We start from the raw sequence: 56428 nt of genomic DNA on the forward strand, positions 1-56428 counted from the left end.
GGTGAACCCGCACGTCGTCCACTGGTTCACGGTCAGGGACGGCAAGATCGTAGCCTTCCAGCAGCACCTCGATACGTTCGCGATGGCCAGGGCGCTGGGGCAATTGGCATGACGAGCGTCGCTGCCGCCACCTCGATCAGCCTCGACGCATATGGCAGCGTGCGGAGCCTGATCGACGGCTGGACCTTCCTCGTCGGCCAGTATCCCAGGCACCGTTTTGCCAGCGAAGGGCCAGTGCGAGGCTTCATCGCCAATGTCGACAACGCTTTCCTCAACATGGTGGTGATCGGACAACCGACCGGCGGCCCGCAAGCCTTCGGCGAGGCGTTGGGGCAGGCGGCGCAGACCATGCGCAGTTGCCCCTACCCGGCGATGCTGGCCAGCGTGCCGCAATGGTATCCTGATGGAGCCGAGGCGATGTTCGAAGAGGCGGGACTTGCCGCAGCGCAAGAGCTGTGGGGGATGGCTGCGCCGGACCTTGCTCCGCAAAGACGACCCGCGCCCGATATCGATTTTCGCCTTATTCGCGACTCCCGAAGCGCCATCGACATCGGCCTCATCAACGCCGCAGCATACGCGATGCCGCCAGAGAATTTCGCGATCACAGCCAATGTTCACCAGTGGACCGGCGAGCATTTCGGTGTGGTCGGCTATGATCATGGCGAGCCTGTGACTGCCGCGCTGGCCTACATTCAGGACCATCAGATTTATGTCGGCTGGGTAGCTACCCTGCCGGATCGCTACGGAAAGGGTCTGGGCGAGGCGGCGATGCGGCGGGCCATCGCGGCGGCTCGGGCGGCTGCGCCCGGTCCCTTGCCGCTGTGGCTGCACGCGACCGAGGCCGGCCGCCCGCTCTATCGCAGCATGGGCTTTGAAGAGGCAGCGCATATGCGGCTGCATGTCCTCGGCGGAGACGCGCATTGACCCGCTGTGGTCCTGCTGCTCTTCCGTGCCGGTACGAGCGGCTTCCGGCGCGCACTGCACAAATCGATGTCATGACATGACCAGACACCGCCAGCTCCAAAGAAAACTCGGCCTGCCCTTTGCGATCGCGGTCTGCGTCGGCACCGTGGTCGGCACGGGGATCATGCGTGCGCCTGGCGAGATCGCCAATCTGGTGCCCGATCCGACAATCGTGATGATGCTGTGGCTGGCGGGCGGGTTGTATGTCCTCCTGATGTGCAACGTTGCAGCGGAGATTTCATCCATGATTCCGCGCTCTGGCGGACATTATATTCCGGTTCGGGAAGGCCTGGGCGACAGCATGGGCCTTCTGGTCGGCTGGACATTCTGGATAGCCTTCGTGGCAGTCAATGCCGCCATTTCTATCGCCGCGGCAGAGTTCCTCGGCACGGTCGTGCCGTGGATCGGAGCGAATGTCGAATTGAGCGCGCTGGCGATCTTGCTGGCGATCACCGCTCTCAACTGGGCCGGGGTCGAGGAAGGGCGCTGGGCCCAGACAGCCAGCACTGTACTCAAAATCGGGCTGTTGCTTGCGGTCGTCTGCATAGCCTTTGCCATGCCGGCTGGTGAGGCAGCATCTGGCGTAAGTGAGGCGGTTCGCGCCCCTGTGGCAGCAGAACCAATCACCCTGCTGACCCTTCTGGTCGGGCTGCAATTCATCGTCGCGGTCTATGACGGCTGGTACACGACGATCTACTTCGCAGGCGAGGACAAGGATCCGGGCCGCAATATCCCGCGGTCGCTGTTCCAGGCCGCCATTATCGTCACGCTTATTTACCTCGCGGTAAACTGGGCGCTGATACGGGCCCTGGAGTTCAATGTGCTGAGCTCATCGACGCTACCGATGGCGAGCGTCATCGAGGCGGCTTCGGGGCGCTGGGGCAGCGTCTTCGTGGCCTTTCTTGCGACCCTCATGGCGTTGGGCACGCTCAATGGATGCATAATGGCAACGCCGCGCATCCTCTACGGCCTTGCGGAAGACGGCCTGTTCCCGAAAGCGGCGCTCAAAGTCAATCGCGGCGGTACGCCATGGGTTGCGCTGGCGGCAGGAACCTTTCTGTCTATCCCGCTAATTTTCACGGGAAGCTATGTCTTTGTCTTCCGGCTCATGGGCGCGCTGACTCTGTTCGGGACCTGTCTCTACGTTTTGTCCTATTTTGCACTGCGCTATCGCCGCCCGGAAATGCCGCGCACCTACCGCGCAAGGGGGCAGCCGGTGCTGCCAGCATTCATCCTGCTGGTAAATATATCGCTTGTGGCCGGCTATGTCGTCTCCGACTGGGTGAGCGGGCTCGTGATGGTCAGCCTTGTCGGTATTTGCTTACCAATCGGCATTTACCTCGGCCGTGAGAAGCGGCGCGTGATTGGAGGATTGGAAGCCTGAGAGCCTCTGGGTGCACCCCTTGCAGCCCATCCTCTACTTGCCGAGCGGAAGCGCCTGTAGCGGCTCCCCATTCACGACAAAAAAAGGGGGCCATCGTGGAACTATGCGCTTTCAAAGGCCCGGCCTACCTCTGTGTAAGTCATCGAATCGTGCACGTAGCTGATACCTTCTTATTCCGGCGCGAACGGCAGCTTTTGGGTCAAGACGCGAGCAGCGCGAATGACCGAAATGAGGGCGCATTGCCGCCGTTGGCCTGCCTGACTGATCGGCAGATTTCTGGGCGAAAGCTCTGTCGTCTGAAGGACCGGCAATGGTTCTTTGAAGTGACGACTGCTCACGCTTTATGCGCGGCAAACCCTACCCGTGATGTGCAATGGCATATAATGCATAGTGCATATATGCCATTGCATATCGCTATTGCCTTTCTCAACGATCATGGTATATGCTAAAACATATAATCGTCGATCAACATATGCAGAAACATATTTATGAGCACGGCAATCGAGGACATCGCCGCAAGCATCAAAGCGGCACGGATAGCAAAAGACTTTACCCAGAAACAGCTGGGTGAACGGGTAGGCTTGCCCCAAAGCCACATCTCCAAAATCGAAGGCGGGAATGTAGACCTACAGATTTCCAGCCTTGTCGAAATAGCGCGCGCGCTCGACCTCGAGCTGAAGCTTGTGCCTCGAAAGACCGTACCGGCGATCGAAGGCGTTTTGCGATCACAGCGCGAAAGAAGCGAGACAAGCCGAACGCTCGCAACGATTGCCGAAACCATCCGGTTCGCTGAGCGAGTACAGGAGAGCTATCCGAGCGTCACCGAAGTGACCGAGCTTCAAAGCGCACTTAAGGATATCCAGGCCGTTAATTTCACTCCCGAACCGCTCAAAGCCATCCAGCAGGCATTGCAGCCCGTCGCCCATCTGAAAAAGCATCTTCAGGACCTCGGCTGGGCGCTTGAGCAGCAAGAGGGAACCAAGAAACTCGCCCAGCAGATCGCGGCATCCACACGTGCCCTCCAACACGTCAGAAACCTGCAGGTTCACGCAATCGATCGAGATAGGGCCCCTAGACTGCCTGCTTACCGGCTTGAGGACGACGCCACATGATCGACGCAGCGGCTCTCGATATCTTTCTGGGTGAGACGCGCGTTGGAACGATTGCGCGCCTTGATGCAGATGCGAGCATCTTCACATTCGACGAACTCTACCTTGCCGACCAGGATCGGCCGACGCTGTCGCTCGCCTACAAGGACGCGAATGGCGAAATCATTGCGGACACACGCAGCTATCGAACGAAAATCGAGCCGTTCTTCTCCAACCTCCTTCCCGAAGGTACGCTTCGCGATTACCTGGCCCGCCGCGCGGGCGTGAAAGCCGCGCGCGAGTACCACCTTCTCGCACAGCTCGGGCACGATCTTCCCGGCGCAGTGTGCGCCGTCGCCGTCGATGCAGAGGAGACGGAGGCCGACGAGCCCGATGAAGAAGCCGTGGAGAAGCAGGCAGAGCGCGCGCTGCGCTTCTCGCTTGCCGGCGTGCAACTCAAATTCTCGGCTATCAAAGCCCAGGGCAAGAATGGCGGACTGACGATCCCAGTCACAGGCAGCGGCGGCGACTGGATCGTCAAGCTGCCCTCTGCGAGACATCCGGACGTGCCCGAGGCTGAATTCGCAGCGATGAAACTGGCAGCAAAGATCGGGATCGACGTACCTGAAATCGACCTTGTGCCTCTCGATCAGATCGATGGCATACCCGAAGGTATCACCCGCTACGGAAAATCCGCTTTTGCCATCCGGCGCTTCGACCGGGGGGAAGAGGGACCCGTGCACACCGAAGACTTCGCCCAGGTGTTCGGTGTCTTTGCAGACGATAAATACGAGAATGCGAGCTACCGCCAGATTCTCAGTGTCCTGGCGATCGAGACCGACGAACAAAGCGTGGTCGAATTCGTCCGCCGGCTTACCTACTCGGTGCTGATCGGGAATGGCGACATGCATCTCAAGAACTGGTCATTGATTTATCCGGACCGGCGCAACGCGCTGCTGGCACCTGCCTATGACCTGCTTTCGACGCTCGCCTATATCCCAGGCGACGATGCTGCGCTCAAATTTGATCGCTCGCGCGAGTGGGCGTCCTACACCTATGATGTACTCGAGACGATCGCCGACAAGGCAAGGCTGCCTGCCAAGCTGATCACCGCGACAGCGAAGGATGTCGTTGCACGGTTCGACGACGCCTGGAGCAGCGAAAGCGGACACCTGCCCTTCCCCGATGACGTGCGAAGCGCGATCGAGAGGCATCGCAAAACTCTAGCGATCTGAGAGCGGTTCCGAAATCCGGCCGTTCGCGCGTAAGCACCACCTGGACCAACTGCCTGGCCCAATTCGTCAGAAAATCTGGTACATAGCGGCCCTTCAGATCCCGAAGTCCAGTGTCTTGCTCTTGCTTCGGGCGAGTTCCTTTTCGGCCTTGTTGGCCTCTTCCGGTTTTGGCCGATCAAGTTCGCCGTTATTCTTTTCTGTCGGGGTCACCTGTGCGGTGACCTCGAGGGCCGAGGCCTTCTCGCCTTTGTTGCGTGCCACGGCTGCTCCGAGCCTGTCCGAACTGTCGACGACCAGTGTCAGGTGATCGCGAAGCCTCGTGATCGTCACCAGGAACGTCTTCTGGTTCGACAGGTTGCGCTCGCGGCTGTCCATGACGGCTATGCCGCGATCGGATGTCAGACCCTGCGCCATGTGGGCGTTGAGCGCATAGGCAAGATCGATCCGCTTCAGCATCGGATCGTCCTTTTTGAGCTCGACTTGGTCTCCCTTGGAAGTTTCGAATGTGATCTTCCCACCGGCAACGGCAACCACCCTGGCTTGGTCGGCATTGAACAGGCCGCGGCGATGATCGTTGCGGGTCCATCGGATCCGGTCGCCTTCATGGATCTCGAGCCTCCTCGGCTCATGCAAGGTCAGATTCTGGTCGCCCTTTCCTGCCCTGATCCGCGCGGGATCGAACCGGAACCGCTTGCCGCGCTTGTCCGCGACTTCGACGTGCCTGCCCTTCCGGTCCTGTCCCAGGACACGATACTCGCCCGCTGACAGTCCCAGCGCCTGTTGCTTTCTCGAGACCTCGAGCACCCGACCAGGCTGGTAGGGCGACAGATGTCGCAACTCCTCGCGGGTCGTGTTGACGCGGTCCAGCACTCCGAGCTCGGTCTTGCCCGGACCGATCTCGCCATTGGCGAGAAGTCCCTGCTGGACGGCAGCATTGACCGCAGAGCGGATTGCGCGGCCCGAGGCGTAGATCGATGTCCGCGCGCGGTCGTCCTTGTCGAGCGCCAACCAGGTATCAGCAGCGACCAGCGCGCCATCACCCTTGGCATCGAGTGTGTGCGGCTGCAGGTGCCGCAGCGCCTTGCGCACATCGCCCGCCTGCGCTGCCGCCTGCGCCTCGCGGATGACTGGATCGCGGGCACGCAGGTTGGTCGCCATTTCAGCGCGCGCCATACCCGTCCGCTGCAGCAGCGCGAAAGGTTTGCCCGCATCGACTGCGCCGAGCTGCTTGCGGTCCCCCATCAGGACCAGGCGGTGAACGCCCGCCAGATTTGCGAGACGGACGAGCTTTTCCTTGTCCTCGTTTGAGACCATCGATGCTTCGTCGAGCACCAGCACATGGTCTTTCAGTGCCGCCTTTGCCTCCGTGCGAAGCGCCGCGTTGCCGGGATCGTCGAGCAGCTTCTTCCAGCTACCAAGAAAGCGGGCCAGGGTCTGCGAGCCGATACCGGTGTCGCGTTCGAGCATCTGGACGAGCGTGTTCTGGATTGCGAGGCCAATGACCGAGTGGCCCTCGTCGCGCAGCACCTCGGCGACTGGCTTCAGAACACTGCTCTTGCCGGCACCGGCAATTCCCTGGACCGCGATCGTTCGATCCTCGGACGTCAGGACCAGCTTCGCCGCTCCGAGCTGACCCTCGTTGAGGCGGAACCCCTGCCCTGCCATTGCAGCGGCCTGGACACGATCAGTCGCGCTTTCCGGCTCGACTGCAGGCGAGCTCGCACCCTTGCCAGCGGCAACCTCGGACACGATCCGCTGCTCGGTCAGCACCGCGTCACGCGAGGCGAGCCAGCCCTTGTGCTCTCCCTTCCCTGCTATGAGATCGCCGGAGCGCACCAAGGCGCGGGTCCGTTTTTCAATATCGGCAATCGTCGCTGGCAACCCGAAATCGAGCGCGGCCTTGTAGAGCGCTGTTCGCTCGAAAGCTGCTTCGCGCTGCGAAAGATGACGCACCGCCGAAGCGACAGCCTGTGCCGCTGCGATCGTCTCTCTGTCCTGCCTTAGGACCGACTTGGGTACGAGCGGATCGGCCGGATCGCCCCTGACGTGCGCGGCAAAGCGTCCCAGCCATGCGCGCCCGCGCTCCACAAGCGAGCCGAACCTGCCAGTTTCGATCGACTGTTTCAGTGAGCGGGTCTGCGCCCGCTCGACCAAGGGCGCGAGGTCCAGCCCGATCGATTTCGCGGTGTCGCTCCATTGCATACCGAGGGCCTCGCGGTCCTCGATCCCGTCCTTGCTCGCGCGCGTATCGAGCGCGGCAATGCGGCCCGCTTCAAGACCAGAACCGCGCCGCGCATCGAGCACTTCCTGGCGGCGGCTCGAGAACGCCATGACCTGTTCGCGGGTGATACCGCGCGCCTCGAAATTGCCGTGCTTGAGGGTCGGTCCCGGCTCATAACCAAGTTTCTCGACAGCGATGCGAAAGCGCGCCATCGCAATCGAGTTAAGCGTGGTGTTGAGCTGCCAGAGCCGGTCGTTCTTGAGCGTGCGCCACTTCCCGTCCTTGCCTTGCGTGACATTGGCGATGACCGCATGGAAATGGAGGTTCGGCTCCTGGTTGCGGTTGGTGTCGTGCTGGAACAGGCCGATCGCAAGGTTCCCGGTGGCCTGCGTTACGATCTTGCCTTTCTCCACCATCCGGGTCTGGGCCGCATTCTTCTCAGCCCAGTGCAGCGCTTCGAGGACGGCTTCGCGGTAGGCGGCAATGATCCGCTTATCCTTCCCGACGAGCGCCAGCAACGACCAGCTCTTGGGAACGGAGAAGGTTAGGTCTGTACCCGGGCGGTGTGCCTGTCCGGGATTGCCGACGCTGCTGCCGTCGGGCAGCTCGCCTCGCAGCAACGCGTCGAACGCTTGGGCCTCGACCTTGCCATCAAGACCAAGGCGCTTCGCACCCTCGCCGACCCACTGGCCCGAGCGGTCGGCATCGGCGCTCGCGTAGTAATTGTCCGAAGCGAAGTAGCTTGCCGCCGCCGATGGCGAGCGGACATTGGCGACGGAAAGCATGGGCTGGGATCACTTTCTCTTGGCCCTCGTCCCCTCCCCGGTCGAGCATCACATATCCGGGTCGAAGTCCCCGTAATCGTGACCATGGTCCTGCCCCTGATCGGCATCGCGACCCTGCTTCGCTGCACCGCCAAGAAGCGACTTCTGCTGCTCTTCCTGGAGCCTCTGGTCGGCCTTGCCGCGCGCGACTTGTGCCCGCTGATGCGCTGCGGGATCGGGAATATCGGACCTGGCGGAAGGCACAGCCCGTTGCTCCATGCCGCGGTGCTCCTCAGCTTTCGAAGACAGAGGAAGCTCGGATTGAGCCGGCCGCTGAGGGTCTGATGTCCCCCTTTCCTCTTGCGCATTCGGATCGCGACGCTTCCTTGTCTGGTCCGGTCGAGCCTGATCGCGCTTGTTGCTGCGACGAGTCCGGCGCAGTTCCTTTTTGTCTTCCTTGTCGGCTTTCTTTTCAGCGCTGTCGGAGCGATCGTGCGCGACCCTCAACCGTCTAGGATCACCATCATTGTCGCCTGTTTCAGAGGCTGCTCCGGCACCGCCACCTGCTCCTTCTTTGTCATCACCGTGGCGGGCCTGTGGTGGTAGCTTAGGCATATCCCGGGGAATGAAGCCTTCGGCCACCCGAGGCCAGTTGCGCGGTTCGAGGACCACGGGTGCCGCCGGAAATCCTTCGGGAAACTTGATGAAACCATGAAGGTTCTTGAGCTTCATCAGCTCGTCAGGAAGCAGCAACGGAACGACCTGGCGCCGGGGCGTCAGGCTCACCGCGTCACGCGCATTGTTGTAGCCGTAGCTGTAACCTTCCTCCATCTCGCGAACCTCGCGGTGGCCGATGATATCGGAACACCAGGTGGCGGTCTCGCGATCTGCTGTGCCAAGGATCAGCTTGGTGCGGGCAAGCGAGGAGAGGGTCAACGCCATGTTTTCACCGTAGACATCCTTGAGCTTGGCAAAGGCATGAATCCCGGTGACGATCGCGCCCCCGAAATTGCGCGCGGTCTGGAGGCCCTTTTCGAGTGAAGGGAGACGATGCAGGGCGCCCAGTTCGTCGATCAGGAACCAGAGCCTGATGTCCCGCGAGCGCTGGCCCGCCATCAGCGTATTGATCGCGGTATCGAGCCACAGCGTGAGCAACTGCGAGAGCACGCTCATGTCGATGTAGCGCGCGGACAGAAACAGTATAGAGCCCGGTTTACCTGCCCCGTTGATCCACTCGCGGACCGAAAAGGGCTTCCCGTCTTCGGGCAGCATCTGGAGCGCCTTGGCATTGACATTGAACACTGCACGCACCGATTCCGCCATGCGCGCCGCGCTCGGCGTGCTGATGGGACCGGCCATGGTATCTTCGACGAGACGGTGCAGATCGGAGAGATCGGCGTTCATGAGTTCGTGGGCGAGCGCGGCGTTGGTGCCCCGCCCCGCTTCGGCGAGCTTGAGACAGGTCTCGACGAACAGCGTGCGCGCGGCGAGCACCCAGAACTGTTCGGCGCCGCCCCCATCATGCGGGACGAGCGACTCCGCTGCGGCATGGAATTCGGCACGCGTGGAGCAATCGTTGAACACGCTCCATGCGGGGCAACGCGCGTCGAGCGGGTTGAGAATGATGTCGCGTTTGGGATCGTAGAAGGTTTCGACAAAGGCCCCGGTAAGATCGAAAATGACCGCACGTTCGCCCCGTTCACGGATCTCCCTGGTAAGCTCGGCTAGGACGACGGTCTTGCCTGTCCCGGTTGTGCCAACAAGCATCGCGTGGCTCTGCTCGAGGCGCCAGGGCCAGCTGACCCCTGCCAGATGCGCTGGAGAATAGAAGCCCGCATCCCGCAGCGAAGCCGACCCGGCCAGACGCCAGCGCCAGCCCAACGCATCGCCATACTCGCGGGCACGGGCATTGCGGTTGTGCGCGGCGATCTCCCGGTCAAGTTCACGCAAGGTAGCAAGCTCCGCCCCGCGCACATGCTTCTTCTGTTTGGACTTCTCGCCGAAGCGTTCGGCAACCCACCAGAAAAGCGCGAAAAGCGGCGCAAGAATGAACCCCGCAAGCCACAAGGCGCTGATCACCGCACTCCGGAAAAGCGCGACCGCTTCGCGCATCGGCGGGTAATCGGTCACGACGGAAATGGGAAATGCGACGAGGCTCCCATCGGCCAGCTTGAGGTTCACAAGCTTGTCTGGATCGAACTCCATGAAGGCATAGCCAGAGGCATAGGCATGCATCCACAGGAGGTAGACCTGATAGTCATCTAGCGCGCTGCTTACGTCCCAATAGACCAGCCCGAGAACGACCAAGAGTGTCACGATCAGGGGCCCCTTGAGGCCCGCCGCAAACATGAAGCCGAAATGCCCGAGGAGCTGGCTGCCGCGGGTGAAGTTGACGAGATTATGCTTCATCGTCGCCTCCCATGGGTCGGGGTGCAACGATACCGAGGCGCTCCAGCCGGCGCTGGTAGGCAGCGACGGTTTTATCACGCAAGGTAGTGTCGGGATGATGCGTAAGCAGCGCATCCAATGCGACCGTGATGAAGATGTTCTGGCGGACCGGATCGGTCGCCGGAGTCCTCAGGTCAGCTTCGGTCGCGCGCTGCCAGGCATCGAAGATGCAATCGCAAACAACGATACTCGCGCTGACCCTGCGCTCGTCTGCTTGTTTCCTGATCCATTCGGCGATCAGGGGCGTGACATAGGTCACGAACCGGTGGTGTCTTTGCATTTTTCCAAGTTCCTTGTGTTCAAAGAACCTGGCTCACCCTTCGAAAGGCAAGTGCCACTCTAGGCCGCAGCATGGAGTGTAGGAAAACGGAAAATTCACATCGCTTTTCAGCAGATTAAACGGATCTGTGCCGACTCGGCACGGACGAGAAAGCAAGTGGACCGCATCCGGCACAGAAGATGGTATCGGCGAAATTTCGTGAATTCGCGAAACAATTCCGCGCCTTCCATTGCAGCACCCGCTGCGTACGGTGTGCCTGTCAAGTTCCCAATTGCGCGGACGTTGCCAGCAGCCCCCGAGTCTCGCTCAATAGATTGATTTTACGTTCTTATTTTCGGAGCGAGAGCAAACGGGCGTTGCTGGGACAACACGAGATTTCAGTCCAAAATTGCTCTGGGCTACAAACTGGCCTTATATCGGCGGAAATCGTGGTCGGCTGGATGCGTTAGGTCAATCTCTACAAACCTCTCGAAACCAATCACAATTCACCCCGGATTGGTGTCGTCGCACCGGTTGTTAGGCGCCAACCTCCAAACCCATCAGGGTACGTTCGATCACGTCTTCGGTTTTATGGTGGGGACCAGATAGCATTCGCGAGACGCGGCGATGTCGGATGCGATGTGCGCTTTTGCACGTCCCTTTTCACAGAGGTTAGGGTTGGCAGATTGGTCAACCAATGCATCCCTGCGAACATGAAAAAAGGAGCAGGAACCGTTGCCGGTCCCTGCCCTGCTGGTGCGGTCAGAACTCGTCTAACATCGCTCCGTGGATGGTATGCACCACGCGCGCTGCAAGGTGCGCCGGAAGTGCATTGTAATCGCCCTCGTCAAGAGCAAGATATCCAAGCTCTTCGTCCTCGACGATGTGTTGATCGAAAAAGCTGTGCAGCGCCCGACGCTCTGCCACAGCCAGTGCAGCAAAGTAGCGATCCGAAGTCGAAGTGCGTTGAAGTTGCGTAGCCATAATAACCTCCTGATGTCTGCCGTTGACGGCAGGAGCAGGACGGATGGGCGTGCGGCTGGCGGGTCAGGGATCGCCCCAAAGGGCGACCGCGAAGCGGCGGTAGGGGTAACGATTTTGTCGGACCGGAGCGCAGCGAAGGGGAGGCAAAATGGGGGGACCCTGCCGTCCTTGACGCGCCGGTCGCACGGTCATCAGAATGGGACAACCGTGAGCCAGGCCCCTCCCCCGTCAGAGAGTTTGAACAACGCAGAAAAGGGCGCCGTCCGGCATGGACAGCGCCCCTCTGATGGAGATCGATGATGATGGATATCAGTCGATATCGGGAGCGTCGGTGTTGTCGTTGTCGTCACCCGAGCCGTTACCGCGGGAGAGAAAGTCGACCTTGTCGGCGAGGATCTCGGTGCCGTAGCGCGTAACCCCGTCCTTATCCTCCCATTGGGTGTAGTGGATGCGGCCCTGCACGCTGACCAGCTGGCCCTTGGAGCAGTACTGGCCGACGGTCTTGGCGAGGCCGTTGAAGCAGGTCACCCGGTGGAACTCGCTTTCCTTGGCGGTGTAGCCGTTCTCGTCCTTGTAGGTCTTGCCGTCCTTGTCGCGTGCCGGGCGATCGGTGACGACGGTAATCCCGGTGACATTGGTGCCGCCCTTGGTCTCGCGGGTGTCGGGTTCGCGGGCGATGCGGCCGGTGAGGATTGCGATATTGGTCATGGTTGTATTCCTTCAGTTCCTCAAACCGGAGACCATCTCCGGCTTGCGAACATCCAGAAGAAACAGGGCATGGGAGGACTGCACCGCAGGAGCGAAGCTCCAAGGGAAACCTGTTCATGACGGGTGGTGCGGGCAGGCGCGCGAAGCGCGACAACACGGCCGGCAAAGGAACGGGTTGCCGTCCTCAGCTGACCTGGTTCAGGACTGCTCGCGAACAAAGCCGGATGGGTATCGGGTGCGGGTCTGAAGGAAAAAATTCACTCAATTAGAAAGCGTAGTGCCACGATCCTACTGGCAGCTTAGGATCAGAAAGGGGCTAAATATTAAAACATATCATTTTCAACGGACTATTTCGGCCTCCGCCAAATGCAGCTAGCAGTCGAACCATGAGACGGAAAAATTGGGTTTCGCAGACAATCGACATGCTTCCCAATTCCGTATTGGAGAGGGCTTAAACAAGGTGAAAGTTCAAAACCAATCGCCGACGATCTTGGGCGATCGTTACACGCTTACCGAGGAGGTTAGGAAAGGAGCCCAAGCGACTGTCACTCAGGCGTTCGACGTTAAGAGAGCGTGTTTAGTAGCGATCAAACGAGTGAAATTCGGTCCCGACGACAAGCGAGCGCAAGCGGGCTTCCAGCGTGAAGTCGAATTGCTCCAAGAACTGGATCATCCGCACATAGTAGCCTTGCTGGATGTCGATCGTGACCCTGATGGCAACTGGTATCTCGTCCTAGATTGGATTCCGGACAATCTGGAGGATGTCATCAATGATGAAGGAGAAATGAGTTGGCCTGAATACTGGGAACGATTTGGCGAACCTCTGCTTGAGGCAATCGCCTATGCGCACAAAAGATCAATTGCTCATCGTGACATCAAACCGAAAAACATATTGGTCCGGGCCGATGGACAACCATTGCTCGCCGACTATGGGATTGCAAAACTGCTCGACAATGGTGGTTCGTGGGCGCCGGTCTCGGGCATAACGTTTAGGTTTGATCGCACACCCGGCTATACTCCTGCAAAGCCCGAAGAGGATCACGCGCTTACGCGCGACTGCTATGCATTCGCTGCTGTGTCCTTATCTTGCGTAACCGGACGGCCGTTTGAAAACGATGAGGATCTGCTATTAGCACTGGAAGAAGCCCCGCTCCCCGATACTGTTCGTGGCGTGTTGGAGCGATGCCTAAGCGAAATTCCAACAGAGCGCCCTCCTCTGGCTTCTGTTTTGCTCGAACAGCTCCGTCGTCATCAAGCCACAACGGATCACGAGCGGGAAAGTAGAAGCCAGCTTCATTTGCGGCTCAATCCAAAGACACAGGCGAACTTGAGAGGGCGCTTAGAGACAGACGACAACGCTCTGGTTGAAGCATTTGTCGCAGACGAACTGGGCGAGGTTTGCGGCATCATAGCAGTACCTACGCCTGAGAACGAACCCGATCAGTTGCAAATTGTGGGTGCGTCTTGGAGATTTGACGCCATGGTCGCTGGTAAGCGTGGTGAGCTGATCCACATTAAGCAGGCCAGTGAAATCGGCGCATCGTTAGCCGCGAGCATTCGCGAGTCCGCAGTTGTAAGAAATGTGAGCGTCCGATTTTCCCGACCAGATGACGAGAAAAAGGCAGCACAGGCAATCGGCTTGCTTCTTGCAGAGTCGGAAAATCTCTCAACGAAATTGGAAGAGGAACGCGCCGCACGTGCTTCCGAACGCATTTTCCGCGTCTGGCGCAGCTATCTCAAAGACAGGGCAGACCTCGAATCCAAACGCAGCAACGCGCTACGCTACGTGAGCCGCACCATAAGCAATGAGACAGTGGTCTTCACCACGGAAATTGCGCCGCCAGATGATATCGTCGGTCAGGATCGCATCGTTTACTGTTCGAATGGAAACGTCACTGGGCGAGTCATAGGGGCCACGTTCAATCTAGTAACCTTCGAAGTTTCGTATGGGGACAAGAAGTCGCTTCCCAGAAGAGGCGAACTAGCGATCAATACCATAGCCGCCCAGAAAGCGCTGAATCATCAGACTAAGGCTCTCAATGATGTCGTTTACGACCGCGCGGTTGAGAACTCACTCAAATCGATCATCCTGGATCCAGCTAGCGCAGAAATATGCGAATTGGTGGAGGACGTCGTTCCTACTGATCCCGAGTTCGACGATGAAAAGCTGAATATCTTGAAGAGGTCGCTGGGAATAAGGCACATTCAAGCGATCGAAGGACCGCCAGGCACGGGCAAAACCAAGCTTATTTCCGAGATCCTAGTTCAGTGGCTGCGGAGAAATCCAAAGGATCGGATACTACTTTCATCCCAAACTCATATCGCGCTCGACAACGTTTTGGAGCGCGTAACCGAACTCGAAGCTGACTTGGACGTGATACGCATAGGCCGGCCTGACGAGCCTAGAATTTCTGAAGCGAGCAAGGAATTACTTCTCGAGAAACGAGTTGAAGCTTGGATAGCCGAGGTCAAGCAATTGGCTGAGGCCGAAATGAGCCGGTGGGCAAAGGAACAGGGAGTAGATCGACAGGCGGTCTTGACCGGAATGAAGGTTGAGAGGCTTCTGAGCATTCGACGCGGACGCGACGAGGCGTTGCGATCAATCAACTCTCTGAGGGCGGAAAAGGATGCCATTCAAGGTGAGACTGCAGAGCACGATTCAATTGATGGTGACGAAGAAACATTAGAGGAGAGTACTCAGCTAGACAGCGAAATTGCCGAGCTTCGTCGCTTAAATTCTGACCTTAAGAGGCAAGAAACCAACCTTCTGGATGAGATGACCGCAATGGGCGGTTACGCCGCAGAGCTTGCAAACTCAAAAGATGAGCATGAGCTATCGGATTGGTCAAAGCACTTTTTGCACGGAGATGAAATCGTCGACGCGTGCCGACAACGCTTAGCATTGCTCGAAGAATGGCAGCTCCGTGTGGGAAGGTCGTCCGATTTTAACGCCGCAATGCTGTCCTCGGCCCAAATAATCGCGGGGACATGCGTAGGTATAGCTGGCGTAAGAGGGATGGAAGATGTTGCGTATGATCTCTGCATTGTAGACGAGGCGTCAAAAGCAACGGCAACTGAAATACTGATTCCTATGAGTAGGAGCCGTCGTTGGATCGTCGTTGGCGATCCCAAACAGCTTCCGCCTTTCTTCGATGAACTCGGCGAAGACCTCCTCGAGTCTTTCGAAGAACGGGAGGTTCGGGAAACGTTGTTGGATCGAATGCTGGATATCGAAAACGGTATCCCCGAAGGATGCCGAGCGAAGCTAAAAAATCAGTATCGCATGATCGAACCCATTGGCGAACTCGTGAGCGAATGCTTTTACGACAAGACGCTAAATAGTCCGGTAAAATCGCATGGTCTAAAGTTGGAACTCGCGTTACCTAAGCCTGTCACGTGGTTCTCAACCCATGAGCTACCGAACGCGCGAGAAACAAAGCAAGGGAACACATTCCTGAATCGAGCGGAAGTTTCAGTGGTCCGCGATCTGTTAGTAAACCTACAATTCGTGGCGAAGGCGCAAAAGCGCAGAATATCGGTTGCGATTATAGCAGGGTATACCGCTCAAGTTCAGCTCCTGAATGAGCAAATATCACAAGGTATCGCGGAATGGCCAGACTTAGACGTCATCTGCAACAGTGTGGATGCCTTTCAAGGGCGTCAGGCAGATATTTGCATCTATACGGTCGTCCGTTCGAACCCGCAGAACGAGTTGGGATTTCTTCGAGAACCCCCTCGGCTAAATGTTGCACTGTCGAGAGGCAAAAGCGCTCTTGTAATCGTGGGAGATCAGCTGTTCTGCCGATCGGCCAGGGGCACTAATCCATTTCAGAAGGTAATCGATCATATCGATACTCATGTTGAGACCTGCACGACGGTGACTGTACAATGAGGGCCGAAGATGTCGCTCGTGAAAACCAGTTTCGAGAGGGATTCCATCTCGTCGATTATGCTGAAGTCGGGTTGCCGATTTTTCGACTTACAATTGAGGCAATTACGACATCGATCCGCTCCATTCCAACCATTCACGAGTTTGCAATGCGTTGCATCCATCTCGGTGAGTCTCAAGAGCATCAGATTGGGAAGATGCTGGGTCTTAGCGAAGACATAGTCACAGGTGCGGTAGACTCTCTGGTTCTTGATGGCCTCGTGACGCGAACCGCGATCATCGATGGCCATAGCAACTTCGGCTTGACGCCGCTCGGTGAAGAAAGACTCGCCGAGGAATCGCAAGAAATAATTCAAGAGGAGATGATCGTCGTCGATTACGACGCAATGCGTCGGAAGCCAATCCGCTTGGCTGGGGAAAATGTATTGCGCGCCGCAGAATTGAGAGATTTTGGCGCAATCGAAATCCGTCCTTACCCAATCGAGCCCCCGCCCATTGACGAACTCGCAATACCTGAAGTCAGCAGAGTGATCCGCCGCCGCGACGGCCAAGATTTCCATCGTAACATCCTTGCCCTCAAGCAAGTGGTGCGTCGAAGTAACGTTTTTCGCGAAGCTGTTTGCTTGGTTTATGCTTCCGACAAGGGCAATGAAATCCAAGTCTCATTCGCCATTGATGGGCGTATCTTAGAAAGTCATGAGCGAGCGTTTGCCCAGAATGGTGGCCCAAAAAAGATGGGGTTTGTTAAAGCAGTTGGGAACCGGAGCTCTCAAGCCTGGCTGCGAAGGCTGATCGGGGGCGAAGTCATACAAGCGTTGCCGAGTCCTCAAACTTGGCAGGATTTGCGTTTGGAGGAGGCTGAAGCCCGCCGGCAAAAAAGGGTCGCCGAAGATGCATTGGAGAGCGCGCAGACTAACTCATCCCGAACCAGGGTAATGGCAGCTTTAGATGAGGCGAAAGAGCGATACGCTTTATCCCGGCATTCATTGGATGTCCTCCCGGCACGCCAGTTGTCATGCTTTGAACAAGATGAAATTCTGAGGGAGGCTATGAACGAGGCGAAGGCATCTTTAGTTGTAACAACCGCTGGCCTTCAGCCCACAATGCTTACGCAGCATGACCTACGCCAAATTGACAATCTGATGGCCATTAACACCTCTGTCCATATTGGTTCTTTCTTATCGCCTCAAACGGAACCTCGTGGCGGATCATACTTCGATCCTCTTTCTGAGCTGACTAAGCGACAAAAAACAGGCCTGCTAAAGCTGTACAAGACCCGCCAAAGCGCTTTCTTTTACCTAATCAAAGACGATGATCTTGCTGTAATCTCAAACAGACCATTTTTCGGCGAGGTTTCCCGTCGATCGAGCTTCCAGCGCGTGGTGGGCATTGTAATTCGAGATCGTCGTCGAGTTGCTGAGGTCAAAAAGCTCGCAGCCAAGGTATGTGGATTGTCAGCGAATGGTTAAAGTATTGAGGGTCTGGGCCGAGACGCATCCGGGGGCAGTGCGGCCGAATAACCAAGATTGTTTTGGCTTGCCGGGTTTCCAATCCCAATCTGCGAAAGACTCGTGCCAGCTTGAGATTAATTTGGAACGTGGTTGGGCGCTAGTTTCCGATGGGATGGGCGGACACCGTGCCGGCGCATACGCGAGCAAGGTTGCCGTTGAATTCATTTCGGAACGCCTTCCTGCTCTGCAAAATTCAGCCGATTTGCTTGGACTGCTAACTCTAGCGAATCATCACATTCACGAAGCAATGCTTTCCGGAGAAGGAGAACCCGGAATGGGGGCCACGGTCGTTGGTCTTTGGTTCGATATTGACTCCGTCAGTATATTCAACGTGGGAGATAGTCGTGCGTATATTTTACGTCGCGGCGAAATCTCGCAGATTAGCCTAGATCACACTCCAGAAAGTGGTTCGCAAACCGAACGCCGCAGTCACAGATTGACACAGTCTCTGGGAGGGACCTTTCATCGCCTCGATCCAATTCCCCACATAGCGTCTGTTCCGATAGGAGAAGTTGATTCGATATTGCTTTGCACAGACGGCTTGACCGACCTTGTAAACGACCAGCAAATTCTTTCTATCCTGGAAAGAGAGGGTGGTAACCCCGCCCAAAATTTAGTGGATTCAGCACTATCAGCTGGAGGAAGAGATAATATCACCGCCGTTTTTCTGCGACTCTCACAGTAGGAATATTATCTTCAGACTGGATTTAATTTACGTTTATTGCTTCTTCTACTGCCTCCTTCTCAGTCTCGATGTGATGCGACTTCAACCTTCCATTGGTCCATTTCCACACCGTAAATCCGCTATTTGAGCGCCTTTTTACCGTCCCGTTATCAATGACAACATGGCCTTCGGAAACTAGGCGTAGGACGACCCCCCGCCCTTTCCCCGCTCCATCAATCTCAAATAGCTTTGACGAAGTGGCCTCCACCAAGAGGTGATCGCCCTTCGTATCTAGCGCAACAACGGCTTTGTCGACCCAGACCAAAAAGTCCGGCCAATAGGCCCTTCCTTCGCTAAGCAAAGGCAATGAGTAGCCCGATCCAACGGGATTTCGCGCCCATAACCTTTGCGTTTTGTCCAACGCTCGTGCGAACCTGATCTCAAGAGAATTCATACCCGAATATCGAGGGTGTAGGGATCGCCTGAACTCTTCGAAGCTACCTACGTCAATTGCGATAGGTCCGACTTGGTAGGGGCTATCGATTTCATTCTGAAGAACGACCGAGTGTTCGACATAAGCTGAGACCACCTCTCGAGCCTTTTCGCGGAAATGTTGAGCCGCTGGCGAACCTATTTCAATGAGCACATCAAATTTCGGATGTTCAATATCGACCAGGTTAATTGGTCCACCAGCGCGCCTGAGCCCTCCAGGATAACATTGTTGGATTTCCTTTCGGAAGACAGAGCGCGCAGACACACGATTGCTATGTGCAACCTCCACCCATTCAAATTGAGTCTCAGTATCCTGCCCAACACGTTGCAGGACCTGCATCCTGCTCCCCTGCCCCACGATGCTGTGATTGTTTCCGCGAAAATCTATGATGCTCGCCACGACGCTGGAGATAGGATTTAAGGCCCGGCTGCTCTCGATGCCGACAGTAGGAACCGTTCGCGACGGATTAGCTTCGATCCGATCACGGATCGCTCGAGCCTTATCGTCCTTGATGACGAGCGCAATCGAGGGGTGTTCTGACGACAGGTCTCGTCGTATCTCATTCAAAATATCATCGAACACACCTTTTTCGTCCGTGCGGATGTGAAAATGAGCGGTGTTTAGGATAGGATCAGGATAATGTTCCGCACCTGGCTGTCGCAGCACCCGGCCAACCACCTGTGTTATCTGTCTGGCCGATGCCATCTCCTTGTCGATGTACGCAAAAGCGCACGCTGGATCATCCCAGCCTTCTTGCAATCCCAAATTAAAAATAACGTGACGAAAGTTCCCTTCAATGAAACGAGAATAATCTCTTTCCCCTCCATCAAAGAGATTCATCTCAGCGGGGCGAGGGCATTCTTTCGAAAATTTCAGCTGACAATAAACTGCAATTTCAGATGGTGGGATCTTGGCCACTTCGACTAAATGACGCCAGATCAGGATCGGTCTTGCTTGGCGCTCGTCAAACGGACGCTTCATATCCTCAGTGATAGACATTCCATCAACTGTATTGGTCGAGCAGACATAAATCGCTTTGGGCGAGAACGTTAAATTCAGAGCCTTCGCTGCATCCTTCGCCAATTCAAAATCGTGCAGCAGGTTGTCGATCGCCGGCTCCATGGGAGTGATATAACCATCGATCGAGATACGCTCCTTCACGAGACCGGACAAAACGACCTCGCGGCTTGATACCGCGGTAGAAAAATCGGCCTCATCCCAGCCCTTGTCGTTTCTCAGGCGACTCATGACGTTGCTAATTCTCGGCGGAAGCATCATCGTAGCGCTAGCAACGATGAGAGCGTCAGGAGCCAACTCAAGTATCCTCTCTGATTGAAGATCAGAAAGGTTATGCCCTTCGTCATAGACGACGATTAAAGGGCGCCTTTGGCCCTGGGGAGTTCGGCGTTTCTTAATTTGCTCCCACAAAGACTCATGGGCGAGATCTAACTGGGCTCGATAAACTTTCCTGTCATCGGCTGCAGCATCTTCGACTGCAAATTTTCCGACAGTGGCAACTAGCAGGAGTGGGACGTCCGCATTCTGTATCTGGTCTGAGCTTGCTTCTAGTAATGGTAGCACCTGAAAATTCGATAAGTTGTCAGCATACTTGCCGACCGAGAGATTCTCATAGGTTTGTGAAACAACGACCTTTCCCTTGGATATCCAAAGAACGACAGGCGCCAGGGGCATTCCATCTCGCATACGCGCGACAGTATCCGCGAGCATCAGAGTCTTTCCGCTCCCGGTGATCGCCACCAAAGTTTGCAAAAAGGGAACCGGAGTTGTGCGGTCCACCATAAGAGGATTTTCTACGTATGAAAAAAATCGATCTGCAATCTGACCAGCCGCACGTTGCTGAAAGCCGAGCAAGTCCATTAGGCTGGTTCATCCTCATTGTTATATTGATCGTGCTCATTAAGGCCGAGGTCAGCGAGAATCTTATCAGGTATTTTCCAGAATCGAACGTTGGGTGACTGATACATTTCATACCGCGCATAAGCGTGAAACGGCGGCTTCACATTTGCCTTCTTGGCTTCTTGGGCAACTCGCTTGTAGGTATCAAGAGTCAAGGATCCTACTGGACCACCATTATCCCAAATCAAGAAGTAGCCCTCCCCATTTTCGTCTTTGCCAATGAGGTATTGATCGGCCTCACCTTCTAACAGTTGGAGGCTTGGCGCAGCCCGCTTGTGAGTTTCCCAATGAGACGTGAGCACCACGTCGATCAGCTCATCTTTCTGCATCGACAAAACAGTTCGCGCGTCGATTGTCTTCGTCAGAAGTCGATACTCAAATCCTCCGCCGAGCGGTGTCGCGTCTTTGTTTCCTGGCCTTTCTCCTGTGATGACGTTGTGAAGGCGTTGCCAAGTCAGTGTCCTCGCATATTTATCGCCGTTCTCCGGCGCGCCTTGCTCCACAAGGATGAAGCGCCTTGTTGATCCTGTTTCATGGTTCAGTTTGAGAACCGCGTGCCCTGTCGTTCCGGAACCGGCGTAAGGATCGAGCACCAAACCGTTTGGCGGACACCAAATCTGGATGATCTTTGTAATCAATTTAAGGGGCTTCACCGTCTGAAACCCATGCCCCTTTCCTACAATGGCATCTAATTCGTTGATGCCTGACTGAGAATGACCAGATTGCCCATGCTGCCATGAGACCGAGCCAATTTCGATAGGTGCCTCGTAGCTTTCGTCAGCCCAAAATGTCCACGGCACCTTGCCTTGAGAAATGCTATCCAGGTGGCGTTTGATTGCAGGCCTCCCTGCACCAGGATTTTTCTGCCTATCATCAGAGAATACAATCCTTGGCAAAACCCGACGCTTGTCGTTACCAGCCTCAAGTATTTCTAGCGCTCGTGTTTTCGCCTGCTGCACAGCCACGTCATCTGCAGGGCTGTAGTCTGAAAGAGCTACATCACTACCGCGAAGGATGAGCGCTTTACCGCGCCCATCCCCAATATCTTTTTCACAATATGGACTGCCCCATTCTTCCAAAATTGATCGGAATTCCTTCTTGGTCAAACCTGACCAGTGGCGGGTAGGAACGCTTACATCACCCCCGAATTCGAACTCAGCCTCTGGATAATGCAGCTTGCCCGTGAAGGGTGATTGTATCGCATAAATGGTACGGTCGCGTTTATCCTTGGCGGCAAGATCTCCAGGTCTCCAGGGTCCAGCGGGATCTCCATCTCGATCTGTGAATCTGGCGTTCATCTGATCGTCACGTTCGAGGTGTTCGGTTTTAGCTAGCGCCTGATCTTTGGCATAAACGAGTACGTATTCGGTAGCGCTGGCGACATGATTGGCTTTCTTCGGCGAATAGGTTTTCTGCCAGTTCAAGATCGCCAGGCGGTTCTTTTCGCCAAACACCTCATCAAGCATCATTCCCAGATGGAAGAGCTCATTATCGTCAATACAAATCGCTAGGACACCTGAAGGCTTCAGCATGGCTTTCATGATTTGAAGCCGCGGCATCATCGTCTTAATCCATTTTGTATGACGCGAACCATCCTCACTTGAAACGATTGTCCCTAGCTCTGGATCGTTTGGGTCTTTGTCCCAACGGTCATTATAACGAAAGTATTGCCCGGTGTTGTAAGGCGGATCGGTAACTATTAGGTCGACCTGTCCACGGTATTTGTAGAGCGTAACCATCGCTTGAAGGTTCTCACCTTCGATCAACATATTCTTTGATTGCTCTTCAGGGCTACCGACATGAAGGCGCGGTTCGCGTCGGGTCTGCCGGGGCCTAACCCTCTTGGCGATCTGCAAAGCCGATCGCTTACCGTGGAAGTTTAGCGCGACGCCAGTCTGCATCATGCTCTTCGCGAGTCGCTCTAGTTCCTCTCTCGATAGCTTTGACAGCTCGGCATCTACGTCAAATTCCATTGATCCGCCTCAATTCCCGCGTATATGTTCACGACTTGTTCCATATCGACGTCACGTTCTCCGCGCAAGATGCATGGGGACGGCCGCCGAGACTCTGAGCGAGCGTATTACCAATTTTCTCTGTCACACCAACAAGGGTGATGTCATCGAAGTGAGCGTATCGAGATGTTGAAGAGGAGTGCTTGTGGCCGAGTAGGTTCCCAATCATCGGCAAAGTTTCCGAAGAACGCGCCGCCAGGCTGGCAAAGTTGTGCCTAAGGTCGTGCAACCGCACATCGTCCAGTCCGGCTTCGGTCCGCAATCTCCGCCAAAACCAGTCCAAAGCCGATCTCGGCAGAACGTCGAACTTGAAAACGCGTTCGTCCCTCTTTCCGCGCGTGAATGCGTCGAGCACCAACCTCGCCTCCTGACCGAGCCAGACAATGCGCGGGCCGGTCTTCGAGTCTTTGAGTTTCAGCTTTCGGCCTTGCACCTCGCCCCAAGTGAGGTTCAGGATCTCGCCGCGCCGACAACCTGTGAGCGCGAGGAGCAAGATCACCGCGACTTCGACGGTGTTCTCAGGGCGATTGGCGGCCAGCGCTCGCCCGAGCCGGGCCATCTCGTCGTGGTTCAGGAAGCGCTCGATCTTGCGTGCTCTGTTGCGTTTCACACCGCGAAACGGATTTGAATGCTCAGGCAGATAGCCCCACGCCTCGGCCTTGCCGAACATGGCTTTAAGGATTTCCATGGCGCGGTTGGCAGCGCCTGGGCCTGCTGATCGCGTGAGCTCAGCATGCCACCGAACCGCATCGCCGTGGCTGATCTCGTCAATGAACTTCCCTGGAAACGCATGATCGAGGTGGGTCCGTCGGTAGATATTCTGGATCTCGCGTGTCGATGGCTTCCAAGTCGGCGCGGCGACCTCCCAGTACGATTGCAGAAAGGCCGAATAAGTCGGCGTCTTGCGCGCGCGCTGCTTCTTGTCGGCAGGGTTCTCGCCAAGCTCGATGCGCAGGATAAGGCGCCGGGCGACATCCTTGGCAATGCGCTCCGTAAGAATGGCGGCATCGCCTATAGTGATCAGCCGTTGCTTGCCGCCCATCGTGCGCTGCAGGACATAGCTCTTGCGGCCCGATCGATGGATTCGCTCACCAAAGCCGGGAAGCACATAGTCAAATCTCGAGCGACGTTTGCCAGCCTCGCCCGGTATGACCCGCGCAAGCTCTTCTGCAATGATCTGCCTGAGGTCGTACTGGGTCATGCGGCGATCCCTATTGCACTGGCGAGACTGGAGCAGATGCGATCGGCGCTTTCCGCGATCACTTCGTCGGCTAGGTGCGCATATCGCGCAGTCGTTTCCGGAAGCGCATGTCCAAGTAGCTTGCCGATAGTCGCCAATGGAATGTGCTGAGCGATGGCGACCGAGGCAAAGCTGTGGCGCAGATCGTGGAGCCGCACGTCGGGCAACGCAGCCTTGCGCCTGATGCGATCCCAGTACTGGCCGAGGTTGATCGGGGCTTCGCGACGTATGGCAGGAAAGACCAGCAGCTCATCGGCGCGACGTTCCAGTCCATCAAGCACAGCGATTGCTTGCCGGTTAAGATAGATCGTCTTTGGGCCGGTCTTGCTGTCCGGCAATTGCAGCCGTGGCGGTTGGACATATCGCCAACGCAAGGTCGCAATCTCGGACACCCGCGCGCCAGTATAGATGAGCATGAGCAAGGCCGGAACGACGAACGGATTGACACCATCGTGTTCGGCCAGAACGCGCCCCAGCCTGCGATATTCAGAGGCGGAGAGGTAGCGCTCGGGTAGATCGCGCTTGAAGCGCGAGACACCGCGGCACGGGTTGGTGTTCTTCGCCCGGTAGCCGAGCTTTTCGGCATACTGCATCATCACCGACATGATAGGGATAGCGCGGTTGAAGGTGCCTCCCCGCTCAGCCATGCTGTCGCGCCATCGGTTGATGTCTCCGCGTTCGATCATATCGACCGGCAGGTCACCGAACCTTGGCACGAGCAACTGATCGATGCGCGAACGCGACGATCGCTGCGTCGCTGGTTTCCAATGCGGCGAATAATCCTGCCAGAACTCTTCGGCATAATCAGCGAACAGTGGCACTCGTCTCCTCTCGGGCGCGATCGGGAGGTCGGCAAGCGTGGCCTTGATGAGCAAACTGCGCGCGGCAGCGCGCGCGGCGGGCGCGCTCAGCGCACCTGCTGCCATTCCCGCGCATCCAAGCGTCACCATGCGCTGCACACCTCGCGGGCAATGCTTGACTATCCATGTCAGGTGTCCCGATTTCCGTTTGCGAAGTCCGAAGCCGGGAAGTTCGGTGTCCCACGTAATACCGATGGGAAGCGACTTGCGACGAGCGATATGGCCAGTCAGTTTCACTCTGAACGATGGCCTGCGAGGGGCTATGACTGAGCCTTGGCTACTATGCGATCGCTCCAGTGTTGCCGAAACTGAACGTATTGATTTATCGTGCTTATCTTTCATTCATGCAGCTTAGGCTGCGTACGGTGTGCACGAAGTTGTTCCCCAATTGTACATGGTCTGATCCAACACCGCCCCGACCGCTCAATGTCGGCAAAGGCACTGTATTCAGGCAGATTTCCTAGCCCAAACCGGGCTTGAGGGGAAGAGGAAAGGGTGCAGGTTTGTTCTCGCTGGGGAACAGTTTGGTAACAGATAGCCATCTTGTTAAGGCAAATTGCGCTGGCCTTTTTGGCATTGCTTGGCGAGCAGGTGGTGCACTCGCAAAGCGCCATTTCACTGCACAAGCTTCAATCCTGCGAACAAGAAAAAAGGCAGGAACCGTTGCCGGTCCCTGCCTCGCAAGTGCGGTCAGAACTCGTCTGACATTGCCCCATGCACCGTATGCACCACGCGCGCTGCAAGGTGCGCCGGAAGTGCGTTGTAGTCGCCCTCGTCCAGGGCAAAATATCCCAAGCCATTGTCCTCGACGATATGCTGATCGAAGAAGCTGTGCAGAGCCCGACGCTCTGCCACAGCCAGCGCGGCAAAGTAGCGATCCGAAGACGAAGGACGTTGAAATTGCGTAGCCATGATATCCTCCTGATGTCTGCCGTTGACGGCAGGAGCAGGACGGATGGGCGTGCGGCCGGCGGGTCAGGGATCGCCCGAGTGGGCGACCGCGAAGCGGCGGTAGGGGAAACGATTTTGTCGGACCGCAGCGCAGCGAAGGGGAGGCAAAATGGTGGGACCCTGCCGTCCTTGACGCGCCGGTTGCGCGGCCATCAGAATGAGACAACCGTGAGCCAGGCCCCCTCCCCTACGGTCCCGAGCTAGATTGCTGCCGAGACCTTCTGCGCTACCTCTGTTAGCGTCGCCTGAAGCCGATTGATCTCCGATAGGCTGGTACCGCTGGGCACGTATCGCGTCACAAGGAATTCGCGCGACAGCGACATGGAGTGCAAGTGTTCGCGTGTCCGTTTCCTAAGCACTAGACCACGATCGACAGCGAGGTCCGACCTTGCCGCGAGGTTGTGCTGGAGCCCCCGGACCTGACCCGCGCTGTGACCCGATTGGAGAAGGAATGCGTTCAAGTACAGTTCGACCGCATGGATCGCGACCATGCGAAACGGTGCCCGCGACCTCGGCTCTCTAGGTCGTCCATTCTGGACGAGAAGCTGGGCTGCGAACCGATACTCATCGGCAAGAGCCACAACCTCAGCAGGCGTTGCAGCCTCTCCCGGGTAAAAGGCTATCGCTTGGTCATTCATGGCATTCTTCGTAGCACCGCTTTTGCAAACGATTACTGAAAGATCCCCGGGTTTTCATACGCCACAAAGGGGCCCTGTCCGAATGGACAGGACCCCTTCGGGAGCGAGATCGACGGGAGAGTTCAGTCGATCTCGGGAGCGTCGGTGTTGTCGTTATCGTCACCCGAGCCGTTACCGCGGGAGAGGAAGTCGACCTTGTCCGCGAGGATCTCCGTGCCGTAGCGCGTGACCCCGTCCTTGTCCTCCCACTGGGTATAGTGGATGCGGCCCTGGACGCTGACCAGCTGACCCTTGGAGCAGTACTGCCCGACGGTCTTGGCGAGGCCGTTGAAGCAGGTCACCCGGTGGAACTCGCTTTCCTTGGCGGTGTAGCCGTTCTCGTCCTTAAAGGTCTTGCCGTCCTTGTCGCGTGCGGGGCGATCGGTGACGACGGTGATCCCGGTAACGTTGGTGCCGCCCTTGGTCTCGCGGGTGTCGGGATCGCGAGCGATGCGGCCGGTGAGGATTGCGATATTGGTCATGGTGTAAGTCCTTCGGTTCCTCAAACCGGAGACCATCTCCGGCTTGCGAACTTGCCAAAGAAGCAGGGCATGAGAGGACTGCACCGCAGGAGCGAAGCTCCAAGGGGAACTTGTTCATGACGGGTGGTGCGGGCAGGCGCGCGAAGCGCGACAACACGGCCGGCAAAGGAACGGGTTGCCGTCCTCAGCTGACCTGGTTCAGGACTGTTCGCGAAGAAAGCCGGATGGGTATCAGGTTCGGGTCTGATGGTGCCGGCGACGTAGTGCTCGTGGCAAAAGTTTTGAAGGCAAGCGTCGGTTGCGGAAAGCAAATTTTAGATTATTGGTGTTCCGATAGGGCGGAAAGATGAGGTCGATCCGAAAACGTAGAGCATCGCGGAACATGCGATGTGAATTTTGCAGTAAATGGCGGTGCGTTTGCAAGAAAAGAACGCGACTATCCGCCGCGAGAGAGCGATTGGGGCATGTTGCCGTGAAGGCGCGAAAAAAAGATTCAGTGACCGCTCGCAAGAAGCCTGCCACGCAGAATGCATACACGACAGAGATGGGCATCATGCTCCACAGCAAGATCGAGGATGCCTTCGATTCCTCATATCTGCGCAAGCAGCGGGGCAACGTGAACCTAATTGTCACTTCGCCACCCTTCCCCCTTGTGCGTAAGAAGCGTTACGGAAACGAGACAGGTGAAGCTTATCTACGCTGGATAGAATCACTGGCTCAACCCCTCACCGATATGCTCACCGATGATGGTTCCATAGTCATCGAAATTGGCAACGCTTGGGAGCAAGGTGCGCCCATTATGTCCACACTCCCGCTCGAAGCTTTGATGGCGTTCAAGCGAGCCGCAAATCTAAATCTCTGTCAGCATGTCATCTGCCACAATCCCGCGAGGCTTCCCAGCCCAGCCGCATGGGTAAACTTGAAGCGAGCTCGACTCAAAGATTCATTCACGCATGTTTGGTGGCTGTCGAAAGCTGAGTTCCCCAAGGCGGACAACCGACGGGTCCTAAATCCCTACAGCAAGGACATGAAGAAGCTGCTGAAGCGACAGTCCTATAATGCAGGAACGAGACCATCTGGCCACGTGATCTCCAAAACAGGTTTTCTTAAAGATCATGGCGGCTCAATAGGACCAAACGTACTTGATCTTACTGGCGAACACTATCCCGAGGCTTTGCTAAAGTACACCGGAACAGGTTGGGACGCAGGTTATCGCAGGTACTGTAAAGATAACGAACTTCCGAGCCACCCGGCCAGAATGCAACCAGCCTTATCAGCATTTTTTATCGAATTTTTGACCGATGAGAATGACCTTGTGTTTGATCCTTTTGGGGGCTCAAACACGACCGGCAGTGTGGCCGAGAGCTTGGGGCGCCGCTGGATTTCAGTAGAAGCCGATGCAAACTATGTGGAAGGCTCTAAAGGGCGGTTCATGGACCTGATTGGGCAAGGCGGATGAACGATTGCCCTTCGACTTTCAGGATGCGACGGAAGCAAGGATGGTGATGGCAACGTCGCTGTCGTCGAACTCGAATGGATATTCGGGGAACTTGGCATCCCTGGATCTCGAAACCGAATACCGTTCGCTCAAAGACGATCCTGTAGAGAAGTTCTATGCGTGCTGCCTCAGGGAAGCCAAACTGTATCGCAGAGCTGCCGGATACTTCAGATCAAGTGTATTTCTTGTCGTCGGTCCAGCCATTGTCTCGTTCGTCCGAAAAGGCGGAAGGATCGAACTGATATGCTCCCCGGCGCTCGACGCTGGAGATGTCGAAAGAATTACTGAAGGATACGCGAAGCGGGGTTCGGAGTTAGCATCGATCCTCATCAAGCAGTTTGATACTCTGCTTGCTAATCCACAAACCGCGCTAGGAGCAAAAACGCTTGCCACACTGATAGCGGTTGGATCGCTCGATCTGAAGATCGCCATGCGGCGAGATCGGCGAGGGATCTACCACGAAAAGATCGGAATCTTTTCCGATGCGCAGGGTAACCGAGTGAGCTTTAAGGGATCCGCAAATGAAACTTGGAGCGGTTGGAGCAACGACGGCAATTTCGAATCTATCGAGGTGTTCTGTAGCTGGCGAGGCGGCCTTGAGGCTGACCGCATTGACAAGCATGATGCTCATTTTGATCGACTTTGGAGCGCCAGGGACGAAGACATTGAAGTTTGCTCCCTGCCAGAAACAGCCAAAGAGTATTTCGAGAAATTCGCTTCGCCAGATTTGGCGTCTTTGCCATCGGAAGAGACGATCGAAAAAATGCCTCGCAGAGTTCCTATGCCTCACCAGGCCAATGCGATCGAACGCTGGATTAAGGCCGGCAGGCGCGGGATCTTTGAGCACGCGACAGGCAGCGGTAAGACATTCACCGCAATAACTGCAATCAGACAGCACATACTCGAGGGTAAACCGGCGCTCATCTTAGTGCCTAGTAGACTTCTCCTATCGCAGTGGGCGGACGAAGTAGCGGACGAAATCCCAGAGGCAGCGCTGTTGTTGGCTGGTGCCGGGAACAACAAATGGCGAGGTTCGGGTAGACTTCCGGCGATGACGGACGCCGACGTTTCCCTTGGACCGAGAATAATCATCTCGACGATGCCAACGGCTGCGTCCGAGGAGTTTCGCGCTAATGTGACCGCGGGTGATCATCTCTTAGTGGTGGCGGACGAAGTGCACCAGATTGGTAGCAGAGAAAACTCGAAATTTCTTGCGACCGAAGCAGGCGCTCGGCTCGGGCTTAGTGCGACTCCAAAGCGCTACGGCGATCCAGAAGGCACCGAAAGGATCTTCTCATACTTTGGTCCGATAGTGCTTCCGAAGATAACCCTCATGGACGCAGTCGATGCCGGTCGACTTGTTTGCTACGAATATCACCCTCACCCGGTGCATCTCTCGGCTTCCGAGGCAGAGGATTGGCTCATTCAATCCCGAGCAATTAGCAAAGAAATCGCGAGGTCTAAGAGCGACAATGAGGGTCGAAAGGTATTAAGCGAACGCGCGCGCATGATGCTGATCAAACGCGCTCGAATCGCCAAGAAAGCGGCCGCTAAGGTTTCATTGGCAACTCGTGTGATGGTCGAGGAGTTCGAACCGGGCCAGAGCTGGCTCGTTTACTGCGAAGATGGAGACCAGCTTGCAGAAGTATTGAATGCACTGAGAGAAAGAGGCCTCGATCCAATCGAATACCACTCGTCCATGGAAGGCGATCGTGAAGCGACGATGGATTGGTTTAGAAGATTCGGCGGCATACTGGTTTCCATACGGTGCCTTGATGAAGGCGTAGACATACCTGCCGTATCGCACGCCTTAATTCTTGCCTCCTCTCAGAACCCTCGTCAATTTATTCAGAGACGCGGACGCGTGCTCCGAAAATCTCCTGGAAAAGATATTGCGGTTATCCATGACGCAATTGTCACACCAGTGAACCCTGACGAGGAAGAGGACCAGATGGGTTTGCTCAGGGCAGAGCTTGTCCGCTCGGTTGAATTCGCGAAGAATGCGATCAACCAAATGGCAGCGGCGAATCTTAGAGAGATAGCGATCGAGATGGGCATCGATCCAGACGATTTCGATCCAGAAGAGGGTGATGAAATAGATGACTGAGAGCGACGATCTGGCGCTTCAAACGCTACTAGACGTGCGGCAAGAAATCGCACCGGAGCTTGACCCGGAGCTTCTTCGGGCATGCTACGAAATACAGAGGCAACATCAGTTCAACCCAGAGCGCTCGCAACCTTCGGTCGCTATGGAGAGGCTTATCGATGAAGCAGTAGATAAACTCGTACTGGGCACTGATAGCAAATGAAGCTGCATACTCTGAAAGCAAGGAACTTCATGCCGTATCGTGATCCCGTCACGATCGATTTTCCGACCGATGATCATCAAAATGTTATGCTGGTGTTCGGCGACAATATGCGCGGCAAGACCTCATTGATGAATGCATTGCGGTGGGGGTTCTACGGAAAAGCAATGGGACGACATTCGCGCCCAATTCCTTTGCACAAACTCGTTAACCGAGATGGCGCAAGAATGGATGATTGGGATGTAGATGTATTCCTGAGGTTTGAGGCCAACGGTCGAGAATACGAACTCAGGCGGACAGCGACGAGGCGGTCGCATGTCGCGACACCCAATCGTCCAGAAGATTTCATAGTGGCGACTCACCTCACGCGTGACGGGGTTGTGATTGCGGGCGATCAGGTCGAGGCCGAAATCAACAAGTTTGCCCCAGAACAGGTTGCCCGCTTCTTCCTTTTTGATGGCGAGTTGCTCGGTGAATATGAAGAGCTATTGATCGAGGGTAGCGAGCAAGGTCGGCAGATAAAAGAAGCAATCGAGCAAGTTCTGGGAGTGCCCGCACTTACTAACGGACGGGCAGAACTAGGTGCCATTTTAAAGGCCGCGACAAAGAAGCAAACCCAAGAGATGCAGCATGTGAAGGGCTTGGAACGCTCAGCAGCGAACATGAGCAGCTTGACCACGCTCCTCGAAAGTCAGGAGAAAGACCTAAGTGGCCTGGTAGAGAAAATGGCGAAGACTCGCGACGAGCGCGCAAGCCTAGAGGATGATCTCGAGCAAGCCGCGTCGTTGCTGGCGCACAAAGCAAATCTCGATGCCGGGCGAAAATCAGCAGAAGAAGCCACCGACACGCTAAAGCAAAAAAGACAAGAGAGGCACGCGATACTTTCGTCCGCTTGGCGAGATATGCTGGACGCGAAGTTGGATGCAAGGCGCAAGGTTCTTCGTGATCACCAAAAGAAAGCTAGCGATTTGCTCAAACAGCGAATCCGACTTGAGGATAAGATCGATGATATAAAGCGTGCTCTCGATCAAAAAGAGTGTCCCACCTGTTTTCAGCCATTCCCTGAAAAAGATCGAGCGAAACTCGGCACTCAGTTGGGGCAATTGGAAGGTCAGCATAGTGAACTGTGTGCCGAAGGATCTGATCATCCCGACAGTTCCTCGGAACTGGCATTGCTCGACGAAATCCGAGGAATCAATGCGCGAGACAGGATCGCGGAAATTGATCGAGATATTCGAGCCGCTGAAGTTAAATTGCAGCGTGCTGAAAATGATATCGAGCGAGTGCACGAGAAGATTGCAGGCCACGATACAGCTGAGTTAGCCCGGAAACGAGTACTACATCAGGAAAAGCTGAAAGAAGAAGGTCGACTGACTGAAGCGATAAAGCTTGGCGAGAAAACGATCGCTAAAACGAACGAGGACTTGGCAGTGGCTCGCAAGTCTATCGAAGGTTTGGCAGGAGCTAGATCCCAAAGGAGTACGGTCAAGGCTCGGGTAGCAGGGGAAGTGGAGGCATGCTTTGCCGCAAGTGTCGAGCGACTGCGTGATAAGTTGCGGGAACGAGTTCAAGATCTTGCTAGCAAGTCCTTCAAGGAAATGACCACGCAGAAATCGTATCGTGGATTGGAGATCAACGAGAACTATGGCCTCAGCATCATTGATAGCGCAGGTCATCCTGTCTCCATTCGGAGTGCCGGTGCAGAGCAAGTAGTAGCGCTGTCGTTGATTGATGGCCTCAATCGAACGGGCCGTTCAATTGGACCGGTCGTTATGGATACACCGTTTGGAAGGCTTGACCCACATCACCGCGATAACATTCTCCGTTATCTACCGACCGTCACGAGCCAATTCGTTCTCTTAGTCCACGGCGGAGAGATACGTCCTGAGACAGACCTTGCTTCGATTAAGGCAAAGATCGGTGCAAGCTATCGGATCAACGAAATATCCGAGAATCAATCGAACGTTGAAAGGGTAAGTTTGTGACCACCGATATAATCAACGTCGGACTATCTGAATCCACAGATGACAAGCTAGCCGAGCTTAAGGAGATGGGCGTATTCGCAGATAAGATCGATGGGTACCGTTTTGGGATTAGTCTCGCTCTCGCACAAGGCGCAGCACCAACTGAACTCACGAAGCGAGTGAATTTATACAATGTCGGATCACTCGACCCAGACCAGATGCTTAGACGCTCTGTCGAATGCTTAATGCCCGAACACCTGTCTGAGACTAGCGTCTACCGGTTGATTGAACGCCTCGCTGATTGGGGCGTGAACGAGCTTTATTCACAAGCCACAGCCGGCGAAATTGATTTCGTAGGTTTGCTGGAGCAGGTCAAAGCTAAGCAGAACTGAAATGTTGACTTCACTGAGGGCTTTCCTGCTAATACGTGATAATGATGGCGAGTGGACCATCGGCGTGTTCCACGGCCTCAATGAAATTGTCGACGCTTGGGACCGGGCAATTCCGAACTCTCACTGCGGAGTATTGCACGTCGGCTTTGATCGACGAGATGCAAGGTCTTTCGAAACGGTCGCGAAAGAACAGGCTGGCCGACTTCTACTAACGCCAGGGGCGCGCGGAGCTCTACCTTCTAGCTACAAATCATCGTCCGAAGCCATTGGTGATGTGGAGGGAGAACCAATATATCTAGCGCTGGATGGCTGGGGCTACACGATCGAGGACCCTGTGGCGGAGGTTTCTGCTGAAGAGCCGGAAGCCTCGGGGTGGGTAAGAGAGTTCATTTTCGAGCACGACGGTGTCCAAGCTGAACTGCTTGCGAGCGAGATATTCAATGAAGAAACTTACGTAGCGAACGAAGGGCGATTGACTGCTAAGCTGCGTGCCGAGCTGGGAAAGTTTCGTTCTGAAAAATTGCTGGGACTCGGCAATAGCGACCCTACCGAGATAGCAAGATCAGCCCCGCCATGGTTGATTTCCCGCAGTTTCTCAGAGTTTGAACTCACAGTGAGGCTCGACAACGTTTTTCGGCGAAACGGTATCGATACGGTATCTGACTTGGCCCGACACACCTTGGATGATCTCTTCAAATTCCAGAATTTTGGACGAACATCCTGTCACGATCTTTGTCGAAGCTTGATGTTGGCGATTGAAGCGGGCCCAACCCCATCACATGACGCACTTATCGCAGCTATAGAAAGTGGTGACGCGCCCGCTGACCAATGTGGGATCGCCAGCCAGAGTCTGGTCGAAGCGGTGGAAAATTGCTTTCTTGGCTTGAAGCCGCGCGAGGCAGACATCCTGAAGCGAAGAATGGGATGGAAGCGCCGACCAGAGACTCTGGAAGAGATTGGTGCTGACTACAGTGTATCTCGTGAGCGAATTCGCCAAATCGAAAGCAAGACAATTAAGAAGATAATCAGACAGGAGATATGGGATGATCTTCTAGGTGCGAAACTGAGGAATCTTCTTTCTGAACGAAAATATCCGCTGCCTCTTATTGGTGCCGCAGCACTTGATCCCTGGTTCACTGGCCTTTCCGAGTACGGGTCGGCGGCGAGATATTTGATTACAAAGCTTTGCGACGCAGGAGTTTCAGTTCTGGAAATTGATGGTGTCGAGTATCTAACGTTTCTAAAGGAGCACGATTGGGCGACGGCTCATGAATCCGCCCGACAGATGTTGGTTGGCGCCGCCGAAAATTGTTGGCCTAGGACAGAATGCGAATACCAAGTCGGGCTTCTCCTGCCGGAAGCTTCAACCGAATTTAGGGGGCTGCTTTGGGATCATTGTTCACGGAGGTGCCACTTTGCCGGTGAGGAAGGCGAGGAGGTGCTCATTTCTTACGGTAGTGGAGCCGACCAGGTGGTCGAAGCGGTCTTGCATGATGCAGAGCAGCCTCTCCACTATTCCGAAATCGCTGAGATCGCTGAAGAGCGCTTGGGGAAGGCGATAGACGAAAGGCGAGTTCATAACGCAGCGGCGGAAGTCGGATACCTTTTTGGGCCGGGAACTTACGGTACGTTGCGACATATGGCTGTAGAACGCGGTGATTGGGAAAGCTTCGCAGCAGAGGCAATTGATATTGTATACGAAGGCGAACGTGGTCGACAATGGCACGCCTCAGAGCTGCTTCTAGCATTAGCCGAACGCGAAATAGATTTGCCTTCCTGTTTCGATAAGTATCAGTTGGATATCGCTCTGAAGCAAACTGCAGAATTGCAGTCATTTGGTAGGATGGTTTGGTCTGACGGAGACGACACTGTGTCGAGTGGACGTGTGGACATTCGGCAAGCCGTCATCGCGATTGTTAAGGATGCAGGATCCCCGATTACAACATCCGAATTGCGTCAGCGTTTGGTCGCCGTACGCGGCATTAATGAAGGAATGCAGTTCCATGTCGTCCATCCCCTTATTAAGTTAGATGCTAAGACTTGGGGAATCAATGATCGCGATATTGATCTCAAATATGACGAGCAGACAGTATTTCTTAACACTGTCTACTCAGTTCTAAGAGATAGGGGAGAACCTATTAGCATCACAGAATCTGCACGGATGTCTCCGAAAGTAGTACCTAACCGAGCGTTACGATGCTTGTTCTATCAAGATGAAAGGTTCCGCATCGACAACCAGAGATTATTATCGCTTGCAGAGTGGAAGTGATTTCATTTTGTCGATGAAACTTTGAAAGGTGCCCCGCGAATGGCAGAGGCGTTGAACTTTTCGCTTTCGATCGCAGACCTCGATAATCTGGATTTGTGTGTTCTTTATAAGGATCAGATACGCCCTGCTTTGCTTGAGCTTACCGGGGGGGCCACCAAGAAGCGCCTTACAATGCGCGATGCCTCGTCCTCACTCAAAAACCCAATAAGCGTTCGCCAACTCCTGGTCCCAATAGCGCGGGTGGCACAGACCGATTCTGTCGTGAAGGATCGGCTGACGGGCTTCATAAACGATTGCGCAACAAGAGCCCTACGCAGCTTCGAGGAAGAATACCCTTCGGACGATCGTCCCCGAAAGTCGATCATCGCAACCAAGTCTTTTTTATCCGGCGAACTCGACGAGGGTGGCTGGACGCAAGCATACAAAGATGGTCTCGCCGCTTGGGCTGGCTGGTTCGCGCCGAAAGGTTTTTATGCGAGCGCAGAATGGGCCGCGCTGGATTTTTCGAGTTGGCATTATCCGAAAGTACGCGGTTCGGCATGGGCCATCTGGGCAGAGTGGGGAGCGCTTAACCTGCTCGCTTATCTTGGAATGGATTATCGCAAACGTGAAAAGCCTGACGAGATCGATGAGGAGAATGCGACGACACATGAGTGGGCTGTCGAGCGTATTGCTCTTTGGTTAGAAGAGGACGCTCCAGAACCATTGCCGCTGCCAAATCCCCCACTCTCGGGGCGAGGAATTGACCCGCAAGCAAATTGCGAAGCAGAATACGTTCAGGAATATTACATGCAGTGGCCGACCATCGCTGCCTATCCGACCGGGCTCAGAGAAATCGGCAGACTTCAACTGGAACGCAACGCCGGTATCGAGATTCCGGAGGGAGTTAGAAAGATCGGCGAAATCGATGTCTCCGATCATCCTGTCGTGAAATTGCCCGTCAGCTTACGAACGGTCGGAACTGTGGATGCCTCCTACGACGGATACGTCGAACTTCCCGAAGGCGTAGAAACGGTCGAAAGCATAAGGCTTTATCTCGACTCCGTTGTTCATCTCCCAAACTCAATCCGCAGGGTCGGTAGCATCAACACAGAGGTGGAATCGCACATCGACGATATAGGAGTAGACGACGAGGATGAGTTTTGGGAAGGCATAGAGCAACAGGAGGCCGAGGGTGTGAAAGGTTACCCGTTCTACGACTCTTTCGTCTTCTACAACGGTCGCTGCTTCATAAAAGCGAGGCGAGATCTGACTTTCGAGTGAGTTGACTGATTACTCTGTCGGCTCTCTAAGCATGGGCTAGTTGAATAAGAGTGTGTGCGCTGATTTATCTGAAAGTCTCGAATTTTTGACCATAAACGAAGAGTGCCACTGTAGTTGTAGTTTGCAATGAGCAATGCTCCGGCACTTTGAATTCCAGCTTTCCGAAATCCTCTATCCGGAAAAAACAGGCAGAACGTGGCCCCGATTAAGCCACAGCATCCAACCCGTTGCGCTGAATAATCGAAAGTAACCTTAGCGCCGGTCCCCCTGGCTTCTTCGCTCCGCGTTCCCAGTCGGATACGAGGTTCTTCGAAACGTTGAGGTAACGCGCGAACACCGGTTGCGAGACATGCTCCGCTTCGCGGATGGCTTTGATCTCGTCCGGCGACAGAACAGGCGCAGGCGCAAGGCAAGCCTCGTCGAACTCGCGCATGGTGCGTTTGTCGATGCTGCCAGCGTCGTGGAGGCCTTCCATCATCTCGTGGACGGCGGCTATCGCGTCGCTCTTGTAGGTCTTTGCCTTAGCCTTGCTCATCGTCTTTCACCTCGACCAATCGGCCTGCTTCAACTTCCGTTTCGATCTGGCCCTCGTCCAACTCCAGCATGAAGCCAGCAGCCTTGCGATAGACCTTCAGTTCCGCCGCACTCAGGTTCGCCTTGGCACTTTTGGCGAAGGCAAACACGAATATGGCCCGCTCGCCGAAGCGGAAGATCAGGATCGAGCGATAACCGCCCGATTTGCCTCCACTCTGACGCGCGATGCGCTGCTTGATGAGGCCGCTACCGAGATCGGCATCGATCAGGCCGGCCCCGGCCCGACGTACGACATCAGCAAGCGTTGCATCGCTAATCTTTTCCTTTGCTGCGTACTTGGCAAACCAGCGGTTGGCCTAGATGCGGATGCGCGGGTTCTTAAGGTTCACAGCACCACCTGACTATCATACATAGTGTTATGGTTCAATGGTTGGCTATTGCCCATCATTTCTTCGATCAGGTCGCCAACCCGCTGCCCGGCTTCGATGACCGGGCCATCGTCAAGATGCGCGTAGCGGGCGGTGGTGGTCACATGCCTGTGACCAAGCAATTTGCCGATCATTGGCAGGGTTTCTGAGCGGGCAGCCGCGTGGCTGGCGAAACTGTGCCGCAAGTCGTGGAGGCGCACCCCCGGCAGTTGCGCCTCCGCACGCACATCTTTCCAACATTCATCCACGACCAGAGGTCGGCGTGTCCTCGGATTCCAGAATACCTCGGGGTGGTCCTTGTGGCGTGGCAGACATTGCAGGATCGTCCATGCGGCTTCGCCAAGCCATACCGTGCGCGGTCCAGTCTTGCTGTCAGTCAGTCGCAAGCGCCGCGCCTTCACCTCGCTCCACAACAGCCCGGTAATCTCTGACTTACGGCACCCGGTCAGCATCAACAGGTAAAGCGCCGCACAATGAAGTGGGTGCGAGTTACGGCGTTTGTTGAGTGCCTCGCCCAGCCTCTGGAACTCCTGGTCGGACAGGAAACGCTCGCACTTGCGCCGCCGATTCATGCGGACTGCAATGCAGGGGTTCGAACCCTCTGCTTTGATACCCCACTCCTCCGCCTTGTTCATCAAGGCGCGCAGGATTTCATAAGACCGGTTGGCAGCGCCCGGACCTCCGATGTCGGTTACGCGATTGAACCAATCCTGGACCTGAGCTTCGTCGATCTCGTCGAGGAACAGCCCTGCGAATGCCGATTGCAGATAGTTCTGGCGATAAAGACCATGCGTCGTCTGTGTCGATGGCTTCCAGCTCGGCGCGACCTTCTGCCAATAGGTATCGAGAAAGTCGGAATAGAGCGGCACCTTGCGTCGCTGCTTGCATTTCTCGGCAGGGTTCTGACCCACCTGCGCGCGGAGCAGAACGCGGCGAGCTACATCCATCGCCCTCGCCTTGCTCAGCACCTTGGCATTGCCGATCGTCACGGTGCGTGTGCGCCCCTGCATCGCCGCCTGAACAATGTAAATTCTCCGTCCGCTGGCATAGTGTCGGATGCCAAAGCCCGGCAATTGATTCGACCAGATCGTTTGCCGCAACTGACTGTCGCCATCGGTCCTGCCAATCGCGACGATCTTCATCGACCCCATTTCCTCAGCGACGATGGACTTGAGAGTGTGCGCGTTCATCGGCCCACTCCCACCAGTCGTGCAATCGATCCAGAAACACGCTCGGCAGCATCGGCTACCACTTCATCCGAGAGATGCGCGTAGCGCGATGTCGTTTCAGCGAGGGCGTGGCCGAGCAGCTTGCCAATCACCATCAGCGAGATGTTGTCGCGAATGGCGGTCGAAGCGAAGCTATGACGCAGGTCATGCAGGCGCACGTCGGGCAATGCGGCGCGATTGCGGATTTCCGGCCAGTACATGCTCAGCTTCGCCGGCCTATTGGGATCACGCGCCGAGGGGAAAAGCAGCCCGCTCGCCTTTCGATCCGGGATCGATGCGATGGCGCTCACAGCCTGCCGATTGAGATAGACGATCTTCGCCCCGGTTTTGCTGTCCGGCAGCATCAAGCGAAGTTCCTGCACCCACTCCCAGCGAAGCTTCTCGATCTCGCCGCAGCGCGCGCCGGTGTAGATCAAGAGACGGATCGCCGCGACGACGAGTGGAATCTTCTTTTCGCAGTCATTCAACACGGTCGCCAGTTGCCCATATTCACGGGCGGAAAGGAAACGCTCCATCCGTTTACGCTTGTAGCGCGGCGTGCCTCGGCATGGGTTCGATCCACGCGGTCGAAGGCCCAGCTTCTCGGCATAGCTCATCATCACTGACAGGATCGGAATGGTTCGATTGAAAGTGCCAGTCCGCTCGGCAAATCCGTCGCGCCAGAACAAGACATCAGCCTTGGTGATCTCATCGACACGGCGATTGCCGAAAGCCGGAAGGATATGGCGTTTGATGCTGCCACGGTTGCCGCGCCGGGTGCTTGGTTTCCAGTGCCGCGCATAATCTGCCCAGAAGTGTTCGGCGTAATCGCGCATCAACGGCGCCTGTTTGGAGCCCGACCTGCCAGTCTTGCGTGTCGGCAGACCGTCAAGCGCCACCTCGATCAGCTTGTCGCGCGCCAGTCTTCGCGCTTGCCTTGCGGTGATCTGACGCGATGTGCCGAGCGAAACGCGCCGCTGTTTGCGGCGCTGCCGGAACATCACGAACCAGGTCCGTCGTCCTGAGGGATGCAACCGCAGGCCAAAGCCCGGCAGGTCTTCATCCCAATACTCAATCATTTCGTTGCCAGGCTTGCGCCGGGCGATATTGCCGTTGAGCCTTACCCTCCGCGCGCTTGGGTCACCCTTCCCCTCGCGCTCATCAGACGCTCCGGAAATCAAGTGATTCTGGCTTGATTTTTCAGGTAGCAAATGGCCATTTGCACCCATTGTTCTGCTCCTCGATTTCGAGGAACAAACTCAGGCAACCGTTTGGTAAATAATACCTTTCTGCGGCAGAGCTGCGTACGGTGTGCCAATTCTGTTCCCCATTGCGCGGCGAAATCCGGTGACCCTGGTCGTTCCGTTCTCGAAGGCATTTTCCAGCAATGCCCTTGGCGGCGCGAGCAACCAGTTCGGGGCGGTAAACGAGCCTGATCTGCAACTGAACGAATAATACGCACAAGGACCGCACCCCCCGCAAAGGCGGCGGCAAAGGAGCGCGTGCGGTGCCCGGGACCGGGGCCTGTCGGTTCCCGCGGCACCGCGCCGGTCCGACCCGCTGTCGTTCGGGAGTGCGTGCGGGGCCCAGAACAAGAAGGCCGCGCCCGCAGGAGCACCGCCGAAGGCGGGGCGGGACCGAGCGCGACCCCAGCCCCGTTCCGCTTTTCGTCCCGCTCCAGTGCCAGCGAACACGAAAAAAGGGCAGGAACCGTCACCGGCTCCTGCCCTCGTATGGTCGTCAGTATTCGTCCAGCATGGCCCCATGGACCGTGTGCACCACGCGGCTGGCGAGATGCGTAGGCAGCGCGTTGTAGTCACCCTCGTCCAGGGCGAAGTAGCCCAGGTCTTCATCTTCCACCACGTGCTGGTCGAAGAAACTGTGCAGGGCGCGCCTTTCGGCAACTGCAAGCGCTTCGAAATAGCTGTGCGCGTTCGTGTCCAAGGTGCTGAGTGCAGTCATGATATCCTCCTGAAACCTGTCGCTGAGACGACAGGAAACAGGCGGAGGGGCATGGGGCCGGCGGGTCAGGGATCGCCCCGAGGGCGACCGCGAAGCGGCGGTGGGGGCAACGATTTTGTCGGACCGGAGCAAAGCGCAGGGGAGGCAAAATGGTGGGGCCCCGCCGTCCTTGACGCGCCGCCCCTATGCCCATCACCCTTGGAACTCGGTGAGCCAGCCCCCTCCCCCGCTCCGTTACGTAGTGCAAGGGACGACCTGCGCGATTGGACTTTCCTACAGGCTGTGCCCGGGTGCATGTTGATCGAAGGGAGGATCCACCGAGGGGTGCAGGAAAGGAACCCCGATGCCAACCAAACGAAGCGCTGTCGCAGCACTCCGGAAACTCGAATCCGACCGGCTGGCACTCGCCGAGCGCCAGAAACAACTTGAGGAGCAAGCCGCCCTTGAACTGGGCCGCATCATCCTGGGCACGGGACTTGAGACCTTCTCGAAGAAGGCGCTCGCAATAGTTGCCGGAGAGCTCGGAAAGCTCGGCGAAGAAGCATCTCTGCGGAGGCTGCTTCCACCGGCTCGCTCATCTTCTCGCACCGACGAGTCATCAGAAGAGTAGGAACAGTAAGAAGGGGCCCTGTCCGGTAGGACAGGACCCCTTCGGGAGGGAGACCGACGGGAGAGTTCAGTCGATCTCGGGAGCGTCGGTGTTGTCGTTGTCGTCACCCGAGCCGTTACCGCGGGAGAGAAAGTCGACCTTGTCGGCGAGGATCTCGGTGCCGTAGCGCGTAACCCCGTCCTTGTCCTCCCATTGGGTGTAGTGGATGCGGCCCTGGACCGATACCAGCTGGCCCTTGGAGCAGTACTGACCGACGGTTTTGGCGAGGCCGTTGAAGCAGGTCACCCGGTGGAACTCGCTTTCCTTGGCGGTGTAGCCGTTCTCATCCTTGTAGGTCTTGCCGTCCTTGTCCCGTGCGGGGCGATCGGTGACGACGGTGATCCCGGTGACATTGGTGCCGCCCTTGGTCTCGCGGGTGTCGGGATCGCGAGCGATGCGGCCGGTGAGGATTGCGATATTGGTCATGATGAAAGTTCCTTCGGTTCCTCAAACCGGAGACCATCTCCGGCTTGCGAACATCCAGAAGAAGCAGGACATGGGAGGACTGCACCGCAGGCCTGAAGGGCCGAAGGGAAACCGGTTCATGACGGGTGGTGCGGGCAGGCGCGCGAAGCGCGACCACACGGCCGGAAAGGAACGGGTTGCTGTCCTCAGCTGACCTGGTTCAGGACTGTTCGCGAAGAAAGCCGGATGGGTATCGGGTGCGGGTCTGAAGCTGCCAAGACCCTGCTGCAATCAGCCTGCTCCATCGCCTTCCGATGCCGCCAGTAGATCCATGAAGTTGCGGGCTGCTTCCCGGTCTTCATCGTTCTCGAAGGCCACATCAAGATCGGGGGCGGACCCGAACATGTGCAGGAACGACCACAGTGCAAAGCGCTTGCCCCGGTCCTTCTCAAGGCCGAGATCGACCCGGCAATGCTCAATGCCGGCTGCAAAGGTGTCGGGGGCAACCCCGGAAAGGTCGCTGGTGGCAAAGTAGCGCTGTAGCAGATCGTCAAGTTGCATGACCGGTCCATAGTCGGGTCCGCGCCGAATGCACATCCAGGCAATTCAGATATGGATGACGAAGGGTCCTCAGGGCCCGGGAGAGGTACCCAAGAGGCCGCGACGATCGACTACGGTGATACGGCGCGCCTTGGCATCGATGACAAGCCGTTCGGTTACACCATTGCCCGGAAAGGCGACGACGTAACGCGGACCCAGCGAAAGCATCTGCTCGTTGCGCTTGAACCCGGCGCGGGCACCAAGCCGACGATCGAGCGAATAGGTCAGCTGCTGGACTTCGCGGCGTTCGGCCCAGCTTGCGGCCAGGCGATCGGCACCCTTGCCGTCGCCGCCATGGACCAGGAAGAGATCGGGAACCGCATCGCGCACCTTGTCCAGCGTCGCCCAGATATTGTCGGCATAAACGCGCGCGTCCTCGGCGCTCTCGAAGATCTGACGACCACCGGCAAAGACGATTGGAGTTCCTTCCGGGATCAGGGCATGACGCCGGTTCTCGGCACGCGCGCGGAGGAAATCGCGGGCATCGATCACAGCCGAGGTAAGGTGGCGCGAATGGCTCGTGCGCGAGCCGGAAACGGGCTTCCACGAGGAACCGGTCTCGTCGCGATAGAGTGCTGCCGCAGCCTCGCGCATCTGTTCGAAGGCCAGCATGCTGGCTTCGGCAGCCTGCGCGCGCTCGACCTGCTCTTCAAGATTGCTCGAGTGCACTTCGGAGCCATCCGCTGATGCGAGGAGGACCCGGATCTCGTCGCTGGCCCGGTCGAGCTGAGCGGACTTCCGGCTGGCGGCACGGTGAAAGAGATTGACCACGCCCCATGCAATGTCCTCGGCATCGGCCTCCAGGGCCGTGTCGGAAAACATCGCGAAAAGATCGGACCAGACTGCAGCGAGGGTCTGCTCGATCGCGTCCTCGCAGGGAAAGTCGGTTTCGTTGAACGGGGCTGGCCTGATGGTGAGGCCTGAAAGGTCGAGGCCGCTCAATTGCTCGATGAAGCTGTCGTACATGGGGTGTCTCCTGATCGCGGGGACAAGGAGAGGAGGCACCATTGCCTCGATCCTGTCCGCCGGAGCCCGATCAGGGCCGGTAAAAGGGGCGTGACGCACCGCGCAGCGGGAAACCTGCGGCCCTAGGCTGGCGCGGGCAACACGGGCCGACGGGCCGCAGGTTGCGGCGCGCCCCGACCGGCCCAAGGGCCTCTCCCGGCGGACCGGGATGAGGCAGGATCAAAACCCGGTGTCGCTGGTGGATCGGGAGCGCTCGAAGATCGCTTCGCCATTCGAGAACCGACCGACCATGCGCAGCTCACCGAACAATTCGATGAACCTTGCCGACACCTGGTCGAGCCAGTGCTGTGCCCTCGCCGCTCGTGGGTTGCAGAAATCAGCCTCCCAGTACCGGGCATCGTCGCGTTCGGCGAGCCAGATCGCGGCAAGGCCGCAATAGGTCGATATGCCGCAATCGGCGAAGGCGTTGCGCAGGAGGATACGATCTTCGCGGTCACGCCATCCGTCGAAGCGCTCGAAAGAGGGAAAGGCCGCTTTCGCGGTATCGATGATCTCGTCGACGAGGCACTCGTAGACCCAGTCGATATCGTCGTCTTCGCCGTCATCAAGCAGGCGAAAGGTCACCAGAGAGCCTGTCGGATAACTGACAGAACGTCCCATCTCACTGCTCCTCAGGCTGCATCGGCAAGATCGATGTCGGTCTCGCCTTCGCTAGATTGCTGGCCACCCAGTTCGAGTAACAGGCTTGCCGCTTCCTCGGCCTTTGCTGCAGCCGTCAGGATCGCGCGTTCGTCCGATCTGAGGATCTTGAGCCAGGACGCGATGTAGCTGGCGTGATGGTCGAGGTGGGTGACTGGAAGGCCCAGTTCGGCCCCAAGAATGGCCGAGGACAGTTCGGCGATCAGTTCTTCGGCAGCATAGGCCTCGCTGCCAAACCGGTTCTTGAGATCGCGATTGAGGCGCGAGGAATGCCCCGTCCAGTGCGATAGCTCGTGTGCAAGCGTCGCGTAATAGTGGTCGTAGGCTTCGAAGAGCTCGGCTGGCGGCATGGTGACCCGGTCGCGCAACGGCTCATAGTAAGCCTGCGCACCATGGTGGCGCAGGTCTGCGCCGACATGAGCAATGAAGGCATCAAGGCGATCTTCTCGTCCATCGGGCTCCAGCGAGGCAACCAGTGGCTTGGGATGGTAGAAGTCGGGAAGGCCGTCGCACTGGTCGGCATTGAACACGGCATAGGCCTTGAGCACGCGCCGGTTCTCGGTGTCAGCCTCGCCTTCGGCGTTCTCGACCTCCTTGGTGTAGCTCTTGTAGAAGATTGCGATGGTCGACTTTTCGCCCTTGCGGACCTGTCCACCAAGCGCCTGACACTGCCGGTATGTCATCCAGTATGGCGAAGTGTAGCCACAGCCATCAGACACCATCCACAACCAGAAAGTGTTCATGCCGCGATAGGGCGTTCCGCAGGAGCGCAACGGGCGTGAAACCGGCACACCGCGCCACGGCTTTACCCAGGGTTTTGTGCCTTGCTCGAGTTTTTCGATTATGGCGGCAGTAATACGCTCCGCTGGCGAGGTCGAAGCACTGCGGCGATACTTGGTCATGGGAGATCTCCTGATCGCCGAGACGGAATTGTCCCGGAACACACAGGAAGAGCTCACTCTTCTCTCCTCAGAGCTCTGTTACGCTCTCAATTTTCGGATATTGAATTGGTGCAATTCTGGCAAAATGCCACATTCAAACTGATCAGTTGGCAAACCAGAATTATACAAATCGTGCGGTACAGTCGTCATCTGATAATCTCACGACGACCTATCATCTTTAGCCGCTTGATCTTCATGTTCCGCTAGCCGACAGCCTCGCATGGTCCTGCAGCATTTCACTCCCTCAGCAAACACATGCTGCCAATAGTCCTCCAGCGCCACGCGTCGTTTTTTCTCTGTATGGGCCAGTTCCACAATGTTAGCACGCTTATCGCAGTCTGCGCGTAACGTGCGCACCTTGCGCCCCCTAGCACGTCGCAGACAGCCACGGGGACATAGCGCCCTCCCATTTATGGGCTGGCCCTTTTTGTCGAAGAGATGCAACGTCGGATCCGTGATCCAGCTAGGCTCGCCCAATCTAGCCGCGGCATATTCGTCGTCGAGCCCAGCCTCATTGGCCAGCTTGAGGGCCTTTTCGTGATGCTTCCCGGCATCGCCATGGTCGAGAGCTTGGTTGGGAGGCCAGACGCGTGTCCTCTCCGCGACCATCTGGCAGCGGATGAACTGATGGAGCTGCGTCCACCAATTGTCGGCATCAGAAGCGGAGCGAACCGTCAGATAGCGGAGGCCGAGGCAGAACGTCCTGTCGAACTGAATGTGACGTTCAGGACACCGAGCAGGTAGGCCGGTGCCGGGCACCATCTCGCGCACTTTCGGCTTCGGATCGCCGAAGATATAAAGTTGGAGACCCTCCGTCCAAGGTGATTTGGTTAGTCGCACGCGACCCACGAGTGTTTCTCGTGCAAGCTGTTCGATGGAGAACCAGGCTGGGACTCTGGCGCCCAGCAAATCGAGTGCAGACTTCACCGCAGATCATGCGCTCGCATCGGCGTGGAGGCCTCCGGTTCGTGCGCGCGCATAGGATCGGGTTCTGCACCGGTGTTTAAATAGGGAGACGGCATGGTGCCAAAGAGAACCTCGGCCGTGTCGACATCTAAGTTGTCGAGGATCCGATCCGCCGAGAAGGCCTCGCGGACTGTCGCCGGTGACTCCCTGAACGCTCTATCTCCAAGGGCAGTCTGGTGCCCCTCGCAGCGCCTTTGCTCTGCTTCAGAAACGCAGGTAGCCTTACTTGCGGCCGCACGGACGCTGGCTTCTCCCCTGAGCCCCAGTCGGCAGATGGGCGTGCTTCCGAACTCGATACCGATAGCCAGTCCCAGATTTTCGGTACCCGGCAGCATCTCACGGCATAGCTCGAAGGAGGATCGCAGCCCGGCGGCAGCCGACACTGACGATTTCATTGTCGCCATCGCGTCGGTATTTGCCTTGTCGCCTTCAGCCAAGAGCCCATGGATGCAGTCGCCGATATAGCGCACCTTGCGCCCGCCGAAGTCGTCGCGCAACACGGCACCCATCTCGGCGCGGATAACGTGAAGATTGGCCACCGCCTCGGCTATCCGTCCTGATGTGATTGCGCCGTCGATATAAGCGGTGAAGTTGTCTACGTCCGCGAAAATCGAAGCGAGGTCCATGCGGATGGCGTTACTCGGCGGATGGTTGGCGTAGTCGATGTCCTTCAGCGGCGGTTCTTTGTGGTGGAAGCGGAAGACAGCTTCACCACCACCATCACTTTTGCGCATCTCGAAGTTCGCTGTGACTGCCGCATAGGCCTTTTCCAATCGCTCATTGACGCTGCGCCGGACGTTCGCGGTTACGACATCCTGACCGAGGTAGCCACGTTCAACATCCTCGGTAAGCACTACCTTGCCATTGAACGGATCGGCGTTCTGTCCCAGCGCCGTTGCTGCCCTGTTACTAAGGTTCAGCCCTTCGACATCGCCGTCTGCCAGCTTCGCGGCATGATTTGCCGGACTTCCGATGAACAATGGTTCGCGCTCGTCGCGTCGTCCTGAATCGATCGCGACTGCTGAGCCGCTGTCGATGCCGATGCAAACACTTGTCTTGAAGTTGGGATGGTCGTCACCCAGCCGCTCCACCATCTCGCGGAATGCCGCCGCAAAGGCCACAGCGACGCGGACACGATCACCTTCCGCGTCAGCTCCGTCTGGAGTGAGCACAACGGCGTGAAGTCGCGAACCGTGGAAGTCCACCCGTTGCATATCGAACTCATCGATCAGTTCGTCGCAGGCACGATAGTGAGCATGGAGGAATTCGAGCGCACGCTGATGGCTCGCAGGTGTCTCCCTACCCGCTTCAGTGAGAACGTCATTAAAGTCGATTAGGTTTGCGTAGACATGAACCCCGTTTGTCGTAATGGCTCGGTTCCGCGGGATGTCCAGCAACGCGGCTCGCATGGCAGTATCGACAGCGAAGCCTTTCTGAACCCTCGCCTCGGTCAGATAGCTCCGGAAGTCCTCGACCTTGATGTCGCCTTCGGGAACACTTTCCATGAACTTCGCAATGCGTTGCCGTGCGCGATCTTCGCTCCAAACCATCCCGTAACTTCTCCATAGACGCCGCCGATGGGTGGTCGCCGATTGATTCGATAACAGTCGGAACGTTAGCAGAACATTTTTGGGTAAGAAAACGTGTGTAACAAGTTTTTCGCAGGGATTGTGGATGATTATCGCAGTATAGGGGTCATCCGTTGAATGGACCCAGCTCCTTGATGTGGGAACGCAAGGCGTTGCACGCGGGAGCCATGAGCGCTGCCGCGTCTTTGCCTGCCGCATAGGTGTAGGGAATGGTAGTCACGCCGGCTAGGTCGCTGGGAAGTTTAACCTTTTCCTCTCGCGGCTCCATCAGGATAGCGCGCGTTCGCCCCAAACGTCCCATAAACATACCAAGTTCGAATACGACGTTGTCCCGTGGCGCTGGCCAGTCCTGGCCACGGAAGAGCGTCATGTCGTCGCTGTGCGCAACCGCGACGGCGAAGTCGGAATCGTCAAGTTCCGTCTCTAGGGATTCAATTGCATAGCTTGCGACCTTGAACACGTCGTCGGTCCACAAGCGGACTACGAAGCCATCGTGCGCCAATGCGTCCTGGATCTTCCGTGCGACGTCCAGTGCCTCGGCGGACGAGATGACAAACACCCTGATCTTCTCGCGGTGCGCCCCGACCAGCTTGTTTCGTTCCAAGAGACGCCGCGCCAATGTCCTCGCGATTACGCGATATATGTCGGAGTGTCTGGACGCGATGTCGGATATGTCGGCATAGCTAAACTTCGCGACTAGCGCCGTTTCTGATGCCACGACGTCAGCTGAGCGATGCTGTGAGGGTTCGACCACGACCATTTCACCAATATGGTCACCTCTACCGCGCGAGGCGACATCTCTTCCGTTTACTACGATCCTGAAACTGCCCGCCACAATCAGGTAGAGGTCGTTGTCGTCGCCCCCCTGCGAGATGATCGCTTCGCCTTCCGCTACCTCGATGAGCTCGGCGCGGTCGGCCAGTTCCTCGGCGAGAGCCCGGTTGCCGCACACGACCTGTTGCTGCAGCATGGCATCGATCAGGTTGCCGCGCCCCGCGTCACCCTGAAAACGGTCGATCAATCCACCCAAGTAAATAACCTCCAATATGACCCCGGATAGATTCCCTAGTCATCCATACGTATCCTAGCTCCCGATCTAGGGTTTCTTCCAGTGGTTTGATTTGTAAACAGTTTCTGTTTTGCCGGCGAAATTGAATTCGCTACGCGTCCAAGCAATGTTGCCATCAGCATCTTGCTTGGCCTTGTGGTTAAGCTTGCTGTAAACGCGGCTCGAAATGTAGGTGTGGTAACCCGTGTCCCGCACGTCCGATAGCTTTGCAGAAAAACTCGCTGCCTTACCAATCCAAATAAGGTCGTTATTGTCTCTTATCCCGGAGCGTACTGCCCTCACTTCGCCAGTGTCGATCCCAGAACAGTTTCGAATCTCTATATCATTGTTCCTGACTGAGTTAAATTTTGCCCTGGCTTTTGGACTTATAATTTTCCGCACGGCCCAGTGGATCTCACGTCCGCAAATTGCGGCATTGCTATTCTTTGCATTGCCAATGAAGACCCCCATCACGCGATCACCGTCAAAGCTCCTTATGGCACCTCCATGCTTCACAATCAGTCTCGTAGAGCAGTCCAAGAACGCTCGAATAATCTTCGCAGTAGTCGACCATGGACAAACGGACGACAGCTTTGCTGAGCCCGCCAGATCGGTATACAGAAATGTAGCGTCTATTTTGACGGCGCCGTCCTTCAATGCAACATCCGCGGTGGTCGGGACAACCCGGCCATCCCGTTCATTGAAGGTGGTGCCAAACAACGTATCGACACGATCGTTCAGGAATTCTTCGTTTACTGGCACGGCGCTAGTTCTAAAAACCAGTGAAGGAGATGGCGAGCGCCCACGGAATCAGAGCCACTAGTGTCGTGACGAAAGATTGCTTCAGCGCCGCGTACTTTGCGGACAAAATCTCCGAGTTTCGCCAAATCTGGCCTGACAGATCTCGGAGCCAATCTTGCTCATCGAGATTGATAAATTCGTTGATGAAAGTGCTCTCCGTCTTCGACGCGATGGATTGAAAATAGACGTATGAGCCACTGCCACCTTTAGTTTGAGGATAGGCACAAATATATAGCTGCACGAAGGAATAGATGAGAGCCAAAACCGTCAATACGGAACTGAGGGTGGTGTACCATTCATGCAAGTCAGTTGGGTCAAAGCGCGCCGCCAATACACCAAGCATAGTAGAGTTAATTGCAAAAAGACCAGATGCCTTTCCGTCGACACGAGGAAAGAAATTCAGAATACGGTTCAATTGATCCGAGGCTACGTTGCTATTGATCATCAATAATTTCCGGGCTGGCCTCAGGGAAGACCCTGTCGTAGGAGCGCAATTTACAGCATCCCTATCGAATTAGCGATATGATGCTGCGCAACGAGATAGGATACGTATTGGAAGATAGCCAGCCGCAAACCGATGGCGAAGACCGCTCACCTCTCGCAAAGCACTTAGAGAACGAGATGATCCTCCTTCGTGCAGACTTCAAAAAAATACTCGAGCCTGACAAGCCATTGTTTGAATATGCCAACTATGTCCTTCGTCTTGTGGCATGGTGGGTTGCGATAGCCGTCGGTCTCAGCGTTGCTGACGGTATCGAAGAAGTTCGGTGGCGTCTCCTTGCCTATGCCGGCTTAGCGTTTGCCGCCGCTTTCGGGGCCATGCTCGCTTTTCGCTTGCTAATGATCAACCGAGCAATGGCTGACGCGATCTCATGGCGTTATCATCAACGAGGGTACCGGGGCTTGATACTCGCCATAGCTATCAGCGCCTCCTTGGTAGTGCCTACCGTGACGTTAGTTCTGCTGATCTGGGCGGCAATCGTGCGTTTGGGCCCGCTTTCTACACCTTAGTCGTGAGTGACTGTTCAATCTCGACACACTCCATTTCCCGAAAGGTAGATAGCCAACCTCTATTACTCATTCTGGACCGGCTTTGGACGGCTTAAGGCTTGATATGGAAAAAGCGGCCCGCCCCGAGAGGGACGGGCCGCCCGCCGAGTGACCTGGACCTGTCAGGAGGGGTCAGGCAGCCTGCTCGGCAATCTCGTCAGTTTCTTCGGCGTTGACCGCCTCGCCTCCTTCGTGGTCGGTCAATTCGACTTCTTCGGAACCGGCAAAACGCATAAATGTCGGCACCCAGGCCTGTGCCCGTTCTTTAATCTCAGCCTCTCCGATGAAGTTGCCGGAGAAGATGCGCTCGGCAGCGCTCGCCAGTTCGGCCTTCTTGGAGGCTGCATAGCGACTGACCAGTTCGGGACCGCCGGCGGCATCGAGCGCCTCGAGCGTGCGGGCCTTAGCCACCCGGTCGAAGTAGTTGTTCGCCGTGGGACGCCACCAATGCGCGGTCTCGATTTCGAGCAGCGAGCCGAGCGCCTCGTGCATCGGCACCGAACGCTCGCCTTCGCAGGCAAGACTGGCAACGAGTGCACGCGAGACGACATGACCAAGCCAGGCCGAGCGCGCCTCGTCGGTAAGCGCACGGAACCTGGCAAACCGCTCGACATCGCTCTCGCCAGCACGCCAGCTTTCATCGAGCGACCCGGCAAACTCGGCCAGAGCAGCGCTCGCCGGCGCATCCTTGGCCTCAAACCCGGTGACCGGGCCGGACGCCACCGGACCGACCAGCGTCGACGCCTTCCTGACGCGCCAGTCATGCCCATCGGCATCGGCAAGCGTGAAGACCATGAAGTCGAGCGCTAGTGCCGGGTCGTTGGCGAGATGGATTGCCAGGATGTCGCGGCGTTGCATCGCGAGCTCGTCGAGCAAGCGCTGCGACAGCGAGCTGCCCTTGGGCTTCGCCGTTCCGCTGTCCTCGACTGCCTCGATAGGACCTTCTTCGGTGATGACCTCGGTCTCCGTGTAGTACTGCGGGACCAGTGTCGGTTCGCCATTGCGCGAGAGGACGAGGAAAGCACCAGCTTCGGATTTCAGCGCGTCGGCAAGCACCGGCGGCCGATCATTGAGCGCGCGCATGGCGCGGTCGATCACCACGAGTTCCTGTTCCGCCTTGGCCACCTCGTCCTCGTCGCTGTCTTCGTCTTCGAGCACGGCGGCGACGCGGTCGTAGCCGGCCTCAAGTTCGCTGAATTCCTGCACTTCCTGTTCGGTCATCGGCGCAGGCTCGCAGGGCAAACGAGCGAGACCTTCAACAAGGTCGTGGCTGACATAGTTCCCCAGCGTCGGGCGCACCCAGGCAAGGCCATATTCGAGCGCGGCCTTTTCTGCGGCTTCTTCCATGGCCTTGTGCGCGAGGTCTTCGAGCAGCGCGATATCGATCCAGCTCTCGCTGGCATCGTCGTCGAACAGTTCGCGTTCGATCCGGCCACCCGCAGTCAGGTAGGCATCGCGTCCGACTAGAACCGCTCGCGGATCGGAGCCACGAACGGTTGCGTCGAGCACCATGCGCCGGATCGTGTCGGGCGTGATTTGGTACCAGGCGTCCTGCAGCTCGGCATAGACATGCGCTTGGCGCTCCACGTCGGAGATCGCGCCGTAGGCCTTGGCCATATCAAGCGTGATCGTGCCTTCGGCGAGCGCTTCGAAGACGCAAGGCGCGAGAGAGGCTAGGCGCAGACGTCCTTCGACGAACCGGACGGTGAGGCCGAAGCGGCGCGCCACGTCTTCGGGGGTAGCCCCTGCCTCGATGATGGAAGCGAAGGCCTGCGCCTCGTCAGCGGGGTTCATCGCGAGACGCTGAAAGTTCTCGGCAAGGCTGGCCTCGCGCACTACGCTTTCCTCGCCTTCGATGACGAGGCAGGTAATTTCGTGGTTTGCGGGCAAGGTGCCCTCTTCGGCCAGCGCCTGCAGCGCGGCGAGACGGCGACCGCCGGCCTCGACTTCGAACTTGCCGCGCTTTCCTTTGCGCACGACAAGGTTCTGCAACAGGCCGCGCGCAGCGATGTCTGCCCGCAGCTGGAGGTCGGCCAGCACGTCGCTCGACTTGCGAACGTTACGCGGGCTCGCAGCGAGCTTCTTCAAGGGAATCGACTGGATCATGGGTGTTCTCCTGATGGAATGAAGGCGCAGGTGAGGATCACGAGGCCCACAAGCCCAAAGGGCTCCCTCCACTCTCATTCTGAGATTGGGGTCTGCTCGAGGGATCAGGCGGCTAGCGCGGGAAGGATCAGAGAGGCTCTTGATACCGGGACGAACAGCCGCGTGCGGTAGCGGATGATCTCGGTGAAGCAGCCTTTGCCCTTGTACCAGTCGAGCCGATCGGGCGAGAATCCGGTCAGTTCAAGGCGCTGTTCGCCGCCCACCAGTGAGCGCTTCACGGTGAGAGGATCATGGCTCGCGAGGCCCAGCGGTTTGCCGCTGGCGAGGACGAGGTAGCCGATCTGGTCTGGCGCCGGACCGGTAACTCCGGAAAGACCAAAGGTATCGGCAATCGCAGCGAGATCGATATCGAGCACTTCGCGACCGATGATCGACTGGCCGTCCTCGGCAACGAGCCGGGTGACGCGGACATGATCGCCGGGGAGGCGTTTCCAGACCGGCAGCAGTAGTCCGGTGGCGAGATGGACGCGCTCGGTCACCGGTGAAGCGGCGGCCGCCTCTTCCTCAGCCCGCCAGGCGCTCGTGAACGCGGTGACGCCAATGTCTTCCCAGTGGCTTTCAGCAAGTGCCTGAAGTGTCCAGTTCGCGGACTTGAGCGGGCGCAGCAGGCGGCGACGTTCGATCACGGCCCCATCGTCGGCGATCAGGCGCCGGACAGGAACCGACAGCGCGACCTTGCCCGAGCGCGCATTGTGCATCGGGATCGCGTGTGGGCTGCCGATCTCGTGCATCCGAACGAGGCGTTGCAATCGCAGAGGCCGAAGGTGCCTGGTGACTTCGAGCGAGACGAGGCGGGTCTCGGCTCCGGTCACGGGGTCGGTGCGCAGGTGTTCATCTGCCAGGACGGTAAAACGATCGACCCTGACGGTTTCCAGTCCCTGGTCGAACGTTCCGGCCTCGCGCGCGGCTTCGATCCGTGCTTCGACAAGGCCGAGATATTCCTCGAATATGGCGTTCTGGAGCGCGATCGGCAGCGCGAGGATGCGGTTCAGCCAGCGCTGGATCGTGGGGAGATTGTCGGTAAGCCCGCCATCGGGGTTTTCAAGGCGCAGCCCGGTCCTTTGAACGAAGTTGCCGAAGCTCGTGGCCTCGAGCTTGCCGTCATAGAGCAGCTGGAACCAGCGGCTGAGCGCGTCGCGCGCATAATCACTTTCGAGATTGTCGGCCGGGTCGAACAGGTTCTGTCCGCCGGTCTGGCGCTGGCCGCGCGTAAGCGCGCCCAATGCGTCGAGCCTTCGCGCAATGGTCGAGATGAACCGGCGTTCTCCCTTAACGTCGGTCGTTACCGGCCGAAACAGCGGGGCCGAGGCCTGGTTGGTGCGATTGGTGCGGCCGAGCCCTTGGATGGCGTTGTCAGCGCGCCAGCCCGGCTCGAGCAGGAAATGAACCCGGCGCTGCTGGTTCCGGCAGCCAAGGTCGGCATGGTAGGATCGCCCCGTCCCGCCCGCATCCGAGAAGACCAAGATGCGCTTGGTCCCTTCCATGAAGCTTTGCGCTTCGGCGACATTGGCGCTGGGGCTTCGCCGTTCGAGGCATTGCTGACCATCTCGGCCCAGGACCAGCCTGCGAGTCCGGCCTGTGACCTCGGCCACGGCTTCGGTGCCAAAGTGCTCGATAATTGCGTCAAGCGCAGTGGCGATGGGCGGCAGTGCGCAGAGCTGCTCGATCAGTACATCGCGCGCAGCAATGGCGCGCGGGCAGAAAACGGGATTGCCCTCCTCGTCGCTCATCGCCTCGGAACGCAGGTTTCCGTCCTCGTCGGCGAAGACCTGCATCAGGCGCACCGGGAAGCTTTTGACGAGGTAGTCGATGACATATTCACGCGGGGACAGATCGATATCGAGCGCTTCGCGTTCTTCGTTGGAGAGGTCGGCGAGGCGCCGGTCGAGCATAGCCTCGGCGGTCGAGACCAGCTGCACTACGATCGAATGGTTTTCGCCAAGCGCTGCTTCCATCGCGGGAATTACGCTCGGCAATTTCATCGAAAGCAGGAGTTGGGCAAAGAAGCGCTGCTTGGTACCTTCGAAGATCGACAGTGCCGCAGCCTTGGCGTTGCGATTGAGCGTATCGCCGCTGTCCTCGTCGACCACGCGGGTTGCTTCGAGCGCCGCTTCGAGGTTGCGGTGAATGATCGCCCAAGCATCGGCATAGGCATCGTAGATCCGTACCTGTGCTTCGGTCAGGCTGTGTTCGAGGATCTCGTACTCGACCCCGGCAAAGGACAGCGCACGGGCAAGGTAGAGCCCTTGTGCCTTGAGGTCGCGGGCGACGAGCTCCATCACCGCGACGCCGCCAGCGCGGATCTCGGTCACGAACGCCTCGTGGGTCGGGAAGGCGGTCTCGGGTCCCCACAGTCCTAGCCGGGAGGTGTAACCGAGATTGGCAATATCCGAAGCGCCGGTGGCAGACGCGTAGAGCACGCGGGCGCGCGGCAGATGGTTCTGTAGCCTGAGGCCCGCCATCCCCTGTTCGGAGCCCTCGACGTTGCCGCGGGTTGAAGAGCCCCCGAGGGCATTGGCCATGGCATGGGCTTCGTCGAAAGCGATCACGCCGTCGAAATCCTCGCCCGCCCAGGCAAGGATCTGATCGAACCGCGTATCCTCGGCGCGCCCCGACCGCAGCGTCGGATAGGTGACGAAGAGAATGCCTTCGGACATCGTCACAGGGTGGCCAAGTTTCCAGCGTGAGAGTGGCTGGAGATCGAGCGGCAGCCCGCCCAGCGCTTCCCAGTCGCGGCGCGCATCTTCGAGCAGCGCCTCGTTCTTGGTGATCCAGACATGGCGGCGTTCGCCTGCGAGCCAGCGGTCCATGATGACCGCGGCGATCTGCCGTCCCTTGCCCGCTCCGGTTCCGTCGCCAAGGAAGAAGCCTTGGCGGTATTCGTGACCATCTTCGCACAGTTCCAGCGCGGTGCCTTCCTGACTGACTTTGAACTGGCCCGGCAGGTTGCGCGCGAATGCCTGCGCAGCGTAGACCAGTGTCTCGCACTGCGCTTCGGACAGAAGGCCGTCGGCCTGCCAACCTGCGGGAAGGCGCGGGCTAACGTCCGGCTGGGGCGCCGCGACCGAACCCATGGCGACCGATTCCACGAGCGGGGTGGGATGGACCGGCGCATCCTCGAACGCGATACGGCTCGGCCTGTAGGGCAGGTAGATGCCGGTCTGTTCGGGTACAGGCGCAGGTTCGGCTAGGACCGAATAGGCAAGATTGGTCGCATTCGCTGTGGCTGCTGGTGTCGCTGCGAAAGGCGCCAACGGCCGGACCGGCGCGCGTTGGGTCGAAGTCTTGCCAACGAGGCGCACTGGCTTTCCGACTGACAGGCGATGGAGGCTGGCGGATGTTTGCGCGCGGCGCGGAAGCGCGGTGACAAGCTCGTGGAGCGCGATCAGGTCGCCGGTATCTCCGGTGATCGCTGGCTCAGGCGCAGAAGGCACCTTGTCGATCACGACCAGGCGAACGGCAATCCCCGTCCCTGTCCGGCGAAACATCTGCTGCAGGCGGACATCGAGCAGGAGCGATGCTTCGTCCTGTGCCTTGGCGAAAGCGGAAGCATCGAAGCCTTCGGGCATGATGGCGACTATCCTCACCCCATTTGCAGCCACTCGGATCGCACCGCGCAGGTGACGCATGGCGGTCTCACCGTCCTTGCCGCGTTCCTGGCTGCGGGCGAATGGCGGGTTCATCAGCACGACCGACGGAACAGGGCCGCGCACCAGGTCGGCGATCAGCTCCCCGTCATACGTGGTGATCGCGGCTGCGGGGAAGATGTGGCCGAGGCAGTCTCGTCTTGCCGGATCGATCTCGTTGAGGAGCAGCGAAGCGTTCTGGACGCTGCCCCAAAGCGCAAGGGCGCCATTACCGGCGGATGGTTCGAGAAGCGTGTCTTGCGCAGCAACTGCTGCGGCCTTCGCCATCAGCCAGGCCAGCATCGGCGGGGTCGAGAACTGTTGGAGCTCGACCTGTGCTTCGCTGCG

45 protein-coding genes (1 of these 45 only partly in view) are annotated in these 56428 nt (G+C 57.3%); 17 read left to right on the top strand and 28 right to left on the bottom strand.

The features are described from left to right. The 5 genes from VR863_RS07380 to VR863_RS07400 all read left to right on the top strand — a co-directional run. Positions 1-112: the 3' portion of a nuclear transport factor 2 family protein gene (locus VR863_RS07380; protein ID WP_324827821.1), read on the top strand. Its footprint begins 290 nt before the window's first position; 112 of the gene's 402 nt are visible here — the last part of the coding sequence; its start codon lies off the left edge, out of view; its stop codon occupies positions 110-112. Next, positions 109-924 (top strand): GNAT family N-acetyltransferase, encoded by an 816-nt coding sequence (locus tag VR863_RS07385; RefSeq protein WP_324827822.1) that lies wholly within the window; start codon positions 109-111, stop codon positions 922-924. The genes VR863_RS07380 and VR863_RS07385 overlap by 4 nt, the downstream gene beginning before the upstream one ends. Next, positions 899-2347, top strand: a complete 1449-nt coding sequence (locus tag VR863_RS07390) for an APC family permease (protein ID WP_324827823.1) — start codon at positions 899-901, stop codon at positions 2345-2347. The genes VR863_RS07385 and VR863_RS07390 overlap by 26 nt, the downstream gene beginning before the upstream one ends. Before the next feature lie 488 nt (positions 2348-2835). Beyond that, positions 2836-3459 (top strand): helix-turn-helix domain-containing protein, encoded by a 624-nt coding sequence (locus tag VR863_RS07395; RefSeq protein WP_324827824.1) that lies wholly within the window; start codon positions 2836-2838, stop codon positions 3457-3459. Then, positions 3456-4670: a type II toxin-antitoxin system HipA family toxin gene (locus VR863_RS07400; protein ID WP_324827825.1), complete on the top strand. Its 1215-nt coding sequence runs from the start codon at positions 3456-3458 to the stop codon at positions 4668-4670. Before VR863_RS07395 ends, VR863_RS07400 begins: the two co-directional genes overlap by 4 nt. 93 nt (positions 4671-4763) lie before the next feature. On the opposite strand, the gene mobF is transcribed toward VR863_RS07400, so the two are convergent. The 5 genes from mobF to VR863_RS07425 form a co-directional block, all read right to left on the bottom strand. Next, positions 4764-7676: a MobF family relaxase gene (mobF, locus tag VR863_RS07405; RefSeq protein WP_324827826.1), complete on the bottom strand. Its 2913-nt coding sequence runs from the start codon at positions 7674-7676 to the stop codon at positions 4764-4766. A 48-nt stretch (positions 7677-7724) separates the two neighbouring features. Next, positions 7725-10064: a type IV secretion system DNA-binding domain-containing protein gene (locus VR863_RS07410; RefSeq protein WP_324827827.1), complete on the bottom strand. Its 2340-nt coding sequence runs from the start codon at positions 10062-10064 to the stop codon at positions 7725-7727. Further along, positions 10054-10383, bottom strand: a complete 330-nt coding sequence (locus tag VR863_RS07415; RefSeq protein WP_152434326.1) for a hypothetical protein — start codon at positions 10381-10383, stop codon at positions 10054-10056. The genes VR863_RS07410 and VR863_RS07415 overlap by 11 nt, the downstream gene beginning before the upstream one ends. Positions 10384-11124: 741 nt before the next feature. Further along, positions 11125-11346, bottom strand: a complete 222-nt coding sequence (locus VR863_RS07420; RefSeq protein WP_324827828.1) for a hypothetical protein — start codon at positions 11344-11346, stop codon at positions 11125-11127. 309 nt (positions 11347-11655) lie between these two features. Continuing rightward, positions 11656-12054 (bottom strand): single-stranded DNA-binding protein, encoded by a 399-nt coding sequence (locus VR863_RS07425; RefSeq protein WP_324827829.1) that lies wholly within the window; start codon positions 12052-12054, stop codon positions 11656-11658. A gap of 400 nt (positions 12055-12454) precedes the next feature. Between VR863_RS07425 and VR863_RS07430 the strand changes: the two genes are divergently transcribed. From VR863_RS07430 to VR863_RS07440, 3 genes are read left to right on the top strand one after another with little or no spacing between them, the layout of a single operon-like run. Beyond that, on the top strand, positions 12455-15946 hold the full coding sequence (locus tag VR863_RS07430; RefSeq protein WP_324827830.1) for an AAA domain-containing protein: 3492 nt from the start codon (positions 12455-12457) through the stop codon (positions 15944-15946). Beyond that, positions 15943-17412: a hypothetical protein gene (locus VR863_RS07435; protein ID WP_324827831.1), complete on the top strand. Its 1470-nt coding sequence runs from the start codon at positions 15943-15945 to the stop codon at positions 17410-17412. Before VR863_RS07430 ends, VR863_RS07435 begins: the two co-directional genes overlap by 4 nt. Beyond that, entirely contained in the window at positions 17405-18139 is a 735-nt protein-coding gene (locus VR863_RS07440; RefSeq protein ID WP_324827832.1) for a PP2C family protein-serine/threonine phosphatase, read from the top strand. The genes VR863_RS07435 and VR863_RS07440 overlap by 8 nt, the downstream gene beginning before the upstream one ends. 22 nt (positions 18140-18161) lie before the next feature. Here VR863_RS07440 and VR863_RS07445 read toward each other — a convergent pair whose 3' ends face one another. The 6 genes from VR863_RS07445 to VR863_RS07470 all read right to left on the bottom strand — a co-directional run bounded on the left by VR863_RS07445 (position 18162) and on the right by VR863_RS07470 (position 26750). Beyond that, the gene (locus VR863_RS07445; protein ID WP_324827833.1) at positions 18162-20489 is read right to left on the bottom strand and encodes a DEAD/DEAH box helicase family protein; all 2328 of its coding nucleotides are present in this window, start codon (positions 20487-20489) and stop codon (positions 18162-18164) included. Next, the gene (locus VR863_RS07450) at positions 20489-22501 is read right to left on the bottom strand and encodes a site-specific DNA-methyltransferase (protein ID WP_324827834.1); all 2013 of its coding nucleotides are present in this window, start codon (positions 22499-22501) and stop codon (positions 20489-20491) included. The genes VR863_RS07445 and VR863_RS07450 overlap by 1 nt, the downstream gene beginning before the upstream one ends. Before the next feature lie 28 nt (positions 22502-22529). Continuing rightward, complete coding sequence (locus VR863_RS07455; protein ID WP_324827835.1) at positions 22530-23741, bottom strand: site-specific integrase; 1212 nt, start codon at positions 23739-23741, stop codon at positions 22530-22532. After that, complete coding sequence (locus VR863_RS07460) at positions 23738-24982, bottom strand: tyrosine-type recombinase/integrase (protein WP_324827836.1); 1245 nt, start codon at positions 24980-24982, stop codon at positions 23738-23740. Before VR863_RS07460 ends, VR863_RS07455 begins: the two co-directional genes overlap by 4 nt. A gap of 348 nt (positions 24983-25330) precedes the next feature. Then, positions 25331-25552 carry a hypothetical protein gene (locus VR863_RS07465; RefSeq protein ID WP_324827837.1) on the bottom strand — a complete coding sequence of 74 codons (222 nt, stop codon included), beginning with the start codon at positions 25550-25552 and terminating at the stop codon, positions 25331-25333. Positions 25553-26351: 799 nt separating this feature from the next. After that, positions 26352-26750, bottom strand: a complete 399-nt coding sequence (locus tag VR863_RS07470) for a single-stranded DNA-binding protein (RefSeq protein ID WP_324827838.1) — start codon at positions 26748-26750, stop codon at positions 26352-26354. Between the two features lie 472 nt (positions 26751-27222). Here VR863_RS07470 and VR863_RS07475 point away from each other — a divergent pair, with 472 nt between their 5' ends. From VR863_RS07475 to VR863_RS07505, 7 genes are read left to right on the top strand one after another with little or no spacing between them, the layout of a single operon-like run. Further along, the gene (locus VR863_RS07475; protein ID WP_324827839.1) at positions 27223-28209 is read left to right on the top strand and encodes a DNA-methyltransferase; all 987 of its coding nucleotides are present in this window, start codon (positions 27223-27225) and stop codon (positions 28207-28209) included. 40 nt (positions 28210-28249) lie between these two features. Beyond that, complete coding sequence (locus VR863_RS07480; protein ID WP_324827840.1) at positions 28250-30355, top strand: DEAD/DEAH box helicase family protein; 2106 nt, start codon at positions 28250-28252, stop codon at positions 30353-30355. Continuing rightward, positions 30348-30557: a DNA modification system-associated small protein gene (locus VR863_RS07485; RefSeq protein ID WP_063612570.1), complete on the top strand. Its 210-nt coding sequence runs from the start codon at positions 30348-30350 to the stop codon at positions 30555-30557. The genes VR863_RS07480 and VR863_RS07485 overlap by 8 nt, the downstream gene beginning before the upstream one ends. Then, complete coding sequence (locus tag VR863_RS07490) at positions 30554-32539, top strand: AAA family ATPase (RefSeq protein ID WP_324827841.1); 1986 nt, start codon at positions 30554-30556, stop codon at positions 32537-32539. Before VR863_RS07485 ends, VR863_RS07490 begins: the two co-directional genes overlap by 4 nt. After that, positions 32536-32910, top strand: a complete 375-nt coding sequence (locus tag VR863_RS07495) for a hypothetical protein (RefSeq protein ID WP_324827842.1) — start codon at positions 32536-32538, stop codon at positions 32908-32910. Before VR863_RS07490 ends, VR863_RS07495 begins: the two co-directional genes overlap by 4 nt. 1 nt (position 32911) lies before the next feature. Further along, the gene (locus VR863_RS07500) at positions 32912-35179 is read left to right on the top strand and encodes a sigma factor-like helix-turn-helix DNA-binding protein (RefSeq protein ID WP_324827843.1); all 2268 of its coding nucleotides are present in this window, start codon (positions 32912-32914) and stop codon (positions 35177-35179) included. Positions 35180-35218: 39 nt separating this feature from the next. Next, positions 35219-36442 carry a putative immunity protein gene (locus VR863_RS07505; protein WP_324827844.1) on the top strand — a complete coding sequence of 408 codons (1224 nt, stop codon included), beginning with the start codon at positions 35219-35221 and terminating at the stop codon, positions 36440-36442. Between the two features lie 205 nt (positions 36443-36647). Here VR863_RS07505 and VR863_RS07510 read toward each other — a convergent pair whose 3' ends face one another. The 5 genes from VR863_RS07510 to VR863_RS07530 form a co-directional block, all read right to left on the bottom strand. After that, entirely contained in the window at positions 36648-36977 is a 330-nt protein-coding gene (locus VR863_RS07510; protein ID WP_324827845.1) for a helix-turn-helix domain-containing protein, read from the bottom strand. Further along, a complete protein-coding gene (locus tag VR863_RS07515) occupies positions 36964-37293 on the bottom strand; it encodes a type II toxin-antitoxin system RelE/ParE family toxin (RefSeq protein ID WP_324827869.1) in 330 nt (109 codons plus the stop codon). The genes VR863_RS07510 and VR863_RS07515 overlap by 14 nt, the downstream gene beginning before the upstream one ends. Positions 37294-37361: 68 nt before the next feature. Next, on the bottom strand, positions 37362-38594 hold the full coding sequence (locus VR863_RS07520) for a tyrosine-type recombinase/integrase (RefSeq protein ID WP_324827846.1): 1233 nt from the start codon (positions 38592-38594) through the stop codon (positions 37362-37364). Beyond that, entirely contained in the window at positions 38591-39841 is a 1251-nt protein-coding gene (locus VR863_RS07525) for a tyrosine-type recombinase/integrase (protein WP_324827847.1), read from the bottom strand. Before VR863_RS07525 ends, VR863_RS07520 begins: the two co-directional genes overlap by 4 nt. A gap of 511 nt (positions 39842-40352) precedes the next feature. Beyond that, positions 40353-40574, bottom strand: a complete 222-nt coding sequence (locus VR863_RS07530; protein ID WP_324827848.1) for a hypothetical protein — start codon at positions 40572-40574, stop codon at positions 40353-40355. Positions 40575-40917: 343 nt separating this feature from the next. Here VR863_RS07530 and VR863_RS07535 point away from each other — a divergent pair, with 343 nt between their 5' ends. Next, on the top strand, positions 40918-41184 hold the full coding sequence (locus VR863_RS07535) for a DUF6437 family protein (RefSeq protein WP_324827849.1): 267 nt from the start codon (positions 40918-40920) through the stop codon (positions 41182-41184). A 66-nt stretch (positions 41185-41250) separates the two neighbouring features. Here VR863_RS07535 and VR863_RS07540 read toward each other — a convergent pair whose 3' ends face one another. The 10 genes from VR863_RS07540 to VR863_RS07580 form a co-directional block, all read right to left on the bottom strand. Next, positions 41251-41649 (bottom strand): single-stranded DNA-binding protein, encoded by a 399-nt coding sequence (locus VR863_RS07540; protein ID WP_119594256.1) that lies wholly within the window; start codon positions 41647-41649, stop codon positions 41251-41253. A 270-nt stretch (positions 41650-41919) separates the two neighbouring features. After that, positions 41920-42189, bottom strand: a complete 270-nt coding sequence (locus VR863_RS07545; protein ID WP_324827850.1) for a hypothetical protein — start codon at positions 42187-42189, stop codon at positions 41920-41922. A gap of 69 nt (positions 42190-42258) precedes the next feature. Beyond that, positions 42259-43194, bottom strand: a complete 936-nt coding sequence (locus tag VR863_RS07550) for a DUF2493 domain-containing protein (protein ID WP_324827851.1) — start codon at positions 43192-43194, stop codon at positions 42259-42261. Between the two features lie 219 nt (positions 43195-43413). Further along, positions 43414-43854 carry a hypothetical protein gene (locus VR863_RS07555; RefSeq protein WP_324827852.1) on the bottom strand — a complete coding sequence of 147 codons (441 nt, stop codon included), beginning with the start codon at positions 43852-43854 and terminating at the stop codon, positions 43414-43416. A gap of 11 nt (positions 43855-43865) precedes the next feature. Next, positions 43866-44795 (bottom strand): ArdC family protein, encoded by a 930-nt coding sequence (locus VR863_RS07560; RefSeq protein WP_324827853.1) that lies wholly within the window; start codon positions 44793-44795, stop codon positions 43866-43868. 198 nt (positions 44796-44993) lie between these two features. Further along, the gene (locus tag VR863_RS14920) at positions 44994-45761 is read right to left on the bottom strand and encodes an E2 domain-containing protein (RefSeq protein WP_353545346.1); all 768 of its coding nucleotides are present in this window, start codon (positions 45759-45761) and stop codon (positions 44994-44996) included. Next, positions 45758-47350 carry an adenylate/guanylate cyclase domain-containing protein gene (locus tag VR863_RS07565; protein WP_324827854.1) on the bottom strand — a complete coding sequence of 531 codons (1593 nt, stop codon included), beginning with the start codon at positions 47348-47350 and terminating at the stop codon, positions 45758-45760. Before VR863_RS07565 ends, VR863_RS14920 begins: the two co-directional genes overlap by 4 nt. 145 nt (positions 47351-47495) lie before the next feature. Further along, complete coding sequence (locus VR863_RS07570; RefSeq protein ID WP_324827855.1) at positions 47496-48419, bottom strand: TIR domain-containing protein; 924 nt, start codon at positions 48417-48419, stop codon at positions 47496-47498. A gap of 66 nt (positions 48420-48485) precedes the next feature. After that, on the bottom strand, positions 48486-49199 hold the full coding sequence (locus VR863_RS07575) for an adenylate/guanylate cyclase domain-containing protein (RefSeq protein WP_324827856.1): 714 nt from the start codon (positions 49197-49199) through the stop codon (positions 48486-48488). 10 nt (positions 49200-49209) lie between these two features. Next, positions 49210-49683: a Pycsar system effector family protein gene (locus tag VR863_RS07580; RefSeq protein ID WP_324827857.1), complete on the bottom strand. Its 474-nt coding sequence runs from the start codon at positions 49681-49683 to the stop codon at positions 49210-49212. 77 nt (positions 49684-49760) lie between these two features. Between VR863_RS07580 and VR863_RS07585 the strand changes: the two genes are divergently transcribed. Next, on the top strand, positions 49761-50249 hold the full coding sequence (locus VR863_RS07585; RefSeq protein WP_324827858.1) for a hypothetical protein: 489 nt from the start codon (positions 49761-49763) through the stop codon (positions 50247-50249). Positions 50250-50420: 171 nt separating this feature from the next. On the opposite strand, the gene VR863_RS07590 is transcribed toward VR863_RS07585, so the two are convergent. Together VR863_RS07590 and VR863_RS07595 are read right to left on the bottom strand one after the other, a co-directional pair. Then, positions 50421-52394 carry a ParB/RepB/Spo0J family partition protein gene (locus tag VR863_RS07590; protein ID WP_324827859.1) on the bottom strand — a complete coding sequence of 658 codons (1974 nt, stop codon included), beginning with the start codon at positions 52392-52394 and terminating at the stop codon, positions 50421-50423. Between the two features lie 104 nt (positions 52395-52498). Further along, positions 52499-56428 (bottom strand): strawberry notch family protein (locus VR863_RS07595; protein ID WP_324827860.1); only part of this gene is annotated, 3930 nt, incomplete at its 5' end.

This window comes from Qipengyuania zhejiangensis (genome assembly GCF_035607565.1).
Taxonomy (GTDB): domain Bacteria; phylum Pseudomonadota; class Alphaproteobacteria; order Sphingomonadales; family Sphingomonadaceae; genus Qipengyuania; species Qipengyuania zhejiangensis.

What these genes read in the sequence shown, in the direction of transcription:
- VR863_RS07440 (WP_324827832.1), top strand. Translation starts at nt 17,405, where the DNA reads ATGGTTAAAGTATTGAGGGTCTGGGCCGAGACGCATCCGGGGGCAGTG.
- VR863_RS07470 (WP_324827838.1), bottom strand. Translation starts at nt 26,750, where the DNA reads ATGACCAATATCGCAATCCTCACCGGCCGCATCGCTCGCGATCCCGAC.
- VR863_RS07530 (WP_324827848.1), bottom strand. Translation starts at nt 40,574, where the DNA reads ATGACTGCACTCAGCACCTTGGACACGAACGCGCACAGCTATTTCGAA.
- VR863_RS07565 (WP_324827854.1), bottom strand. Translation starts at nt 47,350, where the DNA reads ATGGTTTGGAGCGAAGATCGCGCACGGCAACGCATTGCGAAGTTCATG.
- VR863_RS07415 (WP_152434326.1), bottom strand. Translation starts at nt 10,383, where the DNA reads ATGCAAAGACACCACCGGTTCGTGACCTATGTCACGCCCCTGATCGCC.
- VR863_RS07390 (WP_324827823.1), top strand. Translation starts at nt 899, where the DNA reads ATGTCCTCGGCGGAGACGCGCATTGACCCGCTGTGGTCCTGCTGCTCT.
- VR863_RS07480 (WP_324827840.1), top strand. Translation starts at nt 28,250, where the DNA reads ATGGTGATGGCAACGTCGCTGTCGTCGAACTCGAATGGATATTCGGGG.
- VR863_RS07425 (WP_324827829.1), bottom strand. Translation starts at nt 12,054, where the DNA reads ATGACCAATATCGCAATCCTCACCGGCCGCATCGCCCGCGAACCCGAC.
- VR863_RS07435 (WP_324827831.1), top strand. Translation starts at nt 15,943, where the DNA reads ATGAGGGCCGAAGATGTCGCTCGTGAAAACCAGTTTCGAGAGGGATTC.
- VR863_RS07490 (WP_324827841.1), top strand. Translation starts at nt 30,554, where the DNA reads ATGAAGCTGCATACTCTGAAAGCAAGGAACTTCATGCCGTATCGTGAT.
- VR863_RS07525 (WP_324827847.1), bottom strand. Translation starts at nt 39,841, where the DNA reads ATGGGTGCAAATGGCCATTTGCTACCTGAAAAATCAAGCCAGAATCAC.
- VR863_RS07545 (WP_324827850.1), bottom strand. Translation starts at nt 42,189, where the DNA reads ATGCAACTTGACGATCTGCTACAGCGCTACTTTGCCACCAGCGACCTT.
- VR863_RS07460 (WP_324827836.1), bottom strand. Translation starts at nt 24,982, where the DNA reads ATGAAAGATAAGCACGATAAATCAATACGTTCAGTTTCGGCAACACTG.
- VR863_RS07585 (WP_324827858.1), top strand. Translation starts at nt 49,761, where the DNA reads ATGATGCTGCGCAACGAGATAGGATACGTATTGGAAGATAGCCAGCCG.
- VR863_RS07455 (WP_324827835.1), bottom strand. Translation starts at nt 23,741, where the DNA reads ATGACCCAGTACGACCTCAGGCAGATCATTGCAGAAGAGCTTGCGCGG.
- VR863_RS07400 (WP_324827825.1), top strand. Translation starts at nt 3,456, where the DNA reads ATGATCGACGCAGCGGCTCTCGATATCTTTCTGGGTGAGACGCGCGTT.
- VR863_RS07590 (WP_324827859.1), bottom strand. Translation starts at nt 52,394, where the DNA reads ATGATCCAGTCGATTCCCTTGAAGAAGCTCGCTGCGAGCCCGCGTAAC.
- VR863_RS07580 (WP_324827857.1), bottom strand. Translation starts at nt 49,683, where the DNA reads ATGATCAATAGCAACGTAGCCTCGGATCAATTGAACCGTATTCTGAAT.
- mobF (WP_324827826.1), bottom strand. Translation starts at nt 7,676, where the DNA reads ATGCTTTCCGTCGCCAATGTCCGCTCGCCATCGGCGGCGGCAAGCTAC.
- VR863_RS07410 (WP_324827827.1), bottom strand. Translation starts at nt 10,064, where the DNA reads ATGAAGCATAATCTCGTCAACTTCACCCGCGGCAGCCAGCTCCTCGGG.
- VR863_RS07395 (WP_324827824.1), top strand. Translation starts at nt 2,836, where the DNA reads ATGAGCACGGCAATCGAGGACATCGCCGCAAGCATCAAAGCGGCACGG.
- VR863_RS07385 (WP_324827822.1), top strand. Translation starts at nt 109, where the DNA reads ATGACGAGCGTCGCTGCCGCCACCTCGATCAGCCTCGACGCATATGGC.
- VR863_RS07520 (WP_324827846.1), bottom strand. Translation starts at nt 38,594, where the DNA reads ATGAACGCGCACACTCTCAAGTCCATCGTCGCTGAGGAAATGGGGTCG.
- VR863_RS07550 (WP_324827851.1), bottom strand. Translation starts at nt 43,194, where the DNA reads ATGTACGACAGCTTCATCGAGCAATTGAGCGGCCTCGACCTTTCAGGC.
- VR863_RS07535 (WP_324827849.1), top strand. Translation starts at nt 40,918, where the DNA reads ATGCCAACCAAACGAAGCGCTGTCGCAGCACTCCGGAAACTCGAATCC.
- VR863_RS07450 (WP_324827834.1), bottom strand. Translation starts at nt 22,501, where the DNA reads ATGGAATTTGACGTAGATGCCGAGCTGTCAAAGCTATCGAGAGAGGAA.
- VR863_RS07540 (WP_119594256.1), bottom strand. Translation starts at nt 41,649, where the DNA reads ATGACCAATATCGCAATCCTCACCGGCCGCATCGCTCGCGATCCCGAC.
- VR863_RS07420 (WP_324827828.1), bottom strand. Translation starts at nt 11,346, where the DNA reads ATGGCTACGCAACTTCAACGCACTTCGACTTCGGATCGCTACTTTGCT.
- VR863_RS07465 (WP_324827837.1), bottom strand. Translation starts at nt 25,552, where the DNA reads ATGGCTACGCAATTTCAACGTCCTTCGTCTTCGGATCGCTACTTTGCC.
- VR863_RS07505 (WP_324827844.1), top strand. Translation starts at nt 35,219, where the DNA reads ATGGCAGAGGCGTTGAACTTTTCGCTTTCGATCGCAGACCTCGATAAT.
- VR863_RS07445 (WP_324827833.1), bottom strand. Translation starts at nt 20,489, where the DNA reads ATGGACTTGCTCGGCTTTCAGCAACGTGCGGCTGGTCAGATTGCAGAT.
- VR863_RS07560 (WP_324827853.1), bottom strand. Translation starts at nt 44,795, where the DNA reads ATGACCAAGTATCGCCGCAGTGCTTCGACCTCGCCAGCGGAGCGTATT.
- VR863_RS07510 (WP_324827845.1), bottom strand. Translation starts at nt 36,977, where the DNA reads ATGAGCAAGGCTAAGGCAAAGACCTACAAGAGCGACGCGATAGCCGCC.
- VR863_RS07485 (WP_063612570.1), top strand. Translation starts at nt 30,348, where the DNA reads ATGACTGAGAGCGACGATCTGGCGCTTCAAACGCTACTAGACGTGCGG.
- VR863_RS07500 (WP_324827843.1), top strand. Translation starts at nt 32,912, where the DNA reads ATGTTGACTTCACTGAGGGCTTTCCTGCTAATACGTGATAATGATGGC.
- VR863_RS07555 (WP_324827852.1), bottom strand. Translation starts at nt 43,854, where the DNA reads ATGGGACGTTCTGTCAGTTATCCGACAGGCTCTCTGGTGACCTTTCGC.